49 protein-coding genes and 2 tRNA genes (1 of these 51 cut by a window edge) are annotated in these 56836 nt (G+C 67.2%); 25 read left to right on the top strand and 26 right to left on the bottom strand.

Annotated features, from left to right (window positions below):
• The 4 genes from KD1_RS01375 to KD1_RS01360 all read left to right on the top strand — a co-directional run.
• Positions 1-656: the 3' portion of a beta-ketoacyl-ACP synthase III gene (locus tag KD1_RS01375; RefSeq protein ID WP_068396459.1), read on the top strand. Its footprint begins 346 nt before the window's first position; only the last 656 of its 1002 coding nucleotides appear in the window; the start codon falls outside the window, past its left edge; it ends in the stop codon at positions 654-656.
• A gap of 93 nt (positions 657-749) precedes the next feature.
• Positions 750-998, top strand: a complete 249-nt coding sequence (locus tag KD1_RS01370; protein ID WP_068396456.1) for an acyl carrier protein — start codon at positions 750-752, stop codon at positions 996-998.
• A gap of 82 nt (positions 999-1080) precedes the next feature.
• A complete protein-coding gene (fabF, locus tag KD1_RS01365; RefSeq protein ID WP_068396453.1) occupies positions 1081-2325 on the top strand; it encodes a beta-ketoacyl-ACP synthase II in 1245 nt (414 codons plus the stop codon).
• On the top strand, positions 2322-3776 hold the full coding sequence (locus KD1_RS01360; RefSeq protein WP_068396450.1) for an acyl-CoA carboxylase subunit beta: 1455 nt from the start codon (positions 2322-2324) through the stop codon (positions 3774-3776). The genes fabF and KD1_RS01360 overlap by 4 nt, the downstream gene beginning before the upstream one ends.
• Before the next feature lie 84 nt (positions 3777-3860).
• Here KD1_RS01360 and KD1_RS01355 read toward each other — a convergent pair whose 3' ends face one another.
• The 3 genes from KD1_RS01355 to KD1_RS01345 form a co-directional block, all read right to left on the bottom strand.
• Positions 3861-4373 (bottom strand): DUF3145 domain-containing protein, encoded by a 513-nt coding sequence (locus tag KD1_RS01355; RefSeq protein WP_068396447.1) that lies wholly within the window; start codon positions 4371-4373, stop codon positions 3861-3863.
• Between the two features lie 182 nt (positions 4374-4555).
• Positions 4556-5107 carry a hypothetical protein gene (locus tag KD1_RS01350; RefSeq protein WP_068396443.1) on the bottom strand — a complete coding sequence of 184 codons (552 nt, stop codon included), beginning with the start codon at positions 5105-5107 and terminating at the stop codon, positions 4556-4558.
• Positions 5108-5214: 107 nt separating this feature from the next.
• Complete coding sequence (locus KD1_RS01345; RefSeq protein ID WP_068396440.1) at positions 5215-5964, bottom strand: enoyl-CoA hydratase-related protein; 750 nt, start codon at positions 5962-5964, stop codon at positions 5215-5217.
• An 859-nt stretch (positions 5965-6823) separates the two neighbouring features.
• On the opposite strand from KD1_RS01345, the gene KD1_RS01335 reads away from it, so the two are divergent.
• Positions 6824-7081, top strand: coding sequence for a hypothetical protein (locus KD1_RS01335; RefSeq protein ID WP_068396423.1), 258 nt, complete (start codon positions 6824-6826; stop codon positions 7079-7081).
• 172 nt (positions 7082-7253) lie between these two features.
• Positions 7254-7700, top strand: coding sequence for a DNA-processing protein DprA (locus KD1_RS17610; protein WP_083541892.1), 447 nt, complete (start codon positions 7254-7256; stop codon positions 7698-7700).
• A gap of 51 nt (positions 7701-7751) precedes the next feature.
• Here the strand turns inward: KD1_RS17610 and KD1_RS01330 are convergent, their stop codons facing one another.
• On the bottom strand, positions 7752-9539 hold the full coding sequence (locus KD1_RS01330; RefSeq protein ID WP_068396421.1) for a hypothetical protein: 1788 nt from the start codon (positions 9537-9539) through the stop codon (positions 7752-7754).
• 52 nt (positions 9540-9591) lie between these two features.
• Between KD1_RS01330 and KD1_RS01325 the strand changes: the two genes are divergently transcribed.
• From KD1_RS01325 to KD1_RS01310, 3 genes are all read left to right on the top strand, one after another.
• Entirely contained in the window at positions 9592-10839 is a 1248-nt protein-coding gene (locus tag KD1_RS01325; protein ID WP_068396420.1) for an AlbA family DNA-binding domain-containing protein, read from the top strand.
• A 1102-nt stretch (positions 10840-11941) separates the two neighbouring features.
• Positions 11942-12175 (top strand): FitA-like ribbon-helix-helix domain-containing protein, encoded by a 234-nt coding sequence (locus KD1_RS01315; RefSeq protein ID WP_068396419.1) that lies wholly within the window; start codon positions 11942-11944, stop codon positions 12173-12175.
• The gene (locus KD1_RS01310; RefSeq protein ID WP_068396418.1) at positions 12172-12591 is read left to right on the top strand and encodes a type II toxin-antitoxin system VapC family toxin; all 420 of its coding nucleotides are present in this window, start codon (positions 12172-12174) and stop codon (positions 12589-12591) included. Before KD1_RS01315 ends, KD1_RS01310 begins: the two co-directional genes overlap by 4 nt.
• Before the next feature lie 44 nt (positions 12592-12635).
• On the opposite strand, the gene KD1_RS01305 is transcribed toward KD1_RS01310, so the two are convergent.
• Positions 12636-12709 (bottom strand) — tRNA-Ile (locus tag KD1_RS01305).
• A gap of 255 nt (positions 12710-12964) precedes the next feature.
• On the opposite strand from KD1_RS01305, the gene KD1_RS01300 reads away from it, so the two are divergent.
• A complete protein-coding gene (locus KD1_RS01300) occupies positions 12965-13426 on the top strand; it encodes a hypothetical protein (RefSeq protein ID WP_068396415.1) in 462 nt (153 codons plus the stop codon).
• 9 nt (positions 13427-13435) lie between these two features.
• Positions 13436-14956 carry a multicopper oxidase family protein gene (locus KD1_RS01295; RefSeq protein WP_068396412.1) on the top strand — a complete coding sequence of 507 codons (1521 nt, stop codon included), beginning with the start codon at positions 13436-13438 and terminating at the stop codon, positions 14954-14956.
• A gap of 79 nt (positions 14957-15035) precedes the next feature.
• On the opposite strand, the gene KD1_RS01290 is transcribed toward KD1_RS01295, so the two are convergent.
• On the bottom strand, positions 15036-16403 hold the full coding sequence (locus KD1_RS01290) for an MFS transporter (RefSeq protein WP_083541891.1): 1368 nt from the start codon (positions 16401-16403) through the stop codon (positions 15036-15038).
• A 222-nt stretch (positions 16404-16625) separates the two neighbouring features.
• Between KD1_RS01290 and catC the strand changes: the two genes are divergently transcribed.
• On the top strand, positions 16626-16901 hold the full coding sequence (gene catC, locus KD1_RS01285; RefSeq protein ID WP_068396408.1) for a muconolactone Delta-isomerase: 276 nt from the start codon (positions 16626-16628) through the stop codon (positions 16899-16901).
• A gap of 21 nt (positions 16902-16922) precedes the next feature.
• Here the strand turns inward: catC and KD1_RS01280 are convergent, their stop codons facing one another.
• Complete coding sequence (locus tag KD1_RS01280; RefSeq protein WP_068396402.1) at positions 16923-17807, bottom strand: LysR family transcriptional regulator; 885 nt, start codon at positions 17805-17807, stop codon at positions 16923-16925.
• A 93-nt stretch (positions 17808-17900) separates the two neighbouring features.
• On the opposite strand from KD1_RS01280, the gene pcaD reads away from it, so the two are divergent.
• The 5 genes from pcaD (at position 17901) to KD1_RS01255 (ending at position 21081) form a co-directional block, all read left to right on the top strand.
• Entirely contained in the window at positions 17901-18677 is a 777-nt protein-coding gene (gene pcaD, locus KD1_RS01275; RefSeq protein ID WP_068396400.1) for a 3-oxoadipate enol-lactonase, read from the top strand.
• A gap of 38 nt (positions 18678-18715) precedes the next feature.
• On the top strand, positions 18716-19507 hold the full coding sequence (locus KD1_RS01270; protein ID WP_068396468.1) for a CoA transferase subunit A: 792 nt from the start codon (positions 18716-18718) through the stop codon (positions 19505-19507).
• A 1-nt stretch (position 19508) separates the two neighbouring features.
• A complete protein-coding gene (locus KD1_RS01265; RefSeq protein WP_068396397.1) occupies positions 19509-20162 on the top strand; it encodes a 3-oxoacid CoA-transferase subunit B in 654 nt (217 codons plus the stop codon).
• Positions 20162-20659, top strand: coding sequence for a nuclear transport factor 2 family protein (locus KD1_RS01260; protein WP_068396394.1), 498 nt, complete (start codon positions 20162-20164; stop codon positions 20657-20659). Before KD1_RS01265 ends, KD1_RS01260 begins: the two co-directional genes overlap by 1 nt.
• Before the next feature lie 128 nt (positions 20660-20787).
• Positions 20788-21081, top strand: coding sequence for an addiction module antidote protein (locus tag KD1_RS01255; RefSeq protein WP_068396391.1), 294 nt, complete (start codon positions 20788-20790; stop codon positions 21079-21081).
• 3 nt (positions 21082-21084) lie between these two features.
• Here KD1_RS01255 and KD1_RS01250 read toward each other — a convergent pair whose 3' ends face one another.
• From KD1_RS01250 to dusB, 15 genes are all read right to left on the bottom strand, one after another.
• The gene (locus tag KD1_RS01250; protein ID WP_068396388.1) at positions 21085-22302 is read right to left on the bottom strand and encodes an McrC family protein; all 1218 of its coding nucleotides are present in this window, start codon (positions 22300-22302) and stop codon (positions 21085-21087) included.
• Positions 22274-24835: an AAA family ATPase gene (locus tag KD1_RS01245; RefSeq protein WP_068396385.1), complete on the bottom strand. Its 2562-nt coding sequence runs from the start codon at positions 24833-24835 to the stop codon at positions 22274-22276. The genes KD1_RS01250 and KD1_RS01245 overlap by 29 nt, the downstream gene beginning before the upstream one ends.
• Positions 24836-24885: 50 nt before the next feature.
• Positions 24886-25758 (bottom strand): hypothetical protein, encoded by an 873-nt coding sequence (locus KD1_RS01240; RefSeq protein WP_068396382.1) that lies wholly within the window; start codon positions 25756-25758, stop codon positions 24886-24888.
• Entirely contained in the window at positions 25751-26551 is an 801-nt protein-coding gene (locus KD1_RS01235; protein ID WP_068396379.1) for a hypothetical protein, read from the bottom strand. The genes KD1_RS01240 and KD1_RS01235 overlap by 8 nt, the downstream gene beginning before the upstream one ends.
• Positions 26552-26775: 224 nt before the next feature.
• Positions 26776-27474 carry a hypothetical protein gene (locus KD1_RS01230; RefSeq protein WP_157073097.1) on the bottom strand — a complete coding sequence of 233 codons (699 nt, stop codon included), beginning with the start codon at positions 27472-27474 and terminating at the stop codon, positions 26776-26778.
• Positions 27458-31345, bottom strand: coding sequence for an Eco57I restriction-modification methylase domain-containing protein (locus tag KD1_RS01225; protein ID WP_068396372.1), 3888 nt, complete (start codon positions 31343-31345; stop codon positions 27458-27460). Before KD1_RS01225 ends, KD1_RS01230 begins: the two co-directional genes overlap by 17 nt.
• On the bottom strand, positions 31345-34149 hold the full coding sequence (locus KD1_RS01220; protein WP_068396368.1) for a DUF8741 domain-containing protein: 2805 nt from the start codon (positions 34147-34149) through the stop codon (positions 31345-31347). Before KD1_RS01220 ends, KD1_RS01225 begins: the two co-directional genes overlap by 1 nt.
• 1 nt (position 34150) lies before the next feature.
• Entirely contained in the window at positions 34151-39316 is a 5166-nt protein-coding gene (locus KD1_RS01215) for a DEAD/DEAH box helicase family protein (RefSeq protein ID WP_217995766.1), read from the bottom strand.
• Between the two features lie 314 nt (positions 39317-39630).
• A complete protein-coding gene (locus tag KD1_RS01210) occupies positions 39631-40536 on the bottom strand; it encodes a hypothetical protein (RefSeq protein ID WP_157073096.1) in 906 nt (301 codons plus the stop codon).
• Positions 40537-40553: 17 nt separating this feature from the next.
• Positions 40554-40817 (bottom strand): hypothetical protein, encoded by a 264-nt coding sequence (locus KD1_RS01205; protein WP_068396359.1) that lies wholly within the window; start codon positions 40815-40817, stop codon positions 40554-40556.
• 122 nt (positions 40818-40939) lie between these two features.
• Positions 40940-41012 (bottom strand) — tRNA-Asn (locus KD1_RS01200).
• Positions 41013-41072: 60 nt separating this feature from the next.
• Entirely contained in the window at positions 41073-41585 is a 513-nt protein-coding gene (locus KD1_RS01195; protein WP_068396356.1) for a hypothetical protein, read from the bottom strand.
• A complete protein-coding gene (dnaG, locus tag KD1_RS01190) occupies positions 41585-43507 on the bottom strand; it encodes a DNA primase (protein ID WP_068396353.1) in 1923 nt (640 codons plus the stop codon). The genes KD1_RS01195 and dnaG overlap by 1 nt, the downstream gene beginning before the upstream one ends.
• Before the next feature lie 73 nt (positions 43508-43580).
• Positions 43581-44810: a deoxyguanosinetriphosphate triphosphohydrolase gene (locus KD1_RS01185; protein WP_068396350.1), complete on the bottom strand. Its 1230-nt coding sequence runs from the start codon at positions 44808-44810 to the stop codon at positions 43581-43583.
• A 54-nt stretch (positions 44811-44864) separates the two neighbouring features.
• Entirely contained in the window at positions 44865-46121 is a 1257-nt protein-coding gene (gene dusB / locus KD1_RS01180; RefSeq protein ID WP_068396347.1) for a tRNA dihydrouridine synthase DusB, read from the bottom strand.
• A gap of 556 nt (positions 46122-46677) precedes the next feature.
• Here dusB and KD1_RS01175 point away from each other — a divergent pair.
• Positions 46678-47508: a sulfurtransferase gene (locus KD1_RS01175; protein WP_068396344.1), complete on the top strand. Its 831-nt coding sequence runs from the start codon at positions 46678-46680 to the stop codon at positions 47506-47508.
• A gap of 2 nt (positions 47509-47510) precedes the next feature.
• Here KD1_RS01175 and KD1_RS01170 read toward each other — a convergent pair whose 3' ends face one another.
• Entirely contained in the window at positions 47511-48116 is a 606-nt protein-coding gene (locus KD1_RS01170) for a DUF7691 family protein (RefSeq protein WP_068396342.1), read from the bottom strand.
• 25 nt (positions 48117-48141) lie between these two features.
• The gene (locus KD1_RS01165) at positions 48142-49548 is read right to left on the bottom strand and encodes a glycine--tRNA ligase (RefSeq protein ID WP_068396336.1); all 1407 of its coding nucleotides are present in this window, start codon (positions 49546-49548) and stop codon (positions 48142-48144) included.
• A gap of 71 nt (positions 49549-49619) precedes the next feature.
• Here KD1_RS01165 and KD1_RS01160 point away from each other — a divergent pair, with 71 nt between their 5' ends.
• The 5 genes from KD1_RS01160 to KD1_RS01140 all read left to right on the top strand — a co-directional run bounded on the left by KD1_RS01160 (position 49620) and on the right by KD1_RS01140 (position 53226).
• On the top strand, positions 49620-49931 hold the full coding sequence (locus KD1_RS01160) for a DUF6703 family protein (protein ID WP_068396334.1): 312 nt from the start codon (positions 49620-49622) through the stop codon (positions 49929-49931).
• A 77-nt stretch (positions 49932-50008) separates the two neighbouring features.
• Positions 50009-50968, top strand: coding sequence for a metal ABC transporter substrate-binding protein (locus KD1_RS01155; protein ID WP_068396327.1), 960 nt, complete (start codon positions 50009-50011; stop codon positions 50966-50968).
• Positions 50965-51810 (top strand): metal ABC transporter ATP-binding protein, encoded by an 846-nt coding sequence (locus tag KD1_RS01150; protein WP_245627226.1) that lies wholly within the window; start codon positions 50965-50967, stop codon positions 51808-51810. Before KD1_RS01155 ends, KD1_RS01150 begins: the two co-directional genes overlap by 4 nt.
• Positions 51803-52807: a metal ABC transporter permease gene (locus KD1_RS01145; RefSeq protein ID WP_068396325.1), complete on the top strand. Its 1005-nt coding sequence runs from the start codon at positions 51803-51805 to the stop codon at positions 52805-52807. Before KD1_RS01150 ends, KD1_RS01145 begins: the two co-directional genes overlap by 8 nt.
• Before the next feature lie 14 nt (positions 52808-52821).
• A complete protein-coding gene (locus tag KD1_RS01140; RefSeq protein WP_068396317.1) occupies positions 52822-53226 on the top strand; it encodes a Fur family transcriptional regulator in 405 nt (134 codons plus the stop codon).
• Between the two features lie 16 nt (positions 53227-53242).
• Here KD1_RS01140 and KD1_RS01135 read toward each other — a convergent pair whose 3' ends face one another.
• Both KD1_RS01135 and recO read right to left on the bottom strand, forming a co-directional pair.
• The gene (locus KD1_RS01135) at positions 53243-54028 is read right to left on the bottom strand and encodes an isoprenyl transferase (protein WP_157073095.1); all 786 of its coding nucleotides are present in this window, start codon (positions 54026-54028) and stop codon (positions 53243-53245) included.
• Entirely contained in the window at positions 54025-54765 is a 741-nt protein-coding gene (recO, locus tag KD1_RS01130) for a DNA repair protein RecO (protein WP_068396312.1), read from the bottom strand. Before recO ends, KD1_RS01135 begins: the two co-directional genes overlap by 4 nt.
• Before the next feature lie 96 nt (positions 54766-54861).
• Here recO and KD1_RS01125 point away from each other — a divergent pair, with 96 nt between their 5' ends.
• Both KD1_RS01125 and KD1_RS01120 read left to right on the top strand, forming a co-directional pair.
• Positions 54862-55500 (top strand): alpha-ketoglutarate-dependent dioxygenase AlkB, encoded by a 639-nt coding sequence (locus KD1_RS01125; RefSeq protein WP_068396310.1) that lies wholly within the window; start codon positions 54862-54864, stop codon positions 55498-55500.
• Positions 55501-55678: 178 nt separating this feature from the next.
• Positions 55679-56797, top strand: coding sequence for a hypothetical protein (locus KD1_RS01120; protein ID WP_068396309.1), 1119 nt, complete (start codon positions 55679-55681; stop codon positions 56795-56797).
• Positions 56798-56836: the final 39 nt, after the last annotated feature.

The following is a 56836-nucleotide window of genomic DNA, read 5'->3' as shown; positions in this document are numbered from 1 at the left end:
TCGACGTCTCCGCGGCATGCGCCGGGTATGCCTACGCGGTCAGCGTGGCCAACGACATGGTGCGGGCCGGTACCGCCGACCACGTGCTGGTCGTCGGCATGGAGAAGCTGCTCGACATCACCGACCTGACCGATCGCGGCTCCGCGTTCATCTTCGGCGACGGTGGCGGAGCGGCGATCATCGGCCCGAGCGACGTGCCCGGCATCGGCCCGACGGTGTGGGGCAGCGACGGCACGAAGTCCGAGCTCATCACCCAGGCCCCGTCGTGGACCGACTTCGGCGCCAACCGCGATCTGCCGTGGCCGACGCTGCGGATGGAGGGCCCGGCCGTGTTCCGCTGGGCGGTGTACGAGATGGCCAAGGTGTGCCAGCAGGCGCTCGACGCGACCGGCATCACCGCGGACGAGCTCGACGTCTTCATCCCCCACCAGGCGAACATCCGGATCATCGATTCGATGGTCAAGCAGCTCAAGCTGCCGGAGTCGGTGTACGTGGCGCGCGACATCGTCGAGACCGCGAACACCTCCGCCGGGTCGATCCCGTTGGCCACCGAACGGCTGCTGCGCGAACGCCCCGACCTGCACGGCACACTCGCCCTGCAGATGGGGTTCGGCGCCGGCCTCGTCTACGCCGCCCAGGTCGTCGTCCTGCCCTGACGGGCCCACAGAATCCCGACGGTCCGCGGGTCAACGGACCACCTCGGGGCTCCCTGCCTCGGAACCATCACCCCCGCCAGACAGGAGAACACCATGGCCTACACCGACGACGAGATCCTCGCCGGCCTCGCCGAGATCATCAACGAGGAGACCGGTCTGGAGACCGACGCCGTCCAGCTCGACAAGACCTTCACCGACGACCTCGACATCGACTCGCTGTCGATGATGACGATCGCCGTCACCGCCGAGGAGAAGTTCGGGGTCAAGATCCCCGACGAGGAGGTCAAGAACCTCGTCACCGTCAACGACGCCGTGACCTACATCAAGAACGCCCAGTCCTGATCTGGCCGGGCGGGGCCCCGATCGGGGTCCCGCCCCACCGCCTGCGCCGCAGCGCACCGATCCCGACCGTCAAGGAGAACCGATGTCCGCCCGTTCCGTCGTCGTCACCGGCATGGGAGCCACCACGCCCCTCGGTGGCACCGTCGCCTCGACCTGGGAGGCCCTCCTGGCGGGCCAGTCCGGGATCCACACCCTGACCCACGACTGGGTCACCAAGTACGAACTGCCCGTGCGCTTCGGCGCCGAGCTGGCCGTGCCGGCCGCCGAGGTGCTCAAGAAGGTCGAGACCAAGCGCATGGACCCCTCGGCCCAGTACGCCATGGTCGCCAGCCGCCAGGCCTGGCAGGACGCCGGCGCGCCCGAGGTCGAGCCCGAGCGCCTCGTCGTCGCGATCGGCACCGGCATCGGTGGCTTCACGACGACCCTCAACGCGTGGGACACGCTGCGCGAGAAGGGCCCGCGACGGGTCTACCCGCTGTCCGTCCCGATGCTCATGCCCTCCAGCCCGGCCGGCAACGTCTCGATCGAACTCGGTGCCCGCGGCGGCGCCCGCACGCCGGTGTCGGCGTGCGCGTCCGGTGCCGAGGCGATGGCCCTGGGCATGGACCTCATCCAGTCCGGTCGTGCGGACGTCGTCGTCGCCGGTGGCACGGAGGCGGCCATCCACCCGCTGACGTTCGCCGGGTTCTCCGCGATGCAGGCCCTCTCGACTCGCAACGACGACCCGGCCACGGCCTCGCGGCCCTACGACACCTCCCGTGACGGTTTCGTCATGGGCGAGGGTGCGGCCATCGTCGTCCTCGAGTCCGAGGAGCACGCCAAGGCGCGCGGAGCGACGATCTACGCCGAACTCGCCGGCGCGGGCATCTCCTCCGACGCGCACAACATCGTCGCCCCCGAGCCCGAGGGTGCCGGCGCGAGCCGCGCGATGACCCTGGCCCTGGAGCAGGCCGGGATGTCGACGACCGACATCAGTCACATCAACGCCCACGCGACCTCGACCCCGGTCGGTGATGTCGCCGAGAGCAACGCGATCCGGGCAGCGTTCGGCTCCGACGCCGACGGCATCCCGGTCTCCGCGACCAAGTCGCAGACCGGTCACCTGCTCGGTGCGGCCGGTGCCGTCGAGGCCCTGTTGACGATCATGGCGATCCGGGACCGCATCGCACCAGCCGTGCGTCACATCACCGACTTCGACCCCGCGGTGACGATCGACGTCGTGCGTGGCGAGCACCGCACGCTGCCCGAGGGGCCGATCGCCGCGATGGACAACTCGTTCGGCTTCGGTGGCGCGAACGTCGCCCTGATCTTCCGGAGCGTCGCATGACCCATGCCCCGAACGAGGCCGCCGCGGCGGTGAGCCGGGCCGGTGCCGGCAAGGCCAAGGTCGACCGGGCCACCGATCCGCGTCGCCCTCGCCTGCGCCTCGAGGCATTCTTCGACGCCGGCTCGGTCGAGCTCATCTCCCCCGAGGACGACTCCGGCATGCTCGCCGCGGTCGGCACCGTCGGCGGTGTGCGCGTGACGGCCTTCGCCTCGGACGCGACGATCATGGGCGGTGCCATGGGCATCGCCGGATGTCGGGTCGTCGTCGACGCCTATGAGCGCGCCCTCGCGGACGAGACTCCGATCGTGGGGCTGTGGCACTCGGGTGGCGCCCGCCTGCCCGAGGGCGTGGGGTCACTGCACGCCGTCGGCGAGATCTTCGCGATCCAGACCCGCGCCAGCGGGGTCATCCCGCAGATCTCGATCGTGCTCGGCGCGGCCGCGGGCGGAGCGGCGTATGGCCCGGCCCTGACGGACCTCGTCATCCTCGCGCCCGAGGGGCGGATCTTCGTGACCGGCCCGGACGTCGTGCGTTCGGTCACCGGTGAGGCCGTCGACGCGCTGCGGCTGGGCGGGCCCGAGCCGCACGGACGACGCTCCGGGGTCGTGCACTACATCGCCGACTCCGAGGCCGATGCCCTGGCGACCGGTGGTGTCATGTGCCGCCTGCTCGCCGACCAGGGCGAGCTGGACGTGGCCGCGGTCACCGACGTCGACCTGGAGCGGTCGTTCCCCGAGTCGCACAAGCGCGCCTACGACGTGCACCCGGTCATCACCGACCTGCTCGATGACGGCGCGGAAACCGTTGAGGTGCACGCGAAGTGGGCGCCGAACATGGTCACCCAACTCGGTCGTCTCGGTGGCCGCACCGTCGGTGTCGTGGCGAACAACCCGATGAAGCTCGGCGGCTGCCTCGACTCGCCGTCGGCGGAGAAGGCCGCCCGGTTCGTGCGGATGTGTGACGCGTTCGGGGTGCCACTCATCGTGCTCGTGGACGTGCCCGGTTATCTGCCCGGTGTGGGCCAGGAGTGGGACGGCGTCGTGCGTCGTGGAGCGAAGCTCCTGCATGCGTTCGCGGAGGCGGTCGTGCCGCGCGTGACGCTGGTGACGCGCAAGACGTACGGCGGGGCGTACATCGCGATGAACTCGCGTTCGTTGGGCGCGACCAAGGTGTTCGCCTGGCCCGATGCCCACGTGGCCGTCATGGGCTCGGTCGCGGCGATCCGCATTCTGCACCGCCGCCGTCTCGCCGAGGTGGCCCCGGATGAGGTCGCCGCAGTCGAGGAGGAGTTGGCTGCCGAGCACGATCGGCTCTCCGGCGGTCTGCCGCGGGCGGTCGAGATCGGGGTCGTCGACGAGGTCATCGAGCCGTCGTCGTCGCGCTCGAAGCTGGCGCAGGCGATCGCCGAGGCGCCACAGCGGCGCGGGCGGCACAACAACATCCCGCTCTGAGCGGGCACACGTCAGGTCCGGAGGTGCGCACCAGCACCACCGGACCTGACGTGTCTGACGCGCCGTACGGCGCTCCGCCTCGTGTCAGCTGACCTTGTGCAGCCAGCGCACCGGCGCGCCCTCGCCGGCGTGACGGAAGGCCTCGAGTTCGGCGTCCCAGTCGGAGCCGAGGAGTTCGTGGAGCATGTCCTCGATCGCTTCTCCGGCGCCGCGGGCGAGGGTCATGACCTCGCGCAGGCGGTCCTCGTTGATGACGGTGTCGCCGCTGGCAGAGATCCAGGAGTGGTGGATGCCGAGTGCCGGGGTGTGCTGCCAGCGGGAGCCGTCTAGGCCCGGGCTCGGGTCCTCGGTCACCTCGTAGCGCAGGTTGTCCCAGCCGCGCAGCGAACTGGCCAGCTTCGCGCCGGTGCCGGGCTCACCGACCCAGGAGAACTCGGCGCGCATGAGCGAGTGACCGGCCGGCTGAGCCGTCCAGTCGAGGGAGACGCGGGTACCCAGAATCGACTCGAGTGCCCACGTGATGTGTGGGCACAGCGCCGCTGGGGTCGAGTGGATGAAGACCACTCCCCTGGTCGTGTTGCGCGGTTGACTCGACATCCGTTCCTCCTTGGGTGCGATGGACGTCTTCCCCAACGCCAAGCACCTACGGGTACGGATGGTCATGCGACCGGCTATGTGCGCGAAGCAGACTGGCTCCGACGCAGTTTGTCGGAGCCAGTCTGCCCTATTCATGCCGTCAGTACCACTCGACGACACGAGCCTCTTGTGTCACATGCTCCTCACGCGGCGTTGAGGCCGCTCGTCTGGGTGGTGGAGTCGGACGAGGTGCCGGAGTCGGACGAGGTGCCGGAGTCGTCGTTCGAGTTGGGAGCCTCACCGGGAGCGCCGTGGCGGTGTCCGCCCGGCCCGCCACCGCGGCGTCCCTCGAACGTCGTCGCCTCGGCAGTGGAGAAGTCGGCACTGACCTTGACCATGACCATCTGCGGGTTGGTCTTCGCGTCCTTGAGGATCATGACCATGAAGCCGCTGCCCTCACGGTCGAGCTGGACGCCCTTGACCTCCCCGGGCTGCTTCTCCAGGGCCTTGGCAATGGCCTTCGACGCGTCGTCGGCGCTCAGCGAACGCCCGTCGTCCTTGATCGTGGGGCGGTTGTCGTCCTTGGTCTCCTTGTCCGTGTCCGTGCTGGAGGTGCTGCTCGGCGACGTCGTGGACGTACTGGTGCTGGGCGTGGCCGACGGCGGTGTGCTGTCGGCGGCGTTGGATAGGGCTGCGCCGGTCAAGGCGAGGCTGCCGGCGGCCAGGCTCGCCGCGACGAGGGTCGTCATGTTCATGGTGCGTTCCTTCCGGGGAATGAATGACCGTGAAAACGACTCTGGCACTGGAGGTTGAAGCGCCCCTGTCACGAACCTGTCAAAACCCTGTCATTCGCGGAGCGTCGTCAGCGGCCCGTCCATTGCGGCGGGCGCTTCTCGAAGAACGCGGCAATGCCCTCGGCGGCGTCGGCGGAGGCCTTGATGCGGGCCTTGGCGGCGTCGGTCACCTGCCACCCGAGGTCTTCGCCGGCCTCGTCGAGGGCCTGCACGACACCGAGCACCTCCCTGACCGAGTTCGGGGAGGAGCGGCAGATCTGCTCGGCCATCTCGAGCGCGGCGGGCAGGGCCGCGCCGGGGTCGGTGATCTGGTTGATGACGCCGAGGTCGTGGAGGCGCTCCCCCGACACCTCGCTGCCGGTGATCATGAGCTCGACGGCCAGCGCACGGGGCAACGCGCGCGGAGCGCGGAACATGGCCCCCGAGGTCGGCACGAGGCCGCGTAGGGATTCGGGCAGCGCGAAACGGGCCGCGCGTGAAGCGACGATGAGGTCGCAGTTCAGGGCGATCTCGAATCCGCCGCCGAAGGCGATGCCCTCGACGGCGGCGATGAGCGGAGTACGGCGGGCGCGGCGGATGATGCCGTACTCGCCACCGCGCTCCGTGGCGTAGTCCATGCCGTCCTTGAGGTCGGTGCCGGCACAGAAGACCGAGTCGGTGCCGGTGATCACGCCGACCCACAGGTTCGGATCGTCGTCGAGCCGGTTGAGCGCGGCCTCGATGCCGTCGGCGGTGGCGACGTCGATGGCGTTGCGCTTCTCAGGGCGGTCGATGCGCACGATGAGGACATGGTCGCGAACTTCTTCGGTCACTGGCATGGGCCACACCGTATCGAGTCGCTCACTCGTCACCGAACGGGCGCTCGGATCCGGTCGTGATCGTGCCCGGCGTCGTTATGCACGCCCGATGTCGTTATGCATGCCTGGCCCCCGCTATAGCGTGGGCCAGGCGTGCATAACGACGCCAACCTCAGGGATCGACGGCAACGTGAGCGGAGGATCGCCGCGCCGCCGCAGCATCGAACGATCGAGTAGGGCGTGTGGGGCTTGAACCCACGACCGACGGATGCTGCTCTGACCCTGATCAACGGCGAAGGTGGTGCGGACCCCCAGGGCCACCCGGGGGCTCGTGGTGCCGTCACAGAACGCGACGAGAGCCAGGGCTGCCAAGGAGGTGTGCGTCCTGCGTTCGTCGCGGATCTCGGCTGTTCGCCGGCTCCACACTGTGCCGGCGTCCTCGTTAGGTCATGGCAGGCATGAGCCCTTCCACGTCCACGCACAGGGCCGTCTACATGGACTTTGTCGGCCTGCGCTTGCGCTTATCGGTCAGTACCCTGGCGATGAGCTCCTCAACGTCTAGGCGGGCGACAGGCGACTGGCCGGCAGGAAGCGCGACGAGCTTCCGCAAGACCGATCCGCACGATCGATCGAACGTAACCCTTGCGCTGACGGCTCATGCGTCTCCGCGGGCGGGGCCTGGTGGCCGCCGCGATCGAGATCACTCTGGCTGACCCCACCGTGCGCACCCGACCGGTGATCCTTGGAGCGAGAGCAAGCGATGATGGTGTCGATAGCCAAGCAGGTGGTCGCTGAGTGCAATGGCACGGACGGTGCTGTCGCGCGATCGCCGAGTCGAATGATTGGGTGACCCGGATACGTTCTGGCTCAGGTCGGTGGGGTGGAGGCCCTGCGGCTGTTGGAGTCCGAGGACGCGATCCCGAAGCTGAGCCGCGGCGGCGCACTGTTGTGGCGCGAGTGCCTGGGCGGACACCTCACCCCTTACCTGCTCGACCGAGCGGCATCAGCAGGGCCGCAAGGAATCGGGACGCTGACCCCGGCCGACGACCACCGGCCGATCACCCGTAACGGTCTCGGTATCCGCGCCCCGTACCTGTTGTGGACGCGCGGTGCTACCTCGTTCCTCACCCAACCGTAGCGTGAGCGGGTCACCATCACGTGCGCCCGCTCCGCGACCTCCAACGGCTTGGAGGTCGCCTTCGACCCTCGCGGCGAACCATGCTGATGACGAACGAGTCATCATCGCGGGAGGAGCCTTCGGAATCGAGGGCTAGGCGCATCGTGGCGCGCTCGCTCAGGGTGGGCAGGCGATCGCCGTCCCGCATGCGGAGTTTGACCGCGCCTACCCGTCTGCTCACCGCGACCTGCTGGAGCAGATCAGCGACGTCGGCCTGCTGACCAGCGAGCTTCCACCCGGCGTCGTGCCGAGTCGGAACGGGTTCTTGGCGCGTGGTCGTCTGCTCGTCGCGCCGTCCGGGGACACGGTGGTCCCGGAGGCTGAGTCGGTTCCGGGCGATCCCCCTTCGCGATACGCGCATGCGCTACGCCGTGGTGTGGACGCGGTCCCCGGTCCGGCCAGTGCTGTCAGTCAAGGAAGCAACGACATCATCAAGCGTGGGGTCGCCTCGATGGTCACCGAGAGCAGCGATGTCACGAGGATGCTCGAAAGTGGGCAGGGCGACGCACGAGCGTTGCGCGCGCCGAGTTGGGGTCGGACATGCTCCCTCGTCCGCAAGCGAATCCGCCCGGCCGGCTAGTCGCTCAAACGGATGCGAGCCAGCTCGGAGGGCGGTGTCCGTGGCAGGTGGTCAGCTTTCGGCTGACTGGTCCTCGTCTGGAGATGAGCCGATGAGGAAGTCCCTCACGTCCGGGCTGATCGTGTCTCCGGTCGCTGCCTGGCGCTCTAGGGACAACAGTTCTTCGTGGCCAGGGGTGCATTCAATCGCTCGGGCGAGAGCTGCCTGGGCGGCATGCCGCGCGCCTTCACGCTGCAGTACCTCTGCGACGTAGAGCCAGAGCGCAGAGTCGAACCTCGCGGGGAACTCGACGGGGCGGCGACTGTGGAGCTCCTCGTATCGCTGTTCGGCCAGCTCGCACCATTGGTCGACGTCCCAAGACGGTTTCAGGTCCAGAAGTAGGGCGACTGCGAACGAGTACAGGCTCGGACGATGAAGTTCGTCCCTGGCGACATCCAGTGTCGCTCCCGGATCGGGTTGGTGGACTTCTGGCGGTAGGAGGAGATGCCACAGCAAGTACACGGCGAGCATGGGTTCTCGGACGCTGGGCGAGCGCTGAGTCGCGAGTAGTTTCTCGATGCGGGTCAGTGCGGGGCGCATGTCGATCGTAAACTCGCCTCGTCCTGATATGGCCTCGATCGCATGGCTGAGGAACTCGCCTGCTCGGGTCGCGGCGGTTCTTGGGTGCATGGCGTCGGCATGACCGAGGTAAAACTCGGGTGACAACTGGACTTGGATGACGTTGGGCAGGTGGTCTCGCCACTTGTAGTCGGTGTCCCTCTCCGTCGATCCGCGCTGGACGTAGGTTCGGACGACGTGTCGTGCCAGCCTGTTGAGTCCTTCATGGGTGAGCATCAGCGTCTCCCCAGGCGGTGTGACCGTCTCGGCGCTTCCGACGAGAAGCCAGGTGCCGGTGGACAGTTCGCGGAGTTCGTGCAGGTTCTTCGAGCGGGCGTCATAGGCCTTCGCCACGACTTGTCGAAGTGATGGTTGTTGCGCGGGACGATTCAGCCCCGTGGCCTCCTCTCGGTAGTAGGAGGGGCGGACGTGGTCGAGGACGAACTCGACATATCTGTTCTTGATGCCGGCGCGCTCTGATTCAAGAATCGCCGCGCGGGTTCGCGCAGCGTCGGTCGGGGTGAGGCTGTTGAGGACCGGGTCAAGGATGCGCCGCTTGCGCGGGTCGAGACGATCCCAGGTTGGCCTGGCGACGTTGAACCCGGCCGACAGAGTTTCGAGCGCGGCTACATAGTCCGTGTACGCGAGCGTCGGGTCTTCGGCGACGCGCTCGCTTGCGGTGACGATTCGGCGCATTGCTCGCATCGCGGCCTCGTACTCGCCTCGGTTGAGAGCGAGGAGTTCGCCCATGAAGTTTTGGAGGTCCTTGACGTCGTCATCACGAAGCATCAAGTTGGGACCAAAGGTACGAAGAAGGATGTCAGCGGGCTCGGGGCTGTGGTAGGAACCCGACGGCTCGCTAATCAGACGGTCAGCCTTGGCGCGGATCGGTGTAAACGTCGCATTGAGCGCGAACGACAGGACCACTGCCAGGTCATCAGCGATAGCGTCCCCGCCAGTGGAGATCATGAAGTCGTCCTTGCCGTCCGGCCGAACAGCTTCAAGTCGCTCCGTGAAGTGAGCCAGGACGGTGTTGATCGCGGACCACTCAGTCGACGTGACTACGTGACCGACGGGGAAGTCAACACGCTGATGAAGCACGAAGTTGGCGTTCGTGTAGAGGGTCCGGCGATGCTCAGTTTCGTTGAGCCGCACGTCCCTGAAGTACATCCCCGTGATGACTTGAAGCACAGTCCAATAATCCCACGAGGCACGGCGCTGGTACGACTCGTAGTTCAGCACCGACGAGGCGATGAATTCGATCGAAGTCGTGACCTATCCCTAGGGTGGGACCATGACTTTCACAGCACTTCATCGAGCGGTCGGGATTTCGCCTGGCCCCGTGGATGACGCCCTACTTGACGCCGCTGTTGCTGTTGGCGCTGTGGAAGCGAGTGATCTGGATTGGAAGGCGGAGCGGCCTCCCGCGAAGGGTCTGGCGCAAACCGACTTCCCGAAGGACGTTGCTGCGATGGCCAACAGCGGCGGCGGCGTCATCGTGTTCGGCGTGCGCGAGTCACAAAAGGCAGCAACCGAGCGAATCGATGTGGGCGAGTTCGACGAGGCCTACGAACGCTCCTTGCGAAGCGCAGCGATCACCGCCATCTCGCCACCCGTCTTCGGACTCAACGTGTATCGGTTGGGAGACGTAGGCAACCGGGCAGTAGTGGTGGAGGTGCCGGCGAGCCTCGACGGGCCTCACCTCATCTACAAGAACGACTACTTCGGGGCTCCGGTACGAAACGACTCCGACACTGTGTGGATGAAGGAAAGCCAGATCGAGGCGATGTACCGGGCCCGCTTCGACGAGCGCCGTCACGCCACTGAGGCTCTCGATTCGCTGTACGGCGAGGCAGCAGCAGGTCGAGACTCTGACAAGCGCGCCTGGCTGATCGCGGTGGCCCACCCCCGCATCCCTCGCTTCCGCGACCGGCTGACACGCGAGGAAGCGCGCGGGGTTCTGACGAGGACCGTGGGGCTGGCGCTCACCTACGCCGGGCGCGGAGGCATCCACCCGCTGGAGAGCGTCGACCGCGACAACCCACGTCCAGGATTGCGCCGCTGGATAGCTGTGAACACGGCGACCGGCGAACACTCAATCTGGAAGGAAGCGTGGATAAGCATCCACCATGACGGCTCCGTGACTGTCGCTGGAGCCGTAGGCGGGCATCGGATGAGCAGCGACGGATACTTCGACGGCTGGCAGGTCAAGTCCGCCGCGATCGAGTGCGCCATCGCCGACCTGATGGCCCTCACGAGAGCCACAGCAGAGACGACCGACAACGACGAGTACGACCTGCGCCTTGGAATCGAGTGGACCGGCGAGCAGCCGTTGACGATCCTGACGAAGGACACCATGGGCCTCACCTACGACGGTGTCTCGGTCCCACTGCACCGCTACACGCCGGTTGACGTCACCGTAAACGCCAGCGAACCGGCAACCGACTTCTTCTGGCACGTTCACGACTTCGCTCAGGACTGCGTGAATCAGGGTGGCATCTCCAATGTGCTGCTGATCCAGCCGCCCGCCCGCGAAGAGTAGGCGAAGCGCGGTTCCCGCAAGCGCCGCATCGAACCGAGGTGGCGGTCGCCTCAGCTCGATGCGCTGCGCGATTCTGCTTCGCCTTTCAGGCGGCGGAACTCACTGCTGCGGGCTGTAGAGCCCAGCCCCGTACGCCCCTGCCCTCAACGAAACGCCATTCCGTGAAGCACTCCTCGCAGGCGATCCACACGTGCTCGCGGAAGCCCGGGCTGTTGTCATGCTCCTCGAAGATGACGCCGTCGCCGCAGTGGCACCGGTATTCGTAGCGCTCGACTGTCCCGTCACCGGCTCCCCACCCGTCGAGGTCACGCTGGTCTCTGCGGACTCGCTCCGTGCGAAGCGGGGCCGATGATGACTCGGTCTGTATCCACTCCGTGATCGCGGGTGACCACAGCGTCGTATGCCTCGGGCGAGTGTGACACTTCGTGGAAGATCGCCAGGAGCTCGTCGGCGGTGCGGGCGAACGGTGGTCACCGCCTTCGACACCTGCCAAGTAGTCCCCCGCGAGGTCGCCCACGACATCGTCACGGCCGATCACGGAACGGAGAAGGCACATCTACCGTCGTCGGTTGGACTCAGCCATCTGCGATGAACGCGCCCCTACCGCCTGCGCGAGCGCGGCGCGCAGGTGCTCGTATCCGGCAGGGCGTTAATGATCGGCATTCGGGCGGGTCTGGCCGTGTCGTCGGCGTCACCAGAGCCTCGTGCGGCCCGACCGCGAGCCGCAGGACCAAGACCCTGGTCGAGGTCGGCAACGTGATCGGCGATCCGGACCGCCAGCGACTTGTACTCCGGATAGGCCTGACCGAGCGGGCCGCTGACTTCACCCAGGGTCGTTCGCTGGGACGGCGAGGTCGAGCCATCTCCATCGCAAGCGGCGAGTGGCGCGAGGGTGGCGCAGACTGGCAGGATGCGCTTCGTGTTGCCGAACCGAGGGCAGCCACCGACAACCACCTTGGCGCATCACCCTCGCGACTCGATAGGGGCTCTGCATAGCGCTGCGCGCCTTGATGCGACCCACGGATCATGAGTCCGCTGCTTCAACTGAACTCGGCAACCGAGATATCATTGGTGATATCACGGTTGTCTGGAGGTGGGCATCATGGCATCCATCGTCGTTCGTGGGCTCGACGACTCGGTCAAGGAGCGGCTGGCGGCGCTGGCTCGTGAGCACGGCCGCTCGATGGAGGCGGAGGTCCGAGAAATCCTCACTAGGGCCGCTGCACGCCCCCACATCGGAATCGCGCTCATGCAGGCCGCCCAGGCCGCCGGAGGATTCGACGATCTGCAGCTTCCCGAGCGGACGGACACAGCTCGCGCGGTGGAGTTCGAATGATCGTCCTCGACACCAACGTCATCTCGGAAACCTTTCGACGGCAACCGGAACCGCGGGTCGTCGAGTGGTTGACGTCACTGACTGATGACGTGGCCATCACCACGATCACGCTAGCGGAGCTCTTCGCCGGCGTGCGCCGACTGCCGGAGGGACGGCGAAAGTCCGCGCTCGAGTCGAACATCCATGCCGCGCTCCTGCCATTTCGAGCCACCCGATCAATCCTCAGCTTCGACGAGTCGGCAGCCGAGGCCTATGCCGAGATCACCGCGGACCGAGAGCGCGCCGGCCTGCCCATCAGCATGGCCGACGCGCAGATCGCTGCCATCTGCCGGGCCCACGCAACTGCCTGCGCCACGCGCAACACGAAGGACTTCGCCGCCGCGGGTGTCAGCCTGATCAACCCCTGGGACCGGTGACTGACGGCAGCGCCGCCGATCGCGCGGGCGCGTCAACCATCCAGTAGGGCGTGTGGGGCTTGAACCCACGACCGACGGATTATGAGTCCGCTGCTCTGACCGACTGAGCTAACGCCCCGTGTGCCACTGGGGCAACCACGTGAGCCTACTGGGTCGGTGCCTCGGACGGTCAGCCCACCACCCCTATGGGCGACGGCGCATCCTACAACAAAAACTAGGCCCTGATGTTTACAAGGGTATAACGACTCTTGACGGTGACCTCAGGTCGGATCACGCTGAGAGACGGCTGTTTGCACGGTGAGTTCTACGCAGCCATAGCAGGCAACTCCAGCGCCGGGGTTGGCCCGGCTTGAGTCCCAAAGGGGGGACGCACATGAGAAACGCCTATCGGTACCTTGCCTATCTGATCTGCGGACTGGTCATGCTCCAAGCAGCCGTCGCCGTGTGGTCGATCGCGGGCATGGAGAAGTACTTGCAGGACGGGGGGACCATCGACTTCCAGTCGGAGAGCCTGCCCGATTTCCCCGAAGCCACCGGCTTCATGATCCACGGGATGAACGGCATGATGGTCATCCCGCTCGTGGCGCTCATCCTCTTGGGTGTCGCCTTCGCCGCGAAGATCCCCGGCGGAGTCATGTTCGCCGGTGTCATCGTCGCCCTCGTCGCCCTCCAGATCGCGCTGGGTCTGATGGGCCACTCGGTCGCGTTCATGGGCCTCCTCCACGGCATCAACGCGCTCATTCTCTTCGGTACCGCCCTGGTCGCCGGCCGTCGGGCGGGCGCAGCTGCCACCGAACCGGCCGCGCGCCGGCACGCTGCCGTGCCAGCCGCCTGACCGGGCGTCATGGACCAGTCGCCGCCCCGAACCGGCGGACGCATTGCCCGCACCCTCCGTCGTCTCGGGGCGGCCCTGGCCGTGGCCGTCCTTGCCGTCGTGGCCTGGTCGTGGTGGAGCAGTCGACTGCCCGCGTCGTACTCGGCCACGGAGATGGGGCTCCCGATCACCGGGCTCGCCTCGAATGGGCATGACCGCGGCCATGGCCCGGGCGGGCACGCCTCCCCCGGCACCACCGCGCTCCCCGTCACGGCCCTCGTCGACCCGGCCAAGGGACCCGCCGACGTGCGCGTCACCCTGGTCGCCAAGGCCGCCCAGATCACCCCGACGAACGGCAAGCAGTTCGACGGCTACACCCTCAACGGCACGACACCCGGGCCGGAGATCCGGGCCCGCCACGGCGATCTCGTCGAAGTCACCCTGCGCAATGCCGACGTCGCCGGCGGCGTCACCCTGCACTGGCACGGCGTCGACGTCCCCAACGCCATGGACGGCGTCGCCGGCGTCACCCAAGACGCGGTCATGCCCGGAGCCTCGTTCACCTACCGTTTCGTCGCGCAGGACACCGGCACCTACTGGTACCACTCCCACCAGATTTCCCACCGCCAGGTCGCGGCCGGCCTGTACGGCGCCTTCATCGTCGAACCCGCCACCACGACCGAAGCCTGGCCCGATGACGCGGTCATGTTGCTGCACACCTACCCGTCGAACTCCCGCGCGATCAACGGCACGGTCGGCGAGGTCCGGCGCGATGCGGCACCCGGCGAGAGGGTCCGGGTGCGCGTCACCAACACCGACAACGGCAACACCGCCGCATGGGTGACCGGCGGCGCCTACCGACTGCTGGCCATCGATGGCACGGACCTCAACCGACCGACCCCGGTGCGAGACACGAAGGTGGCCCTGACCGGCGGTGGGCGGGCCGATCTCCAGGTGACCGTTCCGTCCTCCGGCGCGGTTCGTGTGCAAGCGCCCGGAGTCTCATTCGTGATCGGACCCAAGGATGCGACCGCCCCCGAAACCGGCTCCCCCACCGCGACCCTGGACCCGCTTGCCTACGGCACACCCACCGGCCTGGGGTTCGACCCAACCACACCGGATCGCCGTTTCGCCCTGGCTGTCGGACGGCGCCCGGGATTCCTCGACGGCCGGCCCGGGTATTGGTGGACCATCAATGGGCACACCGGCGCCAGCGTGCCGATGTACCTGGTCAGCGAGGGCGACATCGTGGCCATGCGCATCGCCAACAACAGCGGGCAGAGCCACCCGATGCACCTCCACGGGCACCACATGGTCGTCCTCGCCCGCGACGGCGTCGCCGCGACCGGCAGCCCCTGGTGGGTGGACACCCTCGACGTCGACCACGGTCAGACCTTCGAGGTCGCCTTCGTCGCCGACAACCCGGGCATCTGGATGGACCACTGCCACAACCTGCCGCATGCTCGCGAGGGGCTCATGACACACGTCATGTACGAGGGTGTGACCACGCCATTCCGGTTAGGGCCGAGCTCCGGCAACGAACCGGAGTAGCGCCGGCCCACACGCGGTTCGAGGTATTACCGTCGGAGCTCCGACGGGTGATACCTCGAACCGCAGGAGGTAGCGACCGTCAGTCGACGACGACGTCGTCCGAGAGCTTGTTCTTGTAGGTCTCCGGCGCGAGGTAAGCGGCAATGAACGTGATGGCCGCGAGCGCGATGACATAGAGCGCCACCGGCCACGGGTCACCACCGGCCGAGGTGGACAGTGCGACCGCGATGAACGGTCCGAATCCGCCGAAGATCACCGCGGCAAACTCGCGGCTGACGGCGGCGCCGCTGTACCGCGCTCCGGTCGTGAAGAGTTCGGAGAGGATCACGCCCTGGACACCGAAGGCAATACCCACGCTGCCGCCCTGGGCGATGACGATGGCGAGCATGGCCAGGCCAGGCTGGTCCGTGGCGACGAGCCAGAAGAACGGGAACGCGAACGCGGCGGCCCACGCGGCGCCGAACATCAGCACCGGGCGTCGACCGAACCGGTCCGAGGCGATACCGGCCAGCGGCGCCACGATCATGACGACGACACCGGCGATCACCAAGGCGATGCTGCCGACCTCGGGGGCGTAACCCGACTTCTTGAGCCACGACAGCGCGAAGACCTGGTAGAGGTGGCTGAGCGCGAGCGGGGCCGCCACCAGCCCGGCCACGAGCAACATGCTGCGCCACTGCGTGCGGAAGAGATCCTTCAGCGGCGAACGCTCGACACCCGCGTCGGCATCCTCAGCCGCCTCGCGCTCGAACTCCGGGGTTTCCTCCAGGCCCAGGCGGATCCACAGCCCCAAGCCGACCAGGAGAATGCTGGCCAGGAACGGCACACGCCAACCCCACGCCACGAACTGCTCATCGGTCGTGATGGCCGTCATGATCAAGATGGCGCCGGAGGAGAGCACCAGACCCAGGTAGACGCCCGCCGCGGAGAGCGAGCCGTAGAGACCGCGACGGTTCTCCGGGGCGTACTCGACGGCGAAGACCGACGCGCCGCTGTACTCGGCTCCGGAACCCATGCCCTGGAGCAGGCGGGTCACGACGAGGAGGATCGGCGCGGCGACACCGATGCTGCCGTACGACGGGATGAGGGCCATGGCGAAGGTCGCCAACCCCATGAGCAGCAGCGTGGCCACGAGCGCCGGGCGGCGCCCCATCTTGTCGCCCACGTGGCCGAAGACCATGGCGCCGATGGGGCGAGCGACGAATCCGGCACCGAACGTCGCCATCGATAACAGCAGCGAGACGGAGGGGTCGCTGTTGGGGAAGAAGACCGTGCCGAAGACGAGCGCAGCGGCCGCGCCGTACAGGAAGTAGTCGTACCACTCGAGCGCCGAGCCCATGAGCGCGGCGCCGGCGACGCGCGAGAGCGCCTGGCGGCTCGGCTGTGCCACCTCGGATGCCGATTCAGTGGCCACTCCGGGAGCGGGCCGGGATTCGGTCGTTGCCATGACAGTCCTTTCGGGATGGGGGCCGTCCCGACCTGTCGCAGGTACGGCGTTGTGACCCGTTGAACGACGGTAGGCGCCTGGGTACCCAGAGGTGAAGTATCCGTTTACGCATCATTAAGACTTCCCATGTCTGTGTTCGATCCGCGACACGGGCGGTCGACGCTGGCGGCTCGTGGCTGCTTCACTGGCACCCCACCCTCACCCAGAAGAAGGAGCCCACTCATGCTGTTCCACGTCCGGATGAATGTCGCCATCCCCCACGACCTGGCCGACGACGTGCGTACCGATCTCGTCACCCGGGAGAAGGCGCGGGCCCTGGAGATCCAGCAGTCGGGCAAGTGGCCCGAGCTGTGGCGCATCGTCGGCGAGTACGCCAACATCAGCATCTTCGACGTCGCCGACGGAGACGAGCTCCACACCCTGCTCTCCAGCCTGCCGCTCTTCCCCTACATGGACATCACGGTCACACCCTTGGCCACACACCCCTCGAAGGCCTGATTCCGAGACGGAGGTGCGCATTCACACCTCCGCCAAGCCCGTCAGGAGTTCTACGGCCCGGCGCAAGACGGGGTTGGGGTCCTCCTGGCGGGCGGTTGCCACGAGTTCCATGCCACCCACGCCGGAGATCGGTACGTAGACCACTCCGGGAACGGCCAGTGCCGTGGTCGGTTCAGGCACGACGGCCAGGCCGAGGCCTGCGGCCACGAAGGTGACCAGGGTCGAGGTCTCCGCGACCTGGTGGACGACCTTGGACTCCAGCCCGGCTTCGTCGAAGAGCGCGGTGACGGTCGTGTTCATCGTCGAGCGTCCGCCGCCCGCGTGGATCACCAGCGGTTCGCCGGACAGATCGGCGAGCCGAAGTCGCTTCCGCTTTGCCAGCCGGTGGCCGCGCGGGACCGCCGCCAGCAACCGGTCCTCGCGCAGCGGGATGACCTCGAGCCCTGCGGGGTCCGGGATCCGTCGCATCAGGCCCAGGTCGATCGACCCGTCGTGCAGCGCCGCCGCCTGGTCACCGGAGAGCATCTCGCCACGGAACCCGAACTCGACATCCGGCAGTTCAGCGAGCAGGGCCCGTGCCATGTCGGGCAGGACCGAGTACGTCGCCGACCCGACGCAGCCCACGATGAGACGCCCGGTCCGGCCGGAAGCGATCCGGTCGGCCTCGTCCCCCGCGGCATCCACGGCCGCCAGGATCTCGCGCGCCCGGTCGAAATAGGCCGCGCCGGCCGGGGTCAGGTCGACCCGCCGTGTCGTCCTGGTCAGCAGCGCCAACCCCAGCTCGCCCTCCAACTGTCGAATCTGCTGGGAGAGCGGCGGCTGCGCCATGTGCAACCGCGCCGCGGCACGGCCGAAATGACGCTCTTCGGCGACGGTGACGAAGTACCTCAGGTGACGAAGCTCCATCACGCCATCATGACCCATTAAGACTTCGCACATCCGGATCGGCGCGAAATCGATCCTTCACCATCCGGGCGATCGCCCCTAGATTCGGAGCCCATGAGCGACATTGAGGTCCACCACATCGTCAGCGGCAAGGCCGAGGGTCCGGCCATGGTTCTGTCCAACTCGCTCGGCGCCCTGCCGAGCATGTGGGACGAGAACCTCGCTGAACTCGAGCAGCACTTCCGCGTCATCCGCTACGACACCCGCGGTCACGGGTCCTCCCCCGTGCCGGACGGGCCGTACACGATCGATAACCTGGCCGACGATGTCGTCGCCCTGCTCGACCGCCTCGACATCGCCAAGGCCCACTTCGTCGGGCTCTCGCTGGGTGGCATGACCGGCATGCGACTGGCCGCCCGCAACCCCGAGCGCGTCGACCGCATGGTCGTGCTCTGCACCGGGGCGCACCTGACGCCCTCCCAGGCGTGGCACGACCGCGCCGCGACGGTGCGCGAAGGCGGCACCCAAGCCGTCGCCGAGGCCGTCGTGGCCCGCTGGTACACCCCCGCGTTCCTCGATGCGAACCCCGACATCAAGGCCGAGTGCGTCCAGATCATCGGCTCCACCCCCGCCGAGGGCTACGCCGGGTGTTGCGAGGTCATCGCCGAGATGGACCTGCGTGACGACCTCCCGACCATCACCGCGCCGACGCTGGCGATCGCGGGCGAGGACGACCCGGCCACCCCTCCCCCGGCCCTCGCCGAGATCGCGGAGAACGTCCAGGACGGTCGCCTGCTCGTCGTGCCGCAGTCCGCGCACCTGGCCAACGCCGAGCAGCCCGCCACGGTGACGCCCGCGATCATCGACCACCTGTTGGGCGAGAAGGCGTGAGCACCGCGGTGTCAGCGAACGACGCTCCGTCGCGCGGGTTGAACAAGGTCGTCGCATCGGCCGCCGAGGCGGTCGCCGACATCCCGGATGGCGCGAGCCTCGCCGTCGGCGGCTTCGGCCTCGCGGGCATCCCGTGGGTCCTTATCGGAGCCGTGCTCGTGCAGGGCGCCCGCGACCTCACCATCGTCTCGAACAACTGCGGCGTCGACGGCGCGGGCCTGGGTCTGCTCCTCGAACAGGGGCGCATCAGCCGGGTCATCGCCTCCTACATCGGTGAGAACAAGGAGTTCGCCCGTCAGTTCCTCGCCGGCGAGTTGACCGTCGAACTCACCCCGCAGGGCACGCTCGCCGAGCGCATGCGTGCCGGGGGTGCCGGGCTGGGCGCGTTCTTCACCCCGACCGGGGTGGGCACGCCCGTTGCGGAGGGCGGTTTGCCGTGGCGTTACGCGCCCGACGGCTCGATCGCGGCGGCGTCGCCGGCCAAGGAGGTCCGTACCTTCCACGGCACGCCGATGGTGCTCGAGGAGTCGATCGTCACCGATTACGCGCTGATCCGGGCCGCGAAGGTCGACCGCGCGGGCAACTGCGTGTTCCACGCGTCGGCCCGTAACTTCAATCCCGACGCCGCGATGGCCGGGCGGGTGACGATCGTCGAGGCCGAGGAGTTGGTCGAGGTCGGCGAGATCGGGCCCGATGAGGTCCACCTGCCGGGCGTGTTCGTCAAGCGCGTCGTGGCGTTGACGCCGGCCCAGGCTCATGAGAAGGACATCGAGAAGCGCACCACCCGCGGGCCTCGACCCGTGGCTGCCGTGGCGGAAGGGAACGAGTGACATGGCCTGGACCAGAGACGAGATGGCGGCCCGCGCCGCCGCCGAGTTGCGCGACGGCGAGTACGTGAACCTCGGCATTGGCCTGCCGACGAGGATCCCCGACCACCTCCCCGAGGGATCGACCGTGATGCTGCACGCGGAGAACGGCATCCTCGGCGTGGGGACCTTCCCCTACGACGGCGATGAGGACCCCGATCTCATCAACGCGGGCAAGCAGACCGTCACCGTGATTGCCGGAGCGTCGTTCTTCGCCTCGTCGCAGAGCTTCGCCATGATCCGTGGTGGCCACATCGACGTTGCCGTCCTGGGTGGGATGCAGGTCTCCTCTGCCGGCGATCTGGCCAACTGGATGGTGCCCGGCGCCATGGTCAAGGGCATCGGCGGGGCCATGGATCTCGTCAACGGAGCGCGGAAGGTGATCGTCCTCATGGAGCACACCACCCGCGAGGGCGCGTCGAAGGTCCTCAGCGAGTGCACGCTGCCGTTGACCGGGCAGCGCGTCGTGGACCTGGTGATCACCAACCTCGGCGTCCTCGCCGTCACCGATGAGGGGTTCAGCCTCGTCGAACTCGCGCCCGACGTCACCGCCGAGGAGTTCGCGGCGGCGACGGACGCCCCCGTTTTTGGGCTCACCGACGCCCGGGAGGTGGCGTGATGGACCTCGAAGCACGGATCAAGCGGCTCGAAGACCTGCACGAGATCCAGCAGCTCCGCGCGCGCTACTGCCAGTTCCTCGACGATGGTCGCTGGGATGAGCTGGTCGAGCTCTTCACGGAGGACGGATCGTTCGTCGGTCTGTCGACGGCGACCGGACGAGCCGATCTGCGGGCGTTCTTCTCCGAGCTGCAGGACGGGCCCCTGGCCGCTTGGTGGCACTTCAGCAGCAACGAGACCATCGACCTGGACGGGGACGTCGCGACCGGCGAGACGTGGCTGGACCAGCCCTGCGTCGTCAACGACGAGCCCCACATCGCCGCCGGGCGGTACACCGACCGGATGCGGCGCTGCGCCGACGGCCGCTGGCGCTTCGAGGAGCGCAAGGTGACGTTCTTCTTCTGGTCCCCCACCTCCACCGGATGGGCACCGGGCCGCTTCGACTACCCGGCCGCCGTCGCCGCCGCCGACCCCCGCACCGTCGAGCGCTACTCCTGAGGAGCGCGCCGCGTCTACGCTTGCCGTGTGCTGCCCGTGGATGTCGACCCGGAGCGCTTGCGCGATGTGTGCGAGCGCTACGGAGTCGCGTCCTTGCAGGTGTTCGGATCCGCGGCCAGTGGACGACCATGACTGAAGCGTTCGCACCGTACGACTCGGCGGACTACCTCACCTCGCTGGAGGACATCGCCCATTACCTCCAGGCTGCCCTCGAGGAGGCGGGCGACGACCCTGCATTCATCACGTACGCGATCGGCGTCATGGCCCGTTCCCAGCACTTCAGTGAACTTGCCCGCAAGGTGGGGATGAGCAGCGAGGGCCTCCACAAGGCGTTGTCGAACGAGGGCAATCCGAACTTCGCGACCATCTACAGAGTGACACGCGCACTCGGGCTCAAGCTGGAGCTCCACCCCGTCGCGTGAGCGTCAGGGCCGGCTCAAGGAAGGATCTTGTCTACGTCGCGAACCGAATTGGACGACCGCCAGGTCCGCTGCGAGTGTATCCACTTCGCGGAGGAGTGACGCGGGTGAGGCATCGAGGTTGAGGGTGTGGCAGATGATCGTCACACCCGAGCCGACCACTTGGTGCAACGCCGGGATATCGTTCCCCTTCGCATAGACCAGATGACCCTCGTCGAGGCCGAGCACGGTGCAGTAGGCCAGCATTTGGTAGAGATCAGCCTGGGGAAAACCTGCGGGCTTCTCAGCCTTGTACTTTGCATCGACGACGACCTGATGCCCGTCGAGGCTGGTCCAGAAGAAGTCCGGCCTCATCGGGACCGCCTCCGCTTCGTCCAGGTGCATCCGGTGCTGCAGGGAGGCAGCGCCGCCGAAGGGTGCGAGTGACTCCCTGAGCGCCACAGTGACGAAGTCCTCGTAGATCCTCCACATGTCGAAGACGAAGCCGCTCACCTCGAGATCGCCGACACGTTGTTCGAACGAGTCCCCTGCAAGGATCAGCTCGGCGAGGTGGAGTGGTGCGTGATAGCGCGCGTTCAGGCGCGTTGGTTGCCACACCGGAACAGCGCTTCCGCGTCGGAGCTCGGAGACCCCAACGAGCTGCTGTCTGAGTCGCTGCAGCTTCTGTCGTGCCTCCGCGGACAAGCCCGGCATCCGCAGCAGGCGGACGGCCGCTGCCAGCAGGATCTGGTTCTCGGCGATGTCGATGGTGAAGTCGTCGTAGATCACTTCAAGCGGCAAACCGACCCCGAAGCGGCGTGAGACCTGGTCGACGACCCGGATGCGTCCCCTGAGCACAGGCAGACTGTCATCCACCGTCTTGTACCCCTGAAGGAGTCCCTGCTCGATGGCCCCGTAGACAAGTCGGGTGAAGGCATGCGCCAGCGCCTCGGGAAGGTCCGGTTCCACGTCGAGGAGCACGGCGTGGTTGCGCCAGAAGGTGGGCTTACGTGCATAGCCCATCAGGAACACCATCCGATCCATCGTCACTTTGGGCCGGATGGTGACGTGCAACGAGCCGACACGTGCCACCCCCACCTTGGTACCCGCGGAGACCCACCACTCCGGTGATCCGGCTTCGCGGCTGACCACGGCAAGTTCAGCCGCGCTCAGTGCCTCCGCTTCCCCTTGCGACAGGGGAATTGCGGTGGCAGGGTCACCCTCGGTGAGGATTAGCCGACGCATCCACGTCCTCCGCGAGGTCAGCCTTCCGCCGGTCGACGGCGGCAACCACCGCATCCAATCCGTAGCGCGCCCGAACCTGTTGGCCAGTGAGTTCTCCGAAGTGGTGCTCCTCAAGTAGGGGCAGGATCGACGTGCGCCACGTGCGCTCCAGTCCACCGTCGCGATGGACAGCGGGACGCATGAAGTACGACGGGCCGATCTTGAAGTCGGCGTCGTCGATGCGGCGGTTGAGCTCGTCGTGCAGGTCTGCGACCCGCGCAGGGTAGCCCTCTTGGGCGAGCCATGAGCGGAGGATCCCATTCGTTGGTTCCTCAGAAGGGTGGAGTGGAAGGAAGGCGAACCGTCGGCGCATCGCAGCGTCGACAAGTGCGATGGAACGGTCGGCGGTGTTCATCGTGCCGATGATGAAGACGTTCTCCGGGAGGTTGAAGTCCCGTGCGCCGTAGAGGAGTTCGACATTTTCCTTGCGGTATTCAAGCAAGAAGTAGAGCTCCCCGAAGACCTTGGCAAGGTTTCCACGATTGATTTCGTCGATGATCAGAACGTGTGCATCCCGGGGATGTTCACGAGCGGAATCGACGATCTTGCGCAAGGGTCCGGGCTTGAGAGCGAATCCCCCGCCTTCTTCCGGCCGGTAGCCCTCGAAGAAGTCCTCGTATGAGTACGCGGGGTGGAACTGGACGAGGCGATAGTTCTCCCCCGCGACATGCTTGGCGATCTCCTGCGCGAGGTACGTCTTCCCCGTCCCGGGCGGACCGTAGAAGACGAGCTGCGGCCGGTCATTGAGCAGGTCGATACACTCCTGCAACCATGCTTGGGGGACGTGCAGGGCCAAGGCGAGCTCAGCCGTGGCAGGTTTGAGTTCGACCTTCTCGACAGCCGGCGGAGGGACGTTCTCCGTCTCGGTCTCGAGCAAGCCTTCGAGGGTGTCGTAGAGCTGGGTCAGGTCGACGACGTCACGCTGCACCTTAAGTTTGGCGGCAAGTTCGGCGGGTAGGTCGGCGTAGTCGATGCCCTCATCGCCCGCCCACTCGACATCACGCACCAAGTTGGAGTCGCCCTCCATTGACCTCTGATAGCGAGCTTCCCCCACCAGCGTGCCCACATACAGCCGGCCTTGGTCGACTGTGGTGATCAGGTGCCCTGGCTCCATCCTGGTCAGGAAGAAGTGAAACTCGTCGAGCTTCTCCCCCTTCACTGAGTAGGAGGCGTGGGCGTAGTCCTCGTCCACAATCGGCTTGAGCTCGTCACGGGTCAGACCCGCCGAGACCTCGCGCAGATTGGATGCCGCCAAGGAGATCCAGCCCTCCTGCCGCCATAGGGGGACGAGGTCCTTGCCGTTCACGCTGCTGCCGCGCACCAACCACGCCCGGCGACCCACCGTGGGAAGCAGTCCTGCCGCGCCAAGCTGCTCGCGCAGGTCCTCCTTGCTGATCCGCTTCGTCGGATCCGCAACCCCGCGCTCACTGAACTCGACGCCCTCCGCCTCGAGGGCAAGCTGGCCATCGTTGCCATAGGTTGTTCCGCCGACCTTGATGACCCGGTGACCCGCGGTGTGTTCGACGTTGCTGACGTACCCTCCGACCTGACCGGGGATGAGTCCGGCGAGTTCCGCGATGTCGCTGAATGTGGACCACCGCCCCTCAGGGATCAGGTCGATGGCGGCACTAGCCACCACATAGCCTCGGGTCTTGTACTCCGTACGTGCCGACAGCTGATCGGCAGAGATCGGAACTCCCGAGATCCGGCGCTCCGGGTCCCACCTATCGATGATCGGCTCCTCGTAGAAGCTCGATCCGGCACCTCGCCGGTTCAGCTCGTCCCGTACCCGGAACAGTTCGTCGTCCTCGTCCACCTCGGATCCGTCGAGTAGGTCGGTGAAGGCCCCGCGGATCGCGGTCCGGTGCTGGGTGCTGACGACGGGCACAAAGTAGTCCGGAAACAGCAGCCAAGACAACGCCCGCCGCTGTGCTGGCTCCTTGGGGTCCAGGACGGAGTCGAGCACGGACCGCCATCGCCGGGGTTCGGACAGCGCTTCGCGACGCTCCTCGCGACCCATCGACGTGATGGCAACCGCCAGCCGAATCAGCAACGTCAACTGAATCGGGCGTCTCGCCTTGAAGGCCAGCCCACCCTTGACGGCACTCTTGGGCAGTGCCTCAAGGACGACCGGTGGCAGGTCGACCGGGGTCGCCATCTTGTTCAGGACCCCCTGGATGAGGGATCGCTTCGTACTGGGGGTGTAGTCGGTCAACGGTGCGAGACTGGCGAACCACAGTTCCGCGAAGAGTTGGAGCTCCCCATCGGAGGTTCCCGCGAGTTGACCCTCAAGCTTCGCCGCGAACGTGCGTCCTCCATGATCGGGCTGGTCATGGAACGCCGCCTGCAACTCAAGGGCGTTCGCCGGTGCCCAGATCGCCCGGCCAGGTGTGAACACCGAGTCACTATCGCGCATCGCGCGCACGTACTCCTGTCCCAACGCTCGCAGTTCAGGCGGAGTTGGGTCGACCCCAACTTCGGTGCCCTCGGCCATCAGATCTCCTCCCACGTCTGCGCCCAGCCTCTCAGTTGCCACGGACAACGTCAGTCAGTCACGACGAGCCCAACTCCCTGCTTCCCATCGATCGGAGCGTCGAAGGGTGACGCGTACGTTGTTCCCGACGCGATCGCCTCGGCCATCTGGTCGTACACGTCCAAGATCAGTCGCTTGGTCCGGTACTCCCCGTAGGCCGCTTCGTCCTTGCGCTTCACGATGGGGAAGGTGTCCATGATGTAGTCCACGTCGTCTCTCGCGATGCCGAAGAGGTGGAAGATTGCAGCGTCAATCTCAGCACGGATCAAATGGCGGTGGACTCCCCACCCGCCAGATCCGATCCGGGCCCCGAACTCATCGGTAAGAGGCGTCATATCGTCCGAATCCGCAAGCAAGAACACGACTCGGCGTGTCAACCATGACCCGCTGCTTCCTGTCGGTTCCCAGGGGCAGGGTTTGGAGAATGTGTCCGGGTGTGGCACTGGAAGTTGCCGGACGGTGAAGTACTTGACGTGCGTGCCACCGACCTTCTGACGGGCGGCGAAGTCAAACGCGAAAGAGTCCCAGACCGCCAGCACGGTTGGCGCTACAACTGATCGTTCTGGGAGCGCTAGAAGAGTGCCACCCTCCGGAGAGGCGCCTGCACCCACGATGCTCGCGATCATTGTTCGCTCGTCGGTGCTTCGACAGATGTCACGCCACCCCAGCAGCCAGTCTCGATCCCAGCGCCCATTGAGCCGATCCTTCACGACAGACTCGCGGACCCAGTAGCGCGGCAGGACAACGAAGTCGGGGTCCTGCTTCTCTTCGAGTGTCACGTCACGTATGGAGCCGTCTCGTTCGTAGGTAGCCCACCGATGGTCGTAGTGGTGAATCATCTTCGCTTCGTACAGCGGCAACATCAGCTCCACCTGGTCAGTCATCGTGACGTCCAATCTCGTCAATGGTGGTGTCGGGCGACCACGCCAGAAACAGGTCGCTGGAGGACCACCTGCCGGGCAGCTCCTCTGCGTCCACCTCACGCGGTTCATCAAGATCGAACCGCGAGTCAACCTGGTGCAGACCATCCGGCGAAAGGTGGCCGGTGACACGATCGAGGAGACCCTCTTGTAGGCCGATCGTCAGCCCGATGAGGTCGTTCGTGACGATCACGAACCGTCCATCTGACGTCTTGGTGCGCTGCAGCATCCAGGAGCCTGTGCCCAACGCAGCCTCCCGAATCGCCATTGCCACGGGCTCGTAGGTTTCGAGAAGGTCCGCGGAGACGACGCGATCAGTGGTCAAGGACACAGATCGAGCCTCACGCGTATGCCACGTCTGTCTGTGCACCTGCATCCTCCCCGACCTAAATCGGGTGGCGATTGCTGCGGCGCGCCGGGTCCTCGACGAAAGCGGGTGTCGAGTCAACTGCGCAACGGCCGCATCCATATCCTTCTGCTCAAACTTTTCATATCGACCCTTCACCTCAATGAAGTGAGTTTTCGGCTCGTGTGCAGCCACGAGATCTGGCCTCGTTCCACTCCAGATCGAATGCGTTGAGTCGTAGTGCAAGAGTGCGTCTGCCTCGTTGCTCCACCGACAAACGGCCAGAGCCACCGCCATCCCGATGAGATAGGAGGAAGCCGTCTTCTCACTCCCGTCCTCGAGTTCGTAAATCGCGCTACGGAAGACGCCGTTCGTGTGACGATCGCGCAAGACCTCAAGGTGGGAGAGCATGTGGAAACCTCGTCGCCAAATCTCGTACCCACCTATTCGACCATGCTTTCGCCGCTCCGCCCAATCGCGGACTCCACATAGGATGGACCCGCGGATTATTTCACCCCACTCGAGGTAGATTGCGTTAGTGGGAGCACTCACCAACTTCGCGGCTGTCCCCCAAGACGGCATGGGTTGATCATCAAACGGGATCGCGACGACCGTCCTGAAAGGGATGCGCGCGATCACATGCTCCTCCAGTAGTCGATGCGCCCGCGGGCGTCCTCTATCAATGACGCGGCCAGGGGTAGGTCCACCGACCAGTCGATGACGGACTGCTCGATGGAGAGGTCGAGTCGTCGGCGGTCCACGAGTTCGCGGGAGGTGGTGCTCATGTGTCCGCCCGCGACCAAGCGCATGACGACGTCAAGAGCAAACGGCGCAGAGACTGCTGCAGAGTAGTCATCCGGATCGATTCCCAACTCACGGAGACGAGCGATCAGGCCGGTGAGGCGCTTCTTGATCTCCCAGTCGAAGTCGTCCCTCAGGTTCGAGGACGTGTCACCGGCTGGACTCGTTTGAGCGGCTGCGGACTTGGGTCGAGGGGCAGGGTGACTTCCAGAGATGCCAGCAAGGGCATCCAGAAGTGCGTCGATGTATGCCGCAGCCTCCGCCGACAACTGAGCGCCTCTGGTCACGCCGCGCACGGCCGAGGCCACCTGGTCGGCCATCCGCGGACCGTTCGGATTCCGGCCTTCGAGAAGCGCCTGGATGGCCACACGCTGATTGGCGACGAAACCGCTCGTTCCTACTCCCAGTTCCGCAGCAATCCTCTGGTTCGTCCAACCTCGATCAAGCAGACGGTACACATCGCCGAGCCGATTCTGGTTCGCGGCGATCAGGGGCCGGAGTTCCGCTTGCACCTCGTCACTGGGTGGGTGCATGGCTCAACCCCTCCTCGACCGCTTGGCTCTTGGGGGCCAGGCGGTCGTAAGCATCAAGGACCAGTCGCTTGGTGCGGTACTCGCCGTAGGCCTTCATATCGTTGCGCTTGACGATGGGGAATGTCTCCATGATGTAGTCGGCGTCGGCGCGGGAGACGCCGAACAGGTGGAACATCAGCGCATCGAGCTCCGCGCGAAGTCGGGCATTGGTGTCAATGTCAAGCCACTGGGAGTTGAGGCGGTCGACTCGATCATCCAACATAGGCCAGGCACCTACCACCTGCCGTTTTGGCATAGGCAGTTGCTGGATGTAGTTGTAGGTGAGGTTGGTTCCTCCGAGTTTCTGCCGAAGGACGTAGTCCATCGCGATGGAAGTCATCGCAGCCTGCAGCACTCTACCCCCGTGGCTGAACATCAGGGGCATGCTATGCCCAACTGGAACGACCGGGATCAGCGTTCCGATAATCGTGCGAGCATCAGTCGCCCGCGCAATGTTCCTGAAGGCGAAGAACCCGGTTCCTTTGAATTCGTCCGGCAGGAGTCTTTTCAACTCCTTCTTGTGGACCCAATAGCGGGGCATGACGTGGAAGTCGGGGTCGCGCTTCTCCTCGGGCGTGACATCACGTGTCGAGCCGTCAGGCATGTACGTGGCCCACTTGGTGTCGTAATGGTGAATCATCTTGGCCTCGTAGAGCGGCAACATGCGCTCAAAGGTCACCCCCCCCCCGTTCGAAATTGGGCGCTCGAAGACGTTGCGGTTAAGTACCCATCCGTCGGCTTCCAGTTCGTCGCGGGTGTGGAAAAGGTGAGAGTCGTTGGACATGTGGAACATCGTCATGAACTTGATGCCCCAGGGGTTGCCGTTCTCCGGGTCATTCTCGTTGATCAGCACTGGCACCCTGCGGTAGATACCAAGCGTGATCTCGGCATCGCGGCGGGACCGGAAGACGGGACAAGTACCGGTGTTGGGGTTGAGAAGGGTGATCTCCTCTGGCGTAAGAGTAAAGCGAACATCGTCCTTCTTGAGATCCACCGGGTCGTGAGCGAAGAATGCGAAGTCGGCCGCAGGCACTCGCGAGTCGCGCCCACTAAGCGTCAGAAGGCAAAACTTGAAGGACCTGTGGACACCATCGAACAAAGGTTTGGCGTTTTCGAAATCGTACAGGCTGGCCAACGCACCCGTCTCGACGAGATCCCGGAAGAAATACTGCGTGGTGGCGTCCGTGGCGATGCCCGTGGGCACGATGATGCCCAGACGACCGCGCTCCCCGACGATCGCGCGGTTGCCCTCGCTGAACACGGCGTACGTGTTGATGTCGCCTCGCCCAGCCAGCGGGAATCGCCCGGAGTTTCTCAGTACGTGGGACTCGCCCTCTGCACGCCGTTTGGCCGCCAAGAAAGATCCGTGCAACGCCGGGTTAGTGTCGGGCAACTGCTTGATCAGTCGCTTGCGCGCCGCTGCATTGGGGGCGTTCGCGATGTCTGGGTCGCGGCTGGCGAAGAACTCCTGCTCCTGCAGCTTGACGCGTTCCCAAGGCGGGTTACCGAGGACCGCGCTGAAGCCGCCGTACCAGCCAGTAGCCGGGTTGATCGTCCCGCCGCTCTCCGGGCGCTCCGTGGGGAAGATGTGCGGGAACTCCAAGTGCCAGTGGAAGAAGCGGTATTCGCTCGCCAGCCGCTCGGTTTCGGCACGCATCCCGTCGGTGATCGCTCCTCGACGGATGTCCTCCAGTGCGCCGTTCGTCGGGCAGGTCACCGCGTCGTTCGTCTTCGGCCAGACGAAGGCCGCGCACCAGGCGTCGGCGTGAAGCTTCGCTGATCGGTAGGCGTCGGAGTCCACGTACTGCCTCAACCGCTGCTGTTGAACATGGACGTCGGCCATCGATGCTCCCATGCCAGTCAGCGCTGCGGCCGCCGGGACGAGCTCCGCGTTGCTGGTGCGCGCCTCATCGACACCGAACAGCGAACCCTGGCCGGGTGCTTCCTCCTTGTTGCGCTTGGCCAGCGCAGAGACGACCTTCTTGTCGTCTCCCTCGATCGCCTTGAACGCGTCCTGCGGGAGTCCAGCGTCCAAGAGTGCAGGAGTCGCGCCGACGAGGGAGTTGCCGACCTTGATGTGGGCGTCGAGGAACGCCAACGGGCGGCCCGGTTCCATCGCCTCAAGCCACAACGAGACCTTTGCCAGCTCGGCTGCCAATGGGTTGATGTCAACGCCGTAGATGCACGTGCCGATCACCTCGCGCAGCGCCGAACGAACCTGCTCCGGCGGCGGCTCGGGGTCGCCTGCGCGGGCCGCGGCGAGCGCTTTGGCGATACGTCGGGCCGCGCCGACAAGGAAGTGCCCGGATCCACAGGCCGGGTCGCAGACCGTGAGGCCGAGCAGTGCTGCCACCGCGTCGTCTGGGGTGGCAGCACCCTTGGCTGCGGTGGCAATGACCGGGTCGAGCGCGGTGTCGAGCAAGGTCTCGATCAACGAGGTCGGCGTGTAGTACGAGCCGGTGGTCTTGCGGCTGTTCCCTGCAGCCGAACCAAGGTGGTATCGGCGATTGGCGGCATCCCACTGCGGGACGTACTCGAGCAGTGACTCGTAGATCGAGCCCAGCTCTTCGGAATCTAAGTGCTTGTAGTCGACCAATCGAGTGTGGCCGCTGCCCTTCTCCGACACCTGGCTCAGCGCCCGCACGGCGCCCAGCAGCGCTTCGTTGGACAACTGCGCGTCGGCGAGGAAGTCCAAAGGCCCACGCTCGAAGAGGCCGCCAATCCCCGCCAGGGCCAGCTCCGGGCGTCCCCCTGACCGGCCCAAACCCGACCAGACCAGATTGAGTGCCTGCCAGCGGTCCCCGTGACGGCCGCCGCGTCGTTTGCGCGCCACGCGGCGCAACCGGTCGGTAGAGAAGTAGTCGATGTACCGCTGCCGAACCTCTGGCGGCGCCGCCGGGTCGAGCAGCACACCCCGGTCCTCGGCAACGAAGGAGAAGAGAAGCCGATAGATGACCCGCAGCAAGGCGTGGTTGTAGTCGGCCAACGAGATCTCGTCGGCCTCCACCTGCGCGCGCAATTCGGCATTGGACGGGTGGGCGAGGAACCCGCTGCCGAGGGTCTCGATCGCCTCGACCACGCCGACACGCAGTTGGTCGAGTGCGCGGGAGCCTGCCGCGACCGCTGTCTCACGCCATTGCTCCAGCCAGCAGGAGTCGGCGCCAATCTCCTCGTCACGCACCGCCAGTCGGCTGGCGTGCGCGAGGGTGAACATCACGAGGAAGTCGCTGAACAACTCCCCGTCGAAGATCGCCTCGAGGTCGAAGTCGATGTAGGCGCTGCCGACCAGACTGGTGGAGTCGCGGAGCAGGCGAAGGGTCGAGCCGTTCGACAGCACCGCCCACAGGTGGTCGTCGGAGCGGTTCAGCAACTCCTGAACCATCGACTGCGGCGCTTGGCCGGCTGCCCCGGCGACACCGCTGGTCCGACGATCCAAGTCGATACGCGAACCGAGCAGATGGATCGGGACTTGGCCCCACGCGTGTGAGACCGGGAAGTGCTTGCCATCGACGTCGAGGCCCTTGCCCGGTGGGACTCGGCCGTAGCCGAATTGGTCGAGCAGGATCAGCAGCCACCGCTCCCGTGTCAGGGTCGTCGCGCGATCCGACTCGGAGAGGTCGGCCAGCGCCGACCGGTAACCGGCCCAGACGGTGCGCAAGTAGGCCCACACCCGGTTGGCGGCCTCCCGCACGGTTTCCCCGTGCGCCAGCCCGTAGTCGGCACTCGCGCTGCCATCCAAGCCTCCCGACTTGACGTCGGCCAGGCGTCCCAGCAAGGACGAGGGCAGCAATCCACCCTCGATGCGAACACCGACATAGCTGTTGTCGCTCATCAGGCCACCACCTCGGGAAGGAACACATAGACGCCGAGTACATCGGCGGGTCGCTCGACCTTGACCTGCAGACCGCGCTTGATCTCGCCGCTGGCCTGACGCACCCGTCGATGGGACGCGGTGATCTCCTCGGCCAGAGCATCACCGACTCCATCAAGGTGACCGCTCAGCACGGGAAGCCCGTCGACCGCGCGACGCACGAAATCGGCTGCCTGCGCCTCCGGGATGTTGCCGGTGGCCCGCGCCTCGGTCAGGGCTTCGACCTCCGCGTCGTCAAGCCACCGGGCGTTGTTCGGTGATCCCTCGAACGCCAGGAGTCGCGCGTCCTCGGCCACTACTGTGCGCTCGCCAGAGCGGCTGGGAAGCGTCAGGTGGAAGCGATAGCGCACCAGGAGAAGGGTGGTTCGGGTGCTGACCGCTGACGAGCGCACAGCCGCACAGCGACGGGCTGGACGCAGTTGGTCAGGCAGGGACTGATCCAGGGCCGCCTCGACGACATAGTTGGCAATCGCCGACACCGTGTCATCGGTGCGATGCAGCACCGCTTCCCCACGCCCGACCGGGAAGTCGTCGCGTAGCGTCATGGGGTCCGGTCGCCCGGGCGGTAGCGCGTCGAGCAATCCGGTCGGCAGGGTGCCTATTGTCGCGGTCATACCGCCCTCGACGGTGCGGATCGTGGAGTTGAAGGCGCGGAGCGCGGACTCGATGAAGCTCTGAACGCCGGTGTGGGTGCCGATCCCCGACTGGATGGCGGCCACCTCGACCGCCACCTCCTCGGGGTGGATGGCGTTCTGGGCGTACTTGGTCTGCGACTGCTTCTCCCGCTCCGCCGCGCTCTCCCACTCCCGGTCCAGTTCCCTGACCTGGGTGTCGAGGCCGAGGTCGAAGCTCTCCTGGTACGCGTCCTGGCCGCGGAGCAGCAGGCCCTCCATCAAGGCCTCGACGACGGCTTGGTTGCTGTCCGGCACAGGCACGCTGACGCCGGTGGCCTTGCGGATCGCCGCGTGCTTGCGAAGCAACACGTCGAGCACCAAGCCGTCGATCTGATTGTCTGCCCCGAAGAGGGTGACGGCGCGCACCACATCGGACCGCTGGCCGAAGCGGTCGACACGCCCCTCTCGTTGTTCGTGTCGGGTCGGGTTCCACGCCAGGTCGTAGTGAAGGACCGCCTGGAACTGATCTTGGAGGTTGACCCCCTCGGACAGGCAGTCCGTCGCCACCAGCACCCGGTTACCGTCGATGGCTCCAAGCTCCCGAATACGCCTGCCGCGCTCCTCCGGCGGCAACGTGCCGGTCACGGTGGCGACGGTGGTGTTGCGCTTGAGATCCGCTGCCAAGCGCTCGCCCACGTATTCGGCGGTGTCGATGAAGCGGCAGAAGACGATGGGTTGGAAGCCGTCGGCCAAAAGCTGTTTGACCGTCTTGAGCAACATCGCGTACTTCGCATCCGCCTTGCCTTCGAGTTGTCCGGCGCGAGTGCGGAAGTCCCGCAGGAGCCGTTGCTCGCGGCTATTCGTCTCCGTGTCGTTTGCCCCCGGGGTGGCATCGGCGGCCTCGGTTGCCTCGTCGTCGGCCTGATCGAGCACGACCGCCCGGCCGATCGCGTCTGCCTCCTCCGCAGATGACACCCGAGCGGCTCGGCTGTTGAGCGTCTGGACTGCGGCGCGCGGGCTGGAGGCCAGAGTGCGGAGCAAGGCGAGCGCCGACCAGTAGGACACGCGCTTCTCCACCGCCGTGCCTTCGGTGCGGACGGACCCCCTGGCATACGCGAGGACGTCCTCGAAGAGCGACTTGTACTCCGGGGACAGCGAATAGGAGACCTCCTTGGTCTCCCGGTCCTTGGGGAACGGCGTGTTCTCGTCGAGGTAGTGGCGGATGTCGGCTCGACGTCGCTGCACGAAGTGGCGGGCCAGCGATTCACGCCCCTGCTGCCGCTCCAAGTCGACCGTGGCGAGGTCGTCGCGCAACAGGCCGATGAGATTGCGGAAGGCTTCCTCCTTGCCGCTGTGGGGCGTGGCCGACACCAGCACAAGGTGGCGCTCGGGGTCGTCGGCCAAAGCCCGGACCAACTCGTAGCGCTGAGTACGGGCCTTGCCGCCCAGTCCCCCGTCGGCGACCGCGGTGTGGACCTCGTCGACGATGATCAGGTCGGGAGCGGTCCGCAGGAACTCGTGTCGGCGGCGGTCTGCCTTGATGAAGTCGGTCGAGACCACCGTCACCGGATAGCGCTCGAAGATCGTCTCCGAGCCGACGAGCCCTCGTTGGAGACGTTTGACGGTGCTGGGCAAAACCAACTCGGCCTCGAGACCGAACTTCTCGCGCAGCTCCCGTTGCCACTGCTCGGCGAGGGCCGGGCTGCACAGCACCGACGTTGCACGTGCGTCGCCGATGGCCAGGAGTTCGGCGGCGATGAGGCCTGCCTCGATCGTCTTGCCGATGCCGACGTCGTCGGCGATCAGCAGACGTACGGTGTCTTGCCGCAGGGCCATCAGCAGCGGCACCAGCTGATAGGAGCGGGGTTCGACGGCCAGGCCGGCGAGGCTGCGAAATGGGCCGGTGCTGGAGCGGAAGCCGATCTGCAGGGCGCTGCGCAGGAGCGCCGCGCTGGTTTGGTCACCGAGATCGTCTGGACTCGGCGGTGGGAACGACGCGGGGCTGACCTGCTCGATCGCCGGCAACACCGCAGCGATGTCGTCGTCGGTGCCGCCGAGGGGGCGGAGCACCAACAGATCGTCGGCGCTCTCGGGCAGCACCACCCACTCGCGGCCGCGTGCGGCTACGAGGCTCCCGGGTTGGAATCCCATTTCAGTTCCTTCCTTGGCCAAACACGTCGGGTCGGGCGGCGACCGTGGTCGGCCATTGGTCGGGTGTGCCCAGTCGGAGGACGCCCCAGCCCAGATCCAGGAGTGCGTCCTCCGCTTCGGAGCTCCGTTCTGGCGTGATGTCGTCCTCCCCGACGAAGATGGCGACCGGACTCCGGCCCTCGAAGACGTAGTCCGGGCGGGCGCTTCCGATCAAGGTGGTGTTGGGCTGCGGTAGTTCGTACCCGTGCTCGCGCAGGAAGCGGACCAACTGTCCTTCGACATCGCCCTCGGTGCTCGTCCGATCCGGGCTCCCGGCCTCGGGGGTCGAATCGAGGGTTGTCCCTACTGCGTGGTCGACCACACTCGCGTTCGCCATGCTCAGCAGCAGGTCGCGGACGGCGTGCCGGTCGATGAGTTCGTGCTCGAGCTGGTTTGAGTACGACAGCAGGCAGTCGTAGCACGCTTTGGTGCATTGGTCCGTTGCACCCGGAGCGCGCTCGAGGTCAGCGCCGGTGTCGGGGTAGAAGTGGGCGACCTCGAGTGCCTGCCGAGCGGCGCGACCCAGCGCGTCCGGCTCGGTGACCAGCCGCCGCAGGACACCCGCTCCCCCTTCGGCCGACTCCGTGAGCAGCATGCGAGCGCGCCCGAGGTCGTCCGGCAACGGTTCGCCCGACAGTTCCGAGTCCTCCAGCTGGAAAGCCGCCTCGATACCGCGTTCAAGGGCGATCCGAAGGCTCACCGCGACCTCCTCGCTCACCTGCTCAGCCAGCCGGAGAACGAGGATGTTTCGGGTGTCCTCGACGTAGGGGATGACCTTCTGCTTGCTCTTGACCTGTGCCGCGTCGGGAAGGTCCTCGTCGCCCGCGACCGCTGCCATCTTCTCGCTCAGCCACTGCCCGCTCACCGTATCGAGCCAATAGCCTCGATCGGTGGGGTCCTTGCGCCGCCTCAACCCGAGATTGGTGACACGGACGGTAGCGGTGTCCCCATACGAGACCTCCCCGATCTGACCGGTCGTGCCGAGGATCTCGGCATCGGTTCGCGCCACGTTCTTGCCGTGGACGGCAAACCGGTAGGAGGTCTCGAGCTCATAGCCAGCCCGGCGGCGCTCCTCCTCATCGCTGGAGATCCGCTCCCGGCGGCGGGTGAACACCGTGCGCATCTGCATCAGCCCCTGGGCGGCCGCACCGAGCTCCGTGCCACAGTTTTCGCAGACGTCGAGCCCTGGCTGGCGACGGTGGTGATAGCCGCAGGCCTCGCAACGACGGGCCTCCTCGACATCGACGCTGCCCACCCCCTGACCCTGCACCATCGGGATCTGTACGCGGGTCACCTCGTAACGGGCCCCCTCGTGGTAGATCAGGGCTCGCGGCCCGAACTCGCTGATCGCCAGGAACCGGGGCCGCTGGAGGAAGTCGCCGCCATCGCGGTTGACCGTGCTCTGCCGAACCGCCGGGATGTACGCAGCCAGGGGGAGGCGAGGGAACGAGTAGCCCGGCAGGAAGCCCTCGGAGGCGAGATAGCGGTAGGTGTAGAAGTCGGAGTGAGAGCGACCGTCGTCCTCGTTCTTGAGCAACCGCAGTTGATTCTCCGCCTCACGCCGTCGGGACTCGGCCGCCTTGCGCTCGAAGGCGGTCAGGTTGGCCATAAGGACCAGTCGGTTCTGCTCTGCCTGGTCGGCCAGGGCCGCACGGTAGAGGCTGCGCCACCGATCACAGGCCCGATCGAACTCGCGGAGTGCCTCACGCATGACGTCAGCGACCCAGGTTGGTGACCACCAGGACGCCCCCTCCAGCTGCGCCACCAACTGCTCGGCGACGGCGGTCGCGCGCATGACGGCATCCGTATCGCTGAGTTGGGCAGCCTTGTCGGGCTTGATCACCAAGGTCGGGTTGTCGCCCTCGGCGTCCAGAAGTTGTGGCAGGCGGCCACCGAGGTCGGCGTGGGTCTCGGCGAGCCAGATCCCGTGCAGGTGAGATCGCAACAGTGCCTGATTGGTGAGGTCGAGGCGCGGCGCGACCACCGAACCGGCGACCATCTGCTGAGATCGGCGGAAGTAGTACTGGTCGTGCGAGTTGCCCGTGGCGCAGTAGGTGACAACCAGAGCCGGTTGGCCGGACCGGCCTGCTCGTCCACTGCGTTGCGCGTAGTTCGCCGGGGTCGGAGGCACGTTGCGTAGCCCGACGGCGTTCAGGCTCGCAATGTCGACACCGAGTTCCATGGTCGGGGAACAGAACAGCAGAGGCAGCGCGCCGTCGCGGAACTGTTGCTCCCGGTTCTCCCGATCGTGGCTGCTCACCTGGGCGGTGTGCTCGCTCGCTCGGAGGCCGGTGAGATCGTCGGAGTCCTGTCTGTAGAGGTCTCGGAAGAACACGTTGACTCGCCCGCCCTGCTCCGCGTCAACGGTCATCCGCAACGGGTCGGCAGCGGCGTGCTGGCCCTCGCCGGCCACCCAGAGAAGGCTGCTCGACTTGAGTCGATAGCCCGGTCCGCCCTGTTCGCCGGGCACGACCACCTCGAGCAGGCCCACTCTCGCGAGGATTCGCAGGATGTCGGAGATGATGCGCTGGGCGTCGTCGGTGCCGAGCCGCTCCAGGTGGTCGGGGAACCGCTGGGGCTTGCGCAAGTAGCTGCCCAAGGCCGAGCGGCCCGAGAGGAAGAGCTTGTCGATGCTCCGCTCGCGTCCGCTGCCGGAGCGGGCGAATGCCGTGCCAATGCTCGGCAGAACCTCACGCGTTGACACCGTCCAGAGACCCTGCAGGTGCTGATGGGACTGGCGCTTGAGGCGCTCGAACCCTTCCTCGGTCAGGCAGGCGGCGTCGATGACCAAAGCGCGCCTCAGCTCGTCCAGCACGATGCGACAGAGTTCCTGTCGCAATCCGGCCGTGGCGTGCTTCAACGGCTCGTAGGCCGAGGTCCACGTGTCCTCGTCTTCACAGATCTCGGCGAGATCCTTGTACTCGATGCGCAGGAGGCCGGTTTGTTCCAGGTTGGGCAGCGTGATCCGTCGGCCCGGCTGGATGTCCGAGTAGAGCCGGAACTCGACCAGGTCGCGGAAGGCCGCCTCCGCCTCTCGCCGCGCCGAGAACTTCGCGTCCGGCGAGGCGGCGTACTCCTCGAATGGTGTTCCCAGTGCCTTGACCACACTTCTGGCCAAGTCGAGATGGTCGATGCCGTTGTTGTCCCGAGCGGCGCGATACAGCGCGCCGCGCATCTGAATGACCTGGACGAAGTCATTGAAATGACCTGCCTGGAGGCTGGCATCCTGCCGGTTGTCGACGAAGGTGAGGAGCTTGCGGGCATCCTGCGGAAGGTCATCGACCTTCCGCAGGGAGCGGACCACACTCTGGCTGATGATGCTGACCGCCGAGCTACGACCCTCCCGGTCGAGAGTCGCCAGCCGCGAATAGTCGTTGCCCCTGGCGGACTCGTAACTCACGCGACAGCTCAGGCAGAACATCAACGGCGACGGAACGAAGGCCACCGAAGTACCGCGCTCCCCCATGGCCGTCTGATTTCCACTCGGGTCGACATTCACCCGCTCAGGCAGATACTTCTGCCGGTTGACGACGACCTCCGTGCCGTCGACCCATGAGTCGGGCAAACGATCCTCCGTCACCGGTTGTTCGGGCCACGGGTTGTCGGTGGAGATGAAGAGATAGCCGTCATCTTGTTCTCCGCCGCTGGCATCCCGATCACGGCGCGGGCGGAAGGTGATCTGCCCGTGCCGTTCGGTCCTGGCCACCGCCAGGTATTCCTGGCCGCATTCGCGGCAGAAGGACAACGGGTACAACAGCTTGCTGGGCTGTCCGGGGGCGGCGACCTGATAACTGGACGTGACCACCCGTGTGGCTTCGGGTTCGAGAGTCACATAGACCGAGTCACCCTTGGAGAGGAACTGGTGGAGTCGGAAGGCGAACAGCGGACGTTTCGTGTCGGGGTCGGTGACCTTGGACCCCGCGAGCAGGGTGGCGCGGATCGCCTCCTCGCAGCTCTGGGTGGTCAGCCCCGTCAGCTCGGAAAGACGGGGAGCCGCGTCCTCGCGGACCTTGCGAGGGCGCTGTCTGATGATCACACCCGTGCCGGCCTCCTCGTCGAGGCCGAAGGTGCTCTCGATCCAACTGGCCAGCGGCCACTGGCGCAGTTGGTCGAAAGTGGTGGGCACGGTCTGGCGGACGCACTCGGCTAGGCCGTCGGTGCGCTCAAGCGGGACCGTCGCGCGCGCCAACGTCTCGCCGATCACCCGTCCGGGAGTGACCTCGGCACCGAAGATGCGGGTTGCCACCTCGGCGACCTTGGCCCGCTGATCGGCGATGGTGCCTCCGGTCGCCATGGTGGCTGATGTGCCGACACACTGGAGGTTGGGGGCCTCGCAGGCCTCGCGCACTCGCCGGACGAGCATCGCCACGTCGGCGCCCTGTCGACCGCGGTAGGTGTGGAGTTCGTCGAGAACCAAGAACTCCAGGCCCTTGGCGGCGGCGACGAGTCGACGGCGTTCCTCGGGGCGGGTGAGGATGAGCTCGAGCATCACGTAGTTTGTGAGAAGGATGTCGGGCGGGTTGTCGAGGATGCGCTGGCGTTCCTCGCCCCGCTCCTGGCCGGTGTACCGCGCGAAGGTGACCGGTTCGCGGCCCGGGCCGTAACCGAAACGAAGGAACTTCTCCAGTTCCAGTTGCTGGGAGTTGGCCAGCGCGTTCATGGGGTAGACCACGATCGCTTTGACCCCGGGGCGTCGAGGCTGACTCAGGACGCTGTCCACGATCGGCACGATGTAGGCCAGCGACTTGCCCGACCCTGTGCCGGTGGTCAACACGTAGCTGCGACCGGAGCGGGCCGCCTCGATGGCGTCGCGCTGGTGGCGGTGGAAGGTCAGCTCGTGGGATCCGGCATCGTCGATCGCACTCTTGACGCGGAAGATTCGGCGGCACTCGTCATGGAGCAGGCCTTCGCGCACAAGGTCACTGACGCTGCCCCCGGACTCGAATGCAGGGTTGAGGGACAGCCAGGGCGCGGGCCACTGCTCGCCCCGCTCAAGCTGGTCTGCTACGTGCTCTTTGATGCGTGCGTCGTCGATGTCAACGAAGGCGGTGGTGAAGGAGCGGTAGTCGTCGATGAGCTGCTGCTGCGCGTCGAAGACGTCCATGCCGCCTGCATCGTTGCTGACCACGTCGCAGCTCCCATCGTCACCTGGGCTGCACTGTACCTATCCGAGGCTAGGCGCTGGCGAGCAGGTTCGCAGCCGTCACCAAGGACCTTGCACAAGGCCTGGCCGTGCAGTGACACAAGGGAGATGGCGCCCCTGCCATGCTGTAATTGCTTAGCCTCACTGAGGTTCCAGAATCTCGGATATCGAACCGATAGGGAGCCCAAATTGCGTCGCTCCCTCTCTGAGTTCTGGATAGGCGGAGTAGAGGAGGGCCAATGCCTCCCGCCAAACTTCCGTGTTGCCCCGCGCGTGTAGCTTGCCCGGGAAGCGCGGACTTATCTCATGTCTCCCAAGCCCAGAGCCTCCGCCCAGCGGCTCACCACTCGCGAAGGCGGTGCGACCCCCAGCGCCACGCGAGGATCTGTGCTGAGGTCACCGAAAGCGACGAGACACAGCGCGGCAAAGGAGGTGCCCTCACGGTGCTCGTTGAGGATGTGCGCCAATCGCCGGCTCCATGCTTGGGCGTCTGTACGCGTGGTGGCCGGCATGAGGTCGCCCACGTCTATGACCAGGACCGTCGGCATTGCTTCGCCCTGCCGGCGCTTCCGCTTATCTGTCAGCACCCTGGCGACGAGGTCCTCGACATCAAGACGGGCGACGCTGGACCTGCCGACAGGTGGCGCGAACAGTCTCGGCACGACCGAGCCGGCCTGCCGGAAAGTGACCGTTACGGTGGTGGCCCGCGCGTTTCCGCGGGCCGGTCTCAACACAGCGAAGACGGGGCGGCACTCCTGTTGCAGGCTGAGCCGGACCTCCTCCCTGAGTGCCTCTAGAACGGATGCCCTCACCGCCAAAGGCCGGCTGTCAAGGTGAACTGTTGCGCGGACGCTGGGTGCATAGCGACGTAGCTCGTCGAAGACAAGCCGCACGACCTGCCAACCGACCTCGGGACGAGCAAGGCGTGTGACCTCGACCCCGAGGCCAAGGTCCGGCAGCACGAGATCGGCCGCTGGCGATCCATCTGTCGCACCAAACTCTGGGCGCAGCCCGTGGCGATGCAGCCAGAGGAGTGTGCGCAGTTCGCTCTCGAGGTCAAGCCTGCGCGCTGGAACGTTCGCGGCTCGGAAGTCCCGACGCTTGCCGGCAAGCCGCGGTGTTCCAGTGGCATCGACCGCATCCAGAAGCGACGCCCAGTATGTCCCGAAAGCCGGGCTCCCCTCGAGATGACGATCTGGGCTCATCCACCCTTCGTGGGGAGTCAACGTTGAAGCCCAATCAGGAGGGAGGCCGAGGAAATTTCCTCGCCACGGCCCGAGTCGCAGTCAGCCGATGCCCTGATTAGGTCGTCCAGCCACTGGTCGCGGCAACCGGAGCCCACCGTCCCAGCCCCACCCTTCAGTTGAGGCACGAACCTGACTTCACCGGACTCCCTGGTCGTCGACGAACTGGAGCCGTTACGGCCATCGCCCGAAGAGTCGAGCAGGTCGACGACGGTCCCGCGGGGGAAGGCGGTGCGCTTCATGCCGTTGAACGTAGCGGGGAGCCCTGACAATGAAAGGTGGCCCGAACAATCAGGTCCGTGCGGGCCCTGTGAGAACAGCCGGTGACATGCGTTTATGCATGTCACGGGCCGTTTCTCGCGGGCTCCCCCGGTTGGACTCGAACCAACAACCTGCCGGTTAACAGCCGGCTGCTCTGCCAATTGAGCTACAGGGGATCGCTTTGTGAGCGCTGAGAAACCATAGCAAAACCGCCCACCACCGACCTAATCGGCAGGTCAGTCCAGCCCGATCTCCTCGCGCAGACGCCGCAGCGTGGCCTCGCACTCCGCACGCACCCCCGGCTGATCGAAGCTCACGCCCTTGCCGACGATGACCTGTTCGCTGAGCTCCCCCGTGGCCAGGTTCTTGCGGATCGCCGCCCGCGCCCGCCGGCCGCCCCCGAAGTCGACGAACTCCTCGGACACGACCGACGCCTGCACCCGCTCCCGGAACGCCCCGTGGAAGTCCCGGTCACCGGCCAGGGCGAAGCGCGTCTCCGGCTCGTCGACCCACGTCACCCGCAGCGTCTCGGTGTCCTGGTCCCACGCTCCTCCGTCAACCTCGTGCCACGGCCGCGCCAACGTGACCACGTTCTCGCCCGAGACCACGACGAACCGGAAGGTCGTGATGACGACATGCGCGCCGTCCGCGGTCGCGGCGGCCCCGAGGATCCGCTCACCGCGCCCGAGCCCGACCGCCTTCGCGGTCTCCTTCGCGAGGCTGGTCCGTGGGCCGAAGGGCAGTCGCATCAGGTGTTCCCCTGTCTGAGAGCGGCGAGCTGGCGTTGCAGCCCGAGCAGGTGCGTGGAGGTGTCCCGGGTGGCCGCCGGGTCGGCGTTGGGGTCGGAGGCCATGCGTCGCATCTCCGACATGGCCTCGGCGATGCGTCGGGTCAGCCCCACCTCGGTGACGCGGTCGATGAGCGAGTCGACGTACGACTGCGGCGGCAGACCCGTGGTCTTGTCGAAGACCGTCGGGAGCGTCGAGACTCCGATCTCGTTGATGAGCGGGTGCACGGCGCTCGGCGCGGCCTCGATGACGCGCGAGGTCCACCCGATCTGCGTGTCCTCCGGCGTGGGTGCCCCGACCGTGCGGATCGCCTCGAACAGCGACCGATGCGCCGCCGCGTGGAACGCCACGGGATCGATCCCATCGAGCGCCCCCTTGCTCACTAGATGGGGGTACTGCAGCAGCACCTGCAGCAACTGCCGCTCGGCCTGCACCACCGGATCGCGGAGGTCGGGCCGGGGTAGATCACTCACCTCGTGGGTCGGCTCGGGCCGGCCATTGGCGGAGCGTCGTTCCTCGGGTGTGGTGGACGGGTTCATCGCCATCCGCTGGGCCCGCCCGACCTCGTGCTGCAATTGGCCGGGGTCGACGCCGATCCAGCCGGCGACCTCGCGGATGTACTCGGGCCGCAGCGCCGAATCACGGATGTTGTGGATGATCGGCGCGGCCGCGCGCATCGCCCCGACACGTCCCTCGGCGGTGGACAGGTCGAAGTTCTTCAGCACGGTGCGCACGGCGAACTCGAACATCGGTACCGCATCGTCGATGAGCGCGCGCACCGCGGCGTCGCCCTGGCGCAGGCGCAGGTCGCAGGGGTCCATGCCGTCGGCGGCCACCGCGACGTAGGACTGGCTGGCCCAGCGCTGGTCCTCCGCATAGGCCTTCATCGCGGCCTTCTGCCCGGCGGCGTCACCGTCGAACGTGAAGACGGCGCGCGCCGGGGCCCCGCCCGACTCGTCGCGCATGATGCGCCGCAGCACCTTGATGTGCTCGACGCCGAAGGCCGTTCCGCAGGTGGCGATCGCGTGCGGCACCCCCGCCAGGTGGGCGGCCATGACGTCGGTGTACCCCTCGACGACGACGGCCTTGCGGTCGGTGCTGATGGCCTTCTTCGCCAGGTCCAGCCCGTAGAGCACGTGCGTCTTCTTGTACACCGGCGTCTCGGAGGTGTTGAGGTACTTCGCCGCGATCCGGTCGTCGTCGAACAGTCGCCGCGCACCGAACCCGATGGGGTCGCCGGTGATCTCGCGGATCGGCCACACCAGCCGCCCCCGGAATCGGTCGTACAGGCCACGCGACCCGCGACCGCTGATCCCCGCGGTGGTGAGTTCGTCGTCGGTGAACCCCTTGGTCAGCAGGTGCCGCGTCAGGTCCTCTCCCCCGCGTGGGGCGAAACCGACGCCGAACATCTCCGCAGCCGCGCGATCGAATCCGCGAGAGCGCAGGAAATCCCTGGCCGCACGCGCATCCGGTCGTGACACCAACGCGTCGGCGTAGTACTCCGTGGCCACGCGGTGGGCCTCGATGATGCGGGTGCGACGGCCGAGCCCGCCCTCCTCGCGGCGCGGTCCCGGACCGTCCTCGTAGCGCAGCTCCATGCCGACGCGCGCGGCGAGGCGTTCGACCGACTCGGCAAAGGTCAGGTGGTCGATCTTCATGACGAACGAGATGACGTCGCCGCCCTCGCCGCAGCCGAAACAGTGGAACGCGCCGACGGTCTCGCGGACCGTGAACGACGGGGTCTTCTCGTCGTGGAACGGGCACAGGCCCTTCTGCGACCCGGGGCCGGCCGGGCGGAGCGTGACGTGCTCGCGGACGATGTCCGAGATCGACGTGCGTTCCTTGACCGCCTCGACGTCCTCGGCGCGGATCCGTCCCGCCACGTGCCACCTCCTGCCTCGCGTGCAGCCACCGTGGTGGCGAGTCTACGTGGGTCGCCCCGCTTCCCCGGTCGGGCTACGACCAGCGCGCGTGCAACTCCAACGCCCGCACGTCGGTGAGCTGGGCCACCTGATCGATGATGACCCGCCGCGCGGCCGCGTCGCTGTCGGCACTGCGGTGGTCGGGCAGGAGATCCGCGTCGAGACGAGACTCCGGATCGTCCGTGATCATCGCGACGAGATCGTGGATGACCTGCCGTTGGTCGCGATACAACTGGTCACGTTCGCGGCTGCGCATGACGAAGTGCGCGGCCGTCGCCTTGAGCACCGCCACCTCCGCGCGGACCTGGTCGGGCACGATGAGATCGGCGTCGTAACGGGTCAGGTCGCCCGGTCCGTGCTCCGCCCGCATCGCCACCTCGACCGCCAGGCAGAAGCGGCCGATCAACCGACTCGTCATGTCCTTGATCGCCGCCAACCCGGCCCGCGAGCCGTCGAACGCGGCCGGGACGGCGCCGCTGTGCATGAGCGACTCCAAGCCGCTGCCCAACGCGTCGCGGTCCAGGCCCGAGGAGTACGCGAGGATCGCCTCGGCCAGCACGTCCTCGGCCACCCCCGGGTCACGCAGCGCCCGCACGTCGACGCGTCCCGAGACCACGGCGTCCTCGACGTCGTGCACCGAGTACGCGACGTCGTCGGACCAGTCCATGACCTGCGCCTCGAGGCACTTCACACCCGGAGGCGCCCCCTCGCGCATCCAGTCGAAGACCGGCAGGTCATCGTTATACGCGCCGAATTTCGGTGAGCCAGACGGAGCGTCGTCGCGTCGCCACGGGTACTTCGTCGCCGCGTCGAGGCTGGCGCGGGTCAGGTTGAGGCCGGCCGGCCGCCCGTCGGGGTGTGCTCGCTTGGCCTCGAGTCGGGTGAGGATGCGCAGCGTCTGGGCGTTCCCCTCGAACCCGCCGATGTCCGCGGCGATCTCCCGCAGCGCGCGTTCGCCGTTGTGGCCGAAGGGCGGGTGACCGAGGTCGTGGGCGAGGCACGCGGTGTCGACGACATCGGCGTCGCAGCCCAACGCCGCTCCGAACTCGCGGCCAATCTGGGCGACCTCGAGCGAGTGCGTCAGACGGTTGCGGACGAAGTCGTCGATGCCCGGCTGCAGCACCTGCGTCTTGGCCGAGAGCCGGCGCAGGGCCGACGAGTGGATCAGCCGGCCGCGGTCGCGGGCGAAGTCGTCGCGGTCGGTGCGCTTCTGTTCGGGATCCTCGGCGACCCACCGCTGGCGGTCATGGGGGCTGTAGGTCACGGAGTCGAGAGTAGGCCAGCGCGCCGAGGTCGGCGCAGCCGTCCGGCGTCGGGTTCAGCCGCCCGAGACCGACAGTTCGGCCTCGGCGACCTGACGGCGCTGGGTCTCGCTGAGCTCCGGCGAGTCGAGCCAGCCGTCCGGGAGGGCGACGACGCGCGGCGATCCGGCCCGGCCGCGCGGACCCTCGGCGGCCTCGCCCGGCCACGGCGCGGTCAAGTCGAGGGTGGCGATGAGCCCGTCGAGATCGGTCAGGGAGTTGACCAGCGCGAGCTGGTTGCGCACCGACGAGCCGGCCCGGAACCCCTTGAGGTACCAGGCGATGTGCTTGCGGATGTCGCGGCAGGCCCGCAACTCGTCTCCGTCGTAGAAGTCGGTGAGGTACTCGGCGTGCCGGCGCAGGGTTACCGTGACCTCGCCGAGGGTGGGCTGCACGCGCGCGTTGCTGCCGGCGAACGCGGCCGCGAGGTCGGTGAACAGCCATGGCCGGCCCAGGCAACCGCGGCCGACGACCACGCCATCGGCGCCGGTCTGCGCGACCATCGCGATCGCGTCCTCCGCCGACCAGATGTCACCGTTGCCGAGCACCGGAATGGAGGTCACCGTCTCCTTCAGGCGGGTGATCGCCTCCCATCTCGCCTGGCCGGAGTACGCCTGCGCTGCCGTGCGTGCGTGGAGGGCGACGGCCGCGGCCCCCTCCGCTTCGGCGATCCGGCCTGCGTCGAGGTAGGTGAGGTGATCGTCGTCGATACCGATGCGCATCTTGACGGTCACCGGCACGTCGCGCTTGGCGCCCTCGGTCACCGCGGCGCGCACGATCGCGCGGAACAGGTCACGCTTCCACGGCAGCGCCGAGCCGCCGCCCTTGCGTGTCACCTTCGGGACGGGGCAGCCGAAGTTCATGTCGATGTGGTCCGCGCGGTCCTCCTGGACGAGGATCCGGGCCGCGGCGGCCGTGGTCGCCGGGTCGACGCTGTAGAGCTGCACGGAGCGCGGTTGCTCGTCGGGGTCGTGTTCGATCAGGCGCATCGTCTCGGGGGTGCGTTCGACGAGAGCGCGCGAGGTGATCATCTCGGAGACGTACAGGCTCTTGGCGCCGCTGGCTCCCCCGGCGGCGAGGCCCTCGGTGCCGTATTCGCGGCACAGGCGGCGGAAGGCCCGGTTGGTGATGCCGGCCATCGGGGCCAGGACGACAGGCGACTCGATGGTCAGCGGGCCGATCTGCAGCGGGGGCAGGACGGGGGCCGCGGCCGCGGTGGGGGCGGCTGCGGTCGGGGTCGTGTTCGGAGCGGGGAGCGTGGCGGTGACGTGCATGACCTGCCCATTCTCCCACCTCAGCGAGGGTGCCCCGAATGCTGCGCGTTGTCCACAGCCAAACGCCGGTTCAGCGCATTGGTTGGGGCCGCGACGTAGACTCTCTACATGGCACTGAGCGCGTCAGAGTACTTCGAGGCTGGGATGTCCCTGCCCCCTGAACTGCGCAAGGACGTCGCGCTTTGACTCCTTGAGTCGGTGGAGTCGGAGACCACGCTCGACCCCGCTGCCGAGGAATGGCTGAGGACGGTGGCGGCAGATGCGTACGACGCACTGAAGGCTGACCCCTCGCGAGCTATCCCCGCAGACGAGGTCCGAGCACACTTCCAAGCCAAGTGGGCTGCTCGCTCGTGACGGGCAGGGTGCGCTACACCCCTGAAGCACGATCCGTAAGCGAACCTTGATCGTGTATGAGACCGACCACGGTTCCGGTTCAGATGTCGTCAACATCGTCGGCGTGTTCCACGGAGGACAGGACTGGGAGTCTGCCGTGTCCTCGGGAACACTCGGCCCCATGGACTGACCCAGCGAGCGCCCTCTCGGGGAGACTGGAGGCATGAGCGCCCTGATCTCCACCGCTGATCTCGACCGTCTCTTGACCACGTCGCCGCGGACCACCGTCATCATTGACGCCCGCTGGGTCATGGGCGGAGCGTCGCAGCGCCCGGCGTACCTGGCCGCGCACCTTCCGGGGGCGCACCACGTCGACGTCGAGGCCGAACTGTCTGGCGTCGCCGGGCCGCACGGGCGTCACCCGCTGCCGACGCCGGTGTCGGTGCAAGCCGTGGTCAACCGCTGTGGGATCAACCCAGACAGCACGGTGATCGTGTACGACGACCAGAACTCGCTACCCGCGGCCCGGGTGTGGTGGACGCTGCGCTACTTCGGCGTCGCCGACGTGCGCGTCCTCGACGGTGGCTGGGCGGCGTGGACGCGCGCGGATCTGCCCACCGAGAGCGGCATCCCAGCGCCCGGGCGCGGCACGCTGGCCGTCTCCCCCGGACACCTGCCGATCCTCGACGCAGCCGGAGCCGCCAAGACCGCGATGGAGGGCGTTCTGCTCGACGCGCGCACCCTCGAGCGGTTCCGCGGCGAGCACGAGCCGATCGACAAGGTGGCCGGTCACATTCCCGGAGCGGTGAACACGCCCATGGCCGACACCCTCGACTCCCAGGGTCGGTTGCGGCCGGCGAGTGAGCTGCGCTCCTACTTCGCGGAGCACGGTGGCGGCCCGGCCAAGCCCATCGGCACAACGTGCGGTTCGGACATCACCGCCGCGCACACGGCCCTGGCCCTGACCGAGGCCGGCTTCGACGCGGCCGTGTACATCGGCTCGTGGAGCGATTGGATCACCGACCCGACCAGGCCCGTCGCCACCGGCGCCTGAACTCAGCCGAGCACGACAACCAGGTCCGGCTGCGGACGCCCGACGGCCCGCGCCTCGCGGCCCCACTCGGCCAGGCAAGCCACGAGGTCACCGGCCACCTGCGTGACCTCGGCCTGCGCAGGCTCGTCACGAAGATCCGCTTCGAGCACCGCCTCGTAGAACGGTAGGGCCTCGAGCGCCTGGGCATACTCCACCCGCCCCACCTGCGGGAGCGCCGTGACCTCCAGACCGAGTCGCGGCGTACGGCTCAACCACGCCTGGGGCAGGTGATCCCCCGGCACTCCCAGGCGAGTCAGCGCCTCCGCCACGCCTTCGGCCGCATCCCACGGCATCATCTCGATCGCCCAGGCCCACGCCCGGCAGACGCGGTCCAGCGCGTACCAGTACATCCGGCCGCCACCGGGCACCCACGGCCCACCCGCCAGGACGGTACGCAAAGCCTCATCGGCACTGACCACCTGCTGGCCGAACGGCACCGTCTCCGGCTCCCACGCCGCCCGCTCATCGATGACCGCCGCCAGGCCTTCGTACTCCTCGGCCGGGCGCCCCAGCACCGCCCGAACCTCGTCCAGACTGACCGAGATCAGGGTCAGCGTCGTTGCACGCATGCCTGCAGCCCCACGTCCGAAGGCGTCAGCAGCCGATGAGCCGCGCGGCCAACCAGCCCTCGACCTTGTCCAGGCCGACCCGCTCCTGCGCCATGGTGTCGCGCTCGCGGATCGTCACGGCCTGGTCCTCGAGCGTGTCGAAGTCCACGGTGATGCAGAACGGAGTACCGATCTCGTCCTGACGGCGGTACCGCTTGCCGATCGCGCCGGCGTCGTCGAAGTCGATGTTCCAGTTCTTGCGCAGCGCGGCGGCCAGATCGCGCGCCTTCGGCGACAGGTCGGCGTTGCGCGACAGCGGCAGCACCGCCGCCTTGACCGGCGACAGACGCGGGTCGAGGCGCAGCACGACGCGCTTGTCGACGCCGCCCTTGGTGTTCGGCGCCTCGTCCTCGGCGTACGCGTCGACGAGGAACGTCATCATCGACCGCCCCAGACCGGCCGCTGGCTCGATGACGTAGGGCGTGTACTTCTCTCCGCTCGTCTGGTCGAAATACACCATGTCGGTGCCGGAGTGCTTGCTGTGGGTGCCCAGGTCGAAGTCGGTGCGGTTGGCGATGCCCTCGAGCTCACCCCACTCGCTGCCGGTGAAGTTGAAGCGGTACTCGATGTCGACGGTGCGCTTGGAGTAGTGCGACAGCTTGTCCTGCGGATGCTCGAAGTGGCGCAGGTTGTCGGCGTTGATCCCGAGGTCGGTGTACCAGCGGGTGCGCTCGTCGATCCAGTACTGGTGCCACTCCTCGTCCTCACCGGGCTTGACGAAGAACTCCATCTCCATCTGCTCGAACTCGCGGGTGCGGAAGATGAAGTTGCCCGGCGTGATCTCGTTGCGGAACGACTTGCCGGTCTGCGCGATGCCGAATGGCGGCTTCTTGCGCGAGGACTGCAGCACGTTGAGGAAGTTGATGAAGATGCCCTGGGCGGTCTCCGGGCGCAGGTAGTGCAGGCCGGTCTCGTCCTCGATGACGCCGAGGTACGTCTTGAGCATCATGTTGAACTCGCGCGGGGCGGTCCACTGGCCGACGGTGCCACAGTCGGGGCAGACGATCTCGCTCATCGGCACGTCGTCGGGGTTGATCTCCTTGCCCTTCTTGGCTGCCTTGGCCGCGAAGTCCTCCTGCAGGTGGTCCTGGCGGCGGCGCTTGTGGCAGTTGAGGCACTCGACGAGCGGGTCGGTGAACGTGCCGACGTGACCGGAGGCGACCCACGTCTCGCGCGGCAGGATGATCGAGGAGTCCAGCCCGACGACGTCCTCACGCGCGTGCACCATGGACTTCCACCACTGGCGGCGCACGTTCTCCTTGAGTTCGACACCCAGCGGCCCGTAGTCCCACGCGGATCGGGTACCGCCATAGATGTCACCGCTGGGGAAGACGAAGCCCCGGCGCTTGCACAGGGAAACAACGGTGTCGACGGTGGAGATCTGCTTGGCCATGGGCGACAGGCTACCCAGCGGTCCCGGACACGACCGAACCCGGCTCGCAGGCTGGGCGTAGGCTGCCCCGCATGTCGAATGCGCAGCGCCCGGTGACCCACCTCCCAGACCTGCCGGACACCGCCTTCCACCGAGCCAGCCAGCCCTTCATGCGGGCCTTTCGCGAGCACGCGACCTTGACGTTGGTCATGGTCGGAGCGCTGTTGGTCGCCTCGTTCTTCCTCGGCACCTATGGCTGGATCCCCCTGCTGCTCGTCACACTCTTCATGCTGTGGATGGCGCTGTACTCGTGGACGATGCTGACCAACATCGAACGCCTCATGCGGATCGCCGTGCTCGTCCTGTTCGTGTCCGTGACCCTGGTGCGCGCGTTCCCGAAGTAACCCAACCCGGGTGCCACGAGCCCCCACTTCCGGGGCTGAATTGACAACCATTCTCAGGTCAACCGAGAATGAGGATCATGAAGCGTTCCCTTGCCGCCCTGTGCGCACTCGTCCCCCTCGTTGCCGTCTCCGCGTGCGGCAGCAGCAGCTCCGACGCCAACGGTGACACCGCGGCCGGCGCCGACCAGCTCGCCGTGACGACGTCTTTCTACCCGCTGCAGTACGCGCTGGACCGCATCGGCGGGGAGCACGTGAAGGTGACGAACCTGACCGGCCCGGGCGTGGAGCCGCACGACCTCGAGCTGACCCCGAAGGCGATCGGTGGCCTGCAGGAATCCAAGCTCGTCGTCTACCTCTCCGGCTTCCAGCCGGCCGTCGACGACGCGGTCAAGAACATCACCACCGCGAAGTTCGACGTCGCCGACGCGGCGCATCTCGAAGCGGCGACCCAGGACGATGGTCACGACCACGGTGGGGATACACACGCCGGTGAGGAGCACGCCAACGAGGCGGCCGCCAACGACCCGCACTTCTGGCTGGACCCGACGCGCTACGCCGACGTCGCCGACGCCATGGCCAAGGAACTGGCGAAGGTCGACCCGGGCAACGCCGACACCTACACCGCCAACGCCACGGCACTGAAGACCGACCTGAAGACCCTCGACACCGAGTACCGCACGGGTCTGAAGTCCTGCAAGCAGAAGGACCTCGTCACCTCGCACGCGGCATTCGGCTACCTGGCCGAGGCCTACGGCTTCCACCAGGTCGGCATCTCCGGCCTCTCCCCCGACACCGAGCCGACCGCGAAGCAGCTGGCCGACGCGGTGACCCACATCAAGGAAGCCGGCGCCTCCACGGTGTACGCCGAGACGCTGCTGCCCAAGGACACCGCCGAGACCGTGGCCAAGGAGGCCGGCGCCCAGGTCAAGGTCCTCGACCCGATCGAGGGAATCACCAACGAGTCCGCCGGCACGGACTACCTTGAGGTCATGCGCTCGAACCTCAGCACGCTCAAGGCCGGCCAGGAATGCGGGTGACCCCCACGGTCTCCCCACTGAGCTCCGGTTCGACCGACCCGGTCATCGACCTGCGATCGGCCGCCTTCGGGTACGCCGAACGCACGATCATCACCGACATCGATCTGACCGTCCACCCCGGTGAGGTCGTCGCCGTGCTCGGTCCCAACGGATCGGGCAAGTCCACGCTCGTCAAGGGCCTGGTGGGCCTGGCGCAGCACACCGCCGGGGAGGTGCGTCTCTTCGGCGAACCGCTCGATCACGTCCACGACCGCTGGCGGCTGGGCTACGTGCCCCAGCGACACACCCTGGCGACCTCACTGCGCTCCACCGTGGGCGAGGTCGTCGGGGTGGGCCGCGTCGCCCACACCCCATGGTGGGCGCCGTGGCGCGCCGGGTCCGCGGAGAACAGGCAGCTCATCGCGCAGAGCCTCTCCCTCGTCGGCCTCGGTGATCAGCAGCGCACCGATGTCACCACCCTCTCCGGTGGCCAGCAGCGCCGGGTCCTGATCGCCCGAGCCCTCGCGGCCCAGCCGGAGGCGATTCTCATGGACGAGCCGACGGCCGGGGTCGACCGCGCCAACCAGCAGGTGCTCGGTGAGGTCCTCACCCGCCTCGCCGCCGCCGGTCGCACCATGGTCATCGTCACGCATGAGCTCGAGGCCATCCGTCCGGCGGTGACCCGGGCCGTGGCCATCGACTCTGGCCGCATCATCTACGACGGCCCGCCCGACGCCATCGACACCTCGATCTCCGGGCACGTCCATCACCACCACGATGACGACGATGACACCGCGGGTGTGGGCGCGCCGACCCTGACCGCACCCCACCCCATGCCACCCGTGGAGCGACCCCATGCCTGAGTTCCTCGCCTTCGACTTCATGCGGGCCTCACTGCTGGCGGCACTGCTCGTGGGCACCGCCGCCCCGATGGTCGGCATCCACATCGTCCAGCGCCAGATGTCGCTGATCGGTGACGGACTCGGTCACGTCGCCCTCGCCGGTGTCGGCATCGGCGTGGTCACCGGCAATGAGCCCGTCTTCACCGCCCTGATCGTCACCGTCATCGCCGCCGTGGCGATCGAACTCATCCGGTCGGTCGGGCGCACCTCCGGAGACCTCGCCCTGGCGGTGATGTTCTACGGCGGCATCGCCCTGGGTGTCGTGTTGCTCTCGAAGGCCCCGGCCGGCACGCCGGCCAACACGAGTTCGTACCTCTTCGGCGCGATCAACACGGTCACGAACACGGACCTGGCGACCTTCACCGTGTTGGCCGTCATCGTCGTGGCCACCACGACCCTGCTGCGCTCCCGCCTGTACGCCATCGCCCAGGACGAGGATTTCGCCCGCTCGGCCGGCCTGCCGGTCGTGTTCGTCAACATCCTGCTGTCGGTGCTCACCGCCGTCACCGTGGTCGTCTCGATGCGGGTCGTGGGTCTGCTGCTCATCAGCGCCCTGATGATCCTGCCCAACGCGACCGGCCAGACCCTGGGTCGCAGCTTCCGCTCGTCGCTGTGGCTGGCCGTCGGCATCGGCATCGTGTGCAGCACCGGCGGCGTCATCGCCTCCTACTACGCCGACACCCCCTCGGGCGGGTCGATCGTCCTGGTCCTCATCGCGGTGTTCGCCGTCGCCCAGCTCGGAGCGTGGCTCGTCCGGGTCGTGCGCGGACGTCACCAGTCGTCGTTGGCCACGCACCCGCACGTCCACTGGGAGGACTGTGGGCACGAGGCCGTGGCGCACGGAGACCACGTCGACTATGTCCACGACGGGCAGCGCCATGCCGCGCACGGCGACCATTGGGACGAGCACGGCCCCGACGCCGAGAAGCACGCGTCGAAGGCCCCGGTCAGAAAGTAGGTGACAATAGGTCGATGACCACCACACCTGCTCGCCGCGTGACGAAGCAACGCGTCGCCATCGCCGACCAGTTGGAACGCTCCGAGGCCTTCCTCAGCGCCCAGGACCTGCACGCCGCCCTGAGCCGGTCCGGCGAGCGCATCGGTCTGGCCACGGTCTACCGCACCCTGTCGGCCATGGCCACCGACGGTGAGCTCGATGTCCGACGTACCGACGACGGCGAGGCGCTCTACCGACGCTGCGACACCGAGGGCCACCACCACCACATGGTCTGCCGCACCTGCGGGCGCACCGTCGAGATCGGCGGCCCGAAGCTGGAGGAGTGGCTCGCCGAGGTCAGCGGTCGATTCGGGTACGTCGACATCGACCACACGGTGGAGATCACCGGGACCTGCCCGGAGTGTGCCGCGAAGGCGTGAACTACGCCCGGGTAAGTCAGCGCTGGGGCGCGTCCACGGCTCCTCCGTATCGCCGGTCGCGGCGCGCGTAGGTCTCGATGGCCGCCCACAGGTGGCGCCGGTCGTAGTCCGGCCAGAGCGTGTCCTGGAACACCATCTCGGCGTAGGCGCTCTGCCACAGCAGGAAGTTGCTCGTGCGCTGCTCCCCGCTCGATCGGATGAACAGATCGACATCCGGCATCGTCGGCTCGGTGAGGTAGCGCGCGATCGTGCGTTCGTCGATCCCGCTGCCCTTGAGCCGCCCGCGGCGCACATCCTCGGCAATCGCCCGGGTCGCGTCGACGATCTCGGCCCGACCGCCGTAATTGACGCAGAAGTACAGGGTCAGCCCGGTGTTGTGCTTGGTCATCTCCTGGGCGATCTCGAGTTCCTTGATGACCGACCCCCACAACCGAGGGCGGCGGCCCACCCACCGCATGCGCACGCCCCACGCATTGAGCTGATCGCGACGGCGATGGATGACATCGCGGTTGAACCCCATGAGGAAGCGCACCTCCTCGGGCGAGCGCTTCCAGTTCTCCGTCGAGAAGGCGTATGCCGACAGGTGCGACACACCGATGTCAATGGCACCGGCGACGACGTCGAGCAACGCCCCCTCCCCCGCCTCGTGGCCCTTCGTACGCGGCAGCCCCCGCTCGTTGGCCCACCGACCGTTGCCGTCCATGACCACGGCGACGTGGTTGGGGATCAGCTCGGCCGGGATCGGCGGCGGGGTGGCACCGGTCGGGTGCGGGTACGGACGTGCGTAGGCCATACGGGTCATCCTGCCGTGCCGGTGCGGTCGACCAACCGCAGGGAGCGCACGCCACGCTCGAGGTGCCACTGCAGATAGGCCGCGACCAAACCGGCCGCCTCGCGACAGTGACGCGGCTGCGTGGCATCGGCGATGGCCCAGTCCCCGGTCAACAGCGCCGCGAGGTGGCGCAGCACGTCCGGATGCGGGGCGGCGGCGCCGGGCAGTCGACAGGACGAACAGACCACGCCACCGGAGGGGATGTGGAACGCCCGATGCGGCCCCTCGGCCCCGCACATCGCGCAGTCGTGGAAGCTGGGCGCCCACCCGGCGATGGCCAGCGCGCGGGTGAGGTACGCGTCGAGCAGCACCCCCGGGTCGTGGTCACGTTGAGCCAGGGAGCGCAGCGCGCCCGCCAGGAGGAGGTAGTGCTGCGTGGCCGGTTCATGCTCTTCGGTGAGTCGATCCGCGGTCTCGAGCATCGCCGATCCGGCCGTGTAGAGGTCGTAGTCGCGGGCGATCGCGTCACCCCACGGATCGATCGTCTCGGCCTGGGTCACGGTGTCCAGCGAGCGCCCCTCGTAGCACTGGAGGTCGACGCGCATGGCCGGCTCGAGCCGGGCTCCGAAACGCGATTTCGTGCGTCGGACCCCCTTGCCGACGACGCGCAACTTGCCCCGGTTGCGGCTGAGCACGGTGACGATGCGGTCTGCCTCACCCAACTTGTGGGTGCGCAGGACGATCGCTTCGTCACGGTAGAGGGGCATACCCACCATTGTCCCCCGCCGCGCGACCATGCCGATGCCGCGACACTCGCCGGAGCATCGTCGAACACGTGATCGAGATCGTGTAGACTCGAACGCATGTCCAGTGCTGCATGGCAGGGATCGGTCCAAGGGTGCCTCTGGGATGATGCGGCGACCCCGGAGTTCGGGCGCGTCGCGCCACTGCGCACACCCTTGGCCCGCGGAGCGTGGGTCGACCATCAGCCCGGCTGGTTGACCGGCTCCGATGCGGTCTTCGACGCACTGGTCGCGGACGTCGACTGGCGGGCCGACACCCGGCAGATGTACGACAACGTCGTGGCGGTGCCGCGACTGACGCGCACCTACGGCGAACGCGACGCACTCCCCCACGATTGCCTGACCGCGGCCCGAGCGGCACTCTCGGCGCACTACCGCGCCGAACTGGGTGAGGGGTTCGCCACGGTCGGGTTGTGCCACTACCGCAACGGCGCCGACTCGGTCGCGTGGCACGGTGATCGGATCGGTCGGTCACGCGACGCCGACACCATGGTCGCCATCCTCTCGCTCGGCGAGGCCCGGCCGCTGTTGTTGCGACCACGCGGTGGCGGAGCGTCGATCCGCTTCCTCCTCGGGCATGGTGACCTCCTCGTCATGGGCGGGTCCTGTCAGCGGACCTGGGATCACGCCGTACCGAAGACGCGCCGCCCGGTCGGCCCACGCATCTCCGCGCAGTTTCGACCGCGCGGAGTGTGGTGAGTAGCGTCCACCCCCCTGTCGCCGAGTGATGGTTTCGGGCCGCCTCAGGACTCCTGAGGCGACCCGAAACCATCACTCGGCGGGGGTTGTGGCGAACCGGGTACGGGTACTCACTCGATCGCGCGTACGAGCCGCACGAATACTCAGGTGGCGCAACGTGAATGGGAGAAGACTGGAGATGGCGCATCGGTGCACCACGCTCACCCTCCAGGAGGTCATCATGCTCGCGTCTCGTCGACCATTGCGCGACGACAATCCCGCCACGACGGTGGTGGACGCCTTGGTGGCCAAGGGATTGATCGCCAGCCAGGACGCCGCCACGGCAGGCTCGGTCGTGCGCGGTGTGCTCTCCTCAGAAGTGCCCGAGCGGGATCGCCGTCTGCGCGGGATCATGGCCGAGGTGGCCGGATACCTCGGTGGGGTGCTCGTGGTTGCGGCCGTGGCGGTCGCGCTCGCCACCCAATGGGTCGCGTTGTCCACCACGGCCCGGTACTGGGCGCTCGCCGGTTGTGTCGCGGTGCTCGCCGTCGCCGGCATGGCGGTGATGGTCGTCAGCGGTGGCCGCGACGCCACCGCCGTCGTCGACGCTCGGCGGCGTCTGACCGCGCTCCTGCTCACCGGGGCGGCCGTCGTGACCGGGCCAAGTGTGGCGTACTGGGCCGACAACGAAACGGCGATCCAACCACACTGGATCTCCGTGCTGGCGTCGGGCCTGGTGGCCGTCCTGGCGATCGGCGTGTACCTGCTACTGACGAACGGGCTGACCCACGTCGTGTTCGCGGGAGCCCTGATGTTCCTCAGCGAGGCGCTGTCGAATGCCGTCTTCGAATCGTCCATCATGGCGGCCTATGCGGTGGCCTCGGCGTTCTTGACGCTGGCGGCGATCTGGGTCCTGGCCGCCGAAATCGGGTGGCTGCGTGAGAAGACGCTGGGTCGACTGGTCGGTGGCGTCATCGCCTTCTGGGGCGCACAGTTGCTGGTCATCGCCGCCAGTTGGGGAGGCCTCGACCGCGGCGCGGCCTGGACGGGATACCTGGCCCTGGCCGTGGTGGGCACCGTCGGCTTCGTCCTGTACATCCGCCTGCAGGCTTGGCCCTACCTGGTGCTCGGGGTGGTCGCCCTGACGGCCGCCGCGACGGAGGCCGCCGTCGATTGGTCCGAGGGGTCGTTGGGTGCGGCCGGCGCGCTGCTCGTGGCCGGCGCCGTCCTGCTCGGGGCGAGCGCGCTGGGTCTGCGTCTGCGTCGGCGGGACCAGCACTCCGGCGGTGCCGGCAGCTCCCACGCACTGGCCGGGTGAGACCCCCGCGAGTGACCTGCGCCGAGTGATGGTTTCGGG

Source organism: Kribbia dieselivorans NBRC 106261, assembly GCF_001552435.1.
Lineage (GTDB): Bacteria > Actinomycetota > Actinomycetes > Actinomycetales > Dermatophilaceae > Kribbia > Kribbia dieselivorans.
This window is presented reverse-complemented; position numbering and strand designations above follow the sequence as displayed.

What these genes read in the sequence shown, in the direction of transcription:
- KD1_RS01195 (WP_068396356.1), bottom strand. Translation starts at nt 41,585, where the DNA reads ATGCGACTGCCCTTCGGCCCACGGACCAGCCTCGCGAAGGAGACCGCG.
- KD1_RS01145 (WP_068396325.1), top strand. Translation starts at nt 51,803, where the DNA reads ATGCCTGAGTTCCTCGCCTTCGACTTCATGCGGGCCTCACTGCTGGCG.
- KD1_RS01160 (WP_068396334.1), top strand. Translation starts at nt 49,620, where the DNA reads ATGTCGAATGCGCAGCGCCCGGTGACCCACCTCCCAGACCTGCCGGAC.
- KD1_RS01155 (WP_068396327.1), top strand. Translation starts at nt 50,009, where the DNA reads ATGAAGCGTTCCCTTGCCGCCCTGTGCGCACTCGTCCCCCTCGTTGCC.
- KD1_RS01170 (WP_068396342.1), bottom strand. Translation starts at nt 48,116, where the DNA reads ATGCGTGCAACGACGCTGACCCTGATCTCGGTCAGTCTGGACGAGGTT.
- KD1_RS01300 (WP_068396415.1), top strand. Translation starts at nt 12,965, where the DNA reads ATGAGAAACGCCTATCGGTACCTTGCCTATCTGATCTGCGGACTGGTC.
- KD1_RS01245 (WP_068396385.1), bottom strand. Translation starts at nt 24,835, where the DNA reads ATGGCCGAGGGCACCGAAGTTGGGGTCGACCCAACTCCGCCTGAACTG.
- KD1_RS01135 (WP_157073095.1), bottom strand. Translation starts at nt 54,028, where the DNA reads ATGACCCGTATGGCCTACGCACGTCCGTACCCGCACCCGACCGGTGCC.
- KD1_RS01255 (WP_068396391.1), top strand. Translation starts at nt 20,788, where the DNA reads ATGACTGAAGCGTTCGCACCGTACGACTCGGCGGACTACCTCACCTCG.
- fabF (WP_068396453.1), top strand. Translation starts at nt 1,081, where the DNA reads ATGTCCGCCCGTTCCGTCGTCGTCACCGGCATGGGAGCCACCACGCCC.
- KD1_RS01235 (WP_068396379.1), bottom strand. Translation starts at nt 26,551, where the DNA reads ATGCTCTCCCACCTTGAGGTCTTGCGCGATCGTCACACGAACGGCGTC.
- KD1_RS01140 (WP_068396317.1), top strand. Translation starts at nt 52,822, where the DNA reads ATGACCACCACACCTGCTCGCCGCGTGACGAAGCAACGCGTCGCCATC.
- KD1_RS01350 (WP_068396443.1), bottom strand. Translation starts at nt 5,107, where the DNA reads ATGAACATGACGACCCTCGTCGCGGCGAGCCTGGCCGCCGGCAGCCTC.
- KD1_RS01265 (WP_068396397.1), top strand. Translation starts at nt 19,509, where the DNA reads ATGGCCTGGACCAGAGACGAGATGGCGGCCCGCGCCGCCGCCGAGTTG.
- KD1_RS01295 (WP_068396412.1), top strand. Translation starts at nt 13,436, where the DNA reads ATGGACCAGTCGCCGCCCCGAACCGGCGGACGCATTGCCCGCACCCTC.
- KD1_RS01220 (WP_068396368.1), bottom strand. Translation starts at nt 34,149, where the DNA reads ATGGGATTCCAACCCGGGAGCCTCGTAGCCGCACGCGGCCGCGAGTGG.
- KD1_RS01290 (WP_083541891.1), bottom strand. Translation starts at nt 16,403, where the DNA reads ATGGCAACGACCGAATCCCGGCCCGCTCCCGGAGTGGCCACTGAATCG.
- KD1_RS01345 (WP_068396440.1), bottom strand. Translation starts at nt 5,964, where the DNA reads ATGCCAGTGACCGAAGAAGTTCGCGACCATGTCCTCATCGTGCGCATC.
- KD1_RS01325 (WP_068396420.1), top strand. Translation starts at nt 9,592, where the DNA reads ATGACTTTCACAGCACTTCATCGAGCGGTCGGGATTTCGCCTGGCCCC.
- catC (WP_068396408.1), top strand. Translation starts at nt 16,626, where the DNA reads ATGCTGTTCCACGTCCGGATGAATGTCGCCATCCCCCACGACCTGGCC.
- KD1_RS01280 (WP_068396402.1), bottom strand. Translation starts at nt 17,807, where the DNA reads ATGGAGCTTCGTCACCTGAGGTACTTCGTCACCGTCGCCGAAGAGCGT.
- KD1_RS01310 (WP_068396418.1), top strand. Translation starts at nt 12,172, where the DNA reads ATGATCGTCCTCGACACCAACGTCATCTCGGAAACCTTTCGACGGCAA.
- KD1_RS01175 (WP_068396344.1), top strand. Translation starts at nt 46,678, where the DNA reads ATGAGCGCCCTGATCTCCACCGCTGATCTCGACCGTCTCTTGACCACG.
- KD1_RS01315 (WP_068396419.1), top strand. Translation starts at nt 11,942, where the DNA reads ATGGCATCCATCGTCGTTCGTGGGCTCGACGACTCGGTCAAGGAGCGG.
- KD1_RS01260 (WP_068396394.1), top strand. Translation starts at nt 20,162, where the DNA reads ATGGACCTCGAAGCACGGATCAAGCGGCTCGAAGACCTGCACGAGATC.
- pcaD (WP_068396400.1), top strand. Translation starts at nt 17,901, where the DNA reads ATGAGCGACATTGAGGTCCACCACATCGTCAGCGGCAAGGCCGAGGGT.
- KD1_RS01240 (WP_068396382.1), bottom strand. Translation starts at nt 25,758, where the DNA reads ATGACTGACCAGGTGGAGCTGATGTTGCCGCTGTACGAAGCGAAGATG.
- dusB (WP_068396347.1), bottom strand. Translation starts at nt 46,121, where the DNA reads ATGCACGTCACCGCCACGCTCCCCGCTCCGAACACGACCCCGACCGCA.
- KD1_RS01250 (WP_068396388.1), bottom strand. Translation starts at nt 22,302, where the DNA reads ATGCGTCGGCTAATCCTCACCGAGGGTGACCCTGCCACCGCAATTCCC.
- KD1_RS01360 (WP_068396450.1), top strand. Translation starts at nt 2,322, where the DNA reads ATGACCCATGCCCCGAACGAGGCCGCCGCGGCGGTGAGCCGGGCCGGT.
- KD1_RS01205 (WP_068396359.1), bottom strand. Translation starts at nt 40,817, where the DNA reads ATGAAGCGCACCGCCTTCCCCCGCGGGACCGTCGTCGACCTGCTCGAC.
- KD1_RS01225 (WP_068396372.1), bottom strand. Translation starts at nt 31,345, where the DNA reads ATGAGCGACAACAGCTATGTCGGTGTTCGCATCGAGGGTGGATTGCTG.
- KD1_RS01370 (WP_068396456.1), top strand. Translation starts at nt 750, where the DNA reads ATGGCCTACACCGACGACGAGATCCTCGCCGGCCTCGCCGAGATCATC.
- KD1_RS01125 (WP_068396310.1), top strand. Translation starts at nt 54,862, where the DNA reads ATGTCCAGTGCTGCATGGCAGGGATCGGTCCAAGGGTGCCTCTGGGAT.
- KD1_RS01230 (WP_157073097.1), bottom strand. Translation starts at nt 27,474, where the DNA reads ATGCACCCACCCAGTGACGAGGTGCAAGCGGAACTCCGGCCCCTGATC.
- KD1_RS01165 (WP_068396336.1), bottom strand. Translation starts at nt 49,548, where the DNA reads ATGGCCAAGCAGATCTCCACCGTCGACACCGTTGTTTCCCTGTGCAAG.
- recO (WP_068396312.1), bottom strand. Translation starts at nt 54,765, where the DNA reads ATGCCCCTCTACCGTGACGAAGCGATCGTCCTGCGCACCCACAAGTTG.
- KD1_RS01355 (WP_068396447.1), bottom strand. Translation starts at nt 4,373, where the DNA reads ATGTCGAGTCAACCGCGCAACACGACCAGGGGAGTGGTCTTCATCCAC.
- KD1_RS01120 (WP_068396309.1), top strand. Translation starts at nt 55,679, where the DNA reads ATGGCGCATCGGTGCACCACGCTCACCCTCCAGGAGGTCATCATGCTC.
- KD1_RS01210 (WP_157073096.1), bottom strand. Translation starts at nt 40,536, where the DNA reads ATGAGCCCAGATCGTCATCTCGAGGGGAGCCCGGCTTTCGGGACATAC.